Annotated in this window: 53 protein-coding genes (2 of these 53 running past the window's edge); 34 read left to right on the top strand and 19 right to left on the bottom strand. The window is 70.9% G+C overall.

From position 1 onward, the window contains the following. From ACWEQG_RS26045 to ACWEQG_RS26025, 5 genes are all read left to right on the top strand, one after another. Nucleotides 1-725, top strand: partial view of a helix-turn-helix domain-containing protein gene (locus ACWEQG_RS26045; protein ID WP_452288505.1) — the 3' portion only. 127 nt of this gene lie to the left of the window's left edge; the window shows 725 of its 852 coding nt (coding positions 128-852); the start codon falls outside the window, past its left edge; it ends in the stop codon at nt 723-725. Further along, the gene (locus ACWEQG_RS26040) at nt 722-943 is read left to right on the top strand and encodes a DUF397 domain-containing protein (RefSeq protein ID WP_363471308.1); all 222 of its coding nucleotides are present in this window, start codon (nt 722-724) and stop codon (nt 941-943) included. Before ACWEQG_RS26045 ends, ACWEQG_RS26040 begins: the two co-directional genes overlap by 4 nt. Nucleotides 944-1,108: 165 nt before the next feature. Further along, nucleotides 1,109-1,255 (top strand): hypothetical protein, encoded by a 147-nt coding sequence (locus ACWEQG_RS26035; protein WP_452288503.1) that lies wholly within the window; start codon nt 1,109-1,111, stop codon nt 1,253-1,255. Nucleotides 1,256-1,266: 11 nt separating this feature from the next. After that, nucleotides 1,267-1,494: a DUF6158 family protein gene (locus tag ACWEQG_RS26030; protein WP_363471312.1), complete on the top strand. Its 228-nt coding sequence runs from the start codon at nt 1,267-1,269 to the stop codon at nt 1,492-1,494. Beyond that, nucleotides 1,487-1,732, top strand: a complete 246-nt coding sequence (locus tag ACWEQG_RS26025) for a hypothetical protein (RefSeq protein WP_363471314.1) — start codon at nt 1,487-1,489, stop codon at nt 1,730-1,732. The genes ACWEQG_RS26030 and ACWEQG_RS26025 overlap by 8 nt, the downstream gene beginning before the upstream one ends. A gap of 482 nt (nt 1,733-2,214) precedes the next feature. On the opposite strand, the gene ACWEQG_RS26020 is transcribed toward ACWEQG_RS26025, so the two are convergent. Next, nucleotides 2,215-2,586: a hypothetical protein gene (locus ACWEQG_RS26020; RefSeq protein ID WP_363471316.1), complete on the bottom strand. Its 372-nt coding sequence runs from the start codon at nt 2,584-2,586 to the stop codon at nt 2,215-2,217. 129 nt (nt 2,587-2,715) lie between these two features. Between ACWEQG_RS26020 and ACWEQG_RS26015 the strand changes: the two genes are divergently transcribed. Further along, nucleotides 2,716-3,708: a LacI family DNA-binding transcriptional regulator gene (locus ACWEQG_RS26015; RefSeq protein ID WP_452288501.1), complete on the top strand. Its 993-nt coding sequence runs from the start codon at nt 2,716-2,718 to the stop codon at nt 3,706-3,708. A gap of 69 nt (nt 3,709-3,777) precedes the next feature. Here the strand turns inward: ACWEQG_RS26015 and ACWEQG_RS26010 are convergent, their stop codons facing one another. Continuing rightward, nucleotides 3,778-6,630 carry a discoidin domain-containing protein gene (locus ACWEQG_RS26010; RefSeq protein WP_452288499.1) on the bottom strand — a complete coding sequence of 951 codons (2,853 nt, stop codon included), beginning with the start codon at nt 6,628-6,630 and terminating at the stop codon, nt 3,778-3,780. Nucleotides 6,631-6,910: 280 nt separating this feature from the next. Here ACWEQG_RS26010 and ACWEQG_RS26005 point away from each other — a divergent pair, with 280 nt between their 5' ends. From ACWEQG_RS26005 to ACWEQG_RS25980, 6 genes are all read left to right on the top strand, one after another. Next, complete coding sequence (locus ACWEQG_RS26005) at nt 6,911-7,936, top strand: LacI family DNA-binding transcriptional regulator (protein WP_452288497.1); 1,026 nt, start codon at nt 6,911-6,913, stop codon at nt 7,934-7,936. A gap of 610 nt (nt 7,937-8,546) precedes the next feature. After that, nucleotides 8,547-9,926, top strand: a complete 1,380-nt coding sequence (locus tag ACWEQG_RS26000) for an extracellular solute-binding protein (protein ID WP_452288495.1) — start codon at nt 8,547-8,549, stop codon at nt 9,924-9,926. Nucleotides 9,927-10,044: 118 nt separating this feature from the next. Next, nucleotides 10,045-10,968, top strand: a complete 924-nt coding sequence (locus ACWEQG_RS25995) for a carbohydrate ABC transporter permease (RefSeq protein ID WP_452288493.1) — start codon at nt 10,045-10,047, stop codon at nt 10,966-10,968. Between the two features lie 14 nt (nt 10,969-10,982). Beyond that, entirely contained in the window at nt 10,983-11,972 is a 990-nt protein-coding gene (locus ACWEQG_RS25990; RefSeq protein WP_452288491.1) for a carbohydrate ABC transporter permease, read from the top strand. A gap of 47 nt (nt 11,973-12,019) precedes the next feature. Continuing rightward, the gene (locus tag ACWEQG_RS25985; RefSeq protein ID WP_452288489.1) at nt 12,020-13,588 is read left to right on the top strand and encodes a glycoside hydrolase family 13 protein; all 1,569 of its coding nucleotides are present in this window, start codon (nt 12,020-12,022) and stop codon (nt 13,586-13,588) included. Further along, entirely contained in the window at nt 13,585-15,558 is a 1,974-nt protein-coding gene (locus ACWEQG_RS25980; RefSeq protein ID WP_452288487.1) for a glycosyl hydrolase family 28-related protein, read from the top strand. Before ACWEQG_RS25985 ends, ACWEQG_RS25980 begins: the two co-directional genes overlap by 4 nt. Nucleotides 15,559-15,654: 96 nt before the next feature. Here the strand turns inward: ACWEQG_RS25980 and ACWEQG_RS25975 are convergent, their stop codons facing one another. The 3 genes from ACWEQG_RS25975 to ACWEQG_RS25965 all read right to left on the bottom strand — a co-directional run bounded on the left by ACWEQG_RS25975 (nt 15,655) and on the right by ACWEQG_RS25965 (nt 17,116). Next, nucleotides 15,655-15,858 (bottom strand): DUF397 domain-containing protein, encoded by a 204-nt coding sequence (locus ACWEQG_RS25975; RefSeq protein WP_363469933.1) that lies wholly within the window; start codon nt 15,856-15,858, stop codon nt 15,655-15,657. A 123-nt stretch (nt 15,859-15,981) separates the two neighbouring features. After that, nucleotides 15,982-16,197 (bottom strand): DUF397 domain-containing protein, encoded by a 216-nt coding sequence (locus ACWEQG_RS25970; protein ID WP_363469930.1) that lies wholly within the window; start codon nt 16,195-16,197, stop codon nt 15,982-15,984. A gap of 19 nt (nt 16,198-16,216) precedes the next feature. Then, entirely contained in the window at nt 16,217-17,116 is a 900-nt protein-coding gene (locus tag ACWEQG_RS25965) for a helix-turn-helix domain-containing protein (protein ID WP_452288485.1), read from the bottom strand. A gap of 327 nt (nt 17,117-17,443) precedes the next feature. On the opposite strand from ACWEQG_RS25965, the gene ACWEQG_RS25960 reads away from it, so the two are divergent. Continuing rightward, the gene (locus ACWEQG_RS25960; protein WP_363469923.1) at nt 17,444-17,752 is read left to right on the top strand and encodes a hypothetical protein; all 309 of its coding nucleotides are present in this window, start codon (nt 17,444-17,446) and stop codon (nt 17,750-17,752) included. Beyond that, nucleotides 17,749-18,342 carry a hypothetical protein gene (locus tag ACWEQG_RS25955; protein WP_452288483.1) on the top strand — a complete coding sequence of 198 codons (594 nt, stop codon included), beginning with the start codon at nt 17,749-17,751 and terminating at the stop codon, nt 18,340-18,342. Before ACWEQG_RS25960 ends, ACWEQG_RS25955 begins: the two co-directional genes overlap by 4 nt. A gap of 18 nt (nt 18,343-18,360) precedes the next feature. Here the strand turns inward: ACWEQG_RS25955 and mscL are convergent, their stop codons facing one another. Continuing rightward, the gene (mscL, locus tag ACWEQG_RS25950) at nt 18,361-18,789 is read right to left on the bottom strand and encodes a large conductance mechanosensitive channel protein MscL (protein WP_363469917.1); all 429 of its coding nucleotides are present in this window, start codon (nt 18,787-18,789) and stop codon (nt 18,361-18,363) included. Between the two features lie 111 nt (nt 18,790-18,900). Between mscL and ACWEQG_RS25945 the strand changes: the two genes are divergently transcribed. Next, complete coding sequence (locus tag ACWEQG_RS25945) at nt 18,901-19,569, top strand: class I SAM-dependent methyltransferase (protein WP_452288482.1); 669 nt, start codon at nt 18,901-18,903, stop codon at nt 19,567-19,569. 142 nt (nt 19,570-19,711) lie between these two features. Here ACWEQG_RS25945 and ACWEQG_RS25940 read toward each other — a convergent pair whose 3' ends face one another. Next, entirely contained in the window at nt 19,712-21,196 is a 1,485-nt protein-coding gene (locus ACWEQG_RS25940; RefSeq protein WP_452288480.1) for a protein kinase domain-containing protein, read from the bottom strand. Next, complete coding sequence (locus ACWEQG_RS25935) at nt 21,183-22,187, bottom strand: LacI family DNA-binding transcriptional regulator (protein WP_169982092.1); 1,005 nt, start codon at nt 22,185-22,187, stop codon at nt 21,183-21,185. Before ACWEQG_RS25935 ends, ACWEQG_RS25940 begins: the two co-directional genes overlap by 14 nt. A gap of 390 nt (nt 22,188-22,577) precedes the next feature. Here ACWEQG_RS25935 and ACWEQG_RS25930 point away from each other — a divergent pair, with 390 nt between their 5' ends. Continuing rightward, entirely contained in the window at nt 22,578-23,234 is a 657-nt protein-coding gene (locus ACWEQG_RS25930) for a DUF305 domain-containing protein (RefSeq protein WP_452288479.1), read from the top strand. Nucleotides 23,235-23,260: 26 nt separating this feature from the next. On the opposite strand, the gene ACWEQG_RS25925 is transcribed toward ACWEQG_RS25930, so the two are convergent. Then, entirely contained in the window at nt 23,261-23,899 is a 639-nt protein-coding gene (locus tag ACWEQG_RS25925) for a hypothetical protein (RefSeq protein WP_452288477.1), read from the bottom strand. Nucleotides 23,900-24,056: 157 nt separating this feature from the next. Between ACWEQG_RS25925 and ACWEQG_RS25920 the strand changes: the two genes are divergently transcribed. From ACWEQG_RS25920 to ACWEQG_RS25910, 3 genes are all read left to right on the top strand, one after another. After that, complete coding sequence (locus ACWEQG_RS25920) at nt 24,057-24,740, top strand: response regulator transcription factor (RefSeq protein WP_452288475.1); 684 nt, start codon at nt 24,057-24,059, stop codon at nt 24,738-24,740. A gap of 51 nt (nt 24,741-24,791) precedes the next feature. Beyond that, nucleotides 24,792-26,117: a sensor histidine kinase gene (locus ACWEQG_RS25915; RefSeq protein WP_452288473.1), complete on the top strand. Its 1,326-nt coding sequence runs from the start codon at nt 24,792-24,794 to the stop codon at nt 26,115-26,117. 89 nt (nt 26,118-26,206) lie between these two features. Next, nucleotides 26,207-29,476 carry a BTAD domain-containing putative transcriptional regulator gene (locus tag ACWEQG_RS25910; protein WP_452288471.1) on the top strand — a complete coding sequence of 1,090 codons (3,270 nt, stop codon included), beginning with the start codon at nt 26,207-26,209 and terminating at the stop codon, nt 29,474-29,476. On the opposite strand, the gene ACWEQG_RS25905 is transcribed toward ACWEQG_RS25910, so the two are convergent. Further along, nucleotides 29,477-30,334, bottom strand: coding sequence for an SDR family oxidoreductase (locus ACWEQG_RS25905; protein WP_452288469.1), 858 nt, complete (start codon nt 30,332-30,334; stop codon nt 29,477-29,479). 76 nt (nt 30,335-30,410) lie between these two features. On the opposite strand from ACWEQG_RS25905, the gene ACWEQG_RS25900 reads away from it, so the two are divergent. The 5 genes from ACWEQG_RS25900 (at nt 30,411) to treZ (ending at nt 38,251) form a co-directional block, all read left to right on the top strand. After that, complete coding sequence (locus ACWEQG_RS25900; protein ID WP_452288468.1) at nt 30,411-30,782, top strand: winged helix-turn-helix transcriptional regulator; 372 nt, start codon at nt 30,411-30,413, stop codon at nt 30,780-30,782. Between the two features lie 54 nt (nt 30,783-30,836). Then, nucleotides 30,837-31,604 carry an MBL fold metallo-hydrolase gene (locus ACWEQG_RS25895; RefSeq protein ID WP_452288466.1) on the top strand — a complete coding sequence of 256 codons (768 nt, stop codon included), beginning with the start codon at nt 30,837-30,839 and terminating at the stop codon, nt 31,602-31,604. 332 nt (nt 31,605-31,936) lie between these two features. Continuing rightward, nucleotides 31,937-34,090, top strand: coding sequence for a glycogen debranching protein GlgX (glgX, locus tag ACWEQG_RS25890; protein ID WP_363466522.1), 2,154 nt, complete (start codon nt 31,937-31,939; stop codon nt 34,088-34,090). 223 nt (nt 34,091-34,313) lie between these two features. Next, on the top strand, nt 34,314-36,524 hold the full coding sequence (gene treY / locus ACWEQG_RS25885; protein ID WP_452288464.1) for a malto-oligosyltrehalose synthase: 2,211 nt from the start codon (nt 34,314-34,316) through the stop codon (nt 36,522-36,524). Nucleotides 36,525-36,553: 29 nt separating this feature from the next. Beyond that, nucleotides 36,554-38,251, top strand: a complete 1,698-nt coding sequence (gene treZ, locus ACWEQG_RS25880; protein WP_452288462.1) for a malto-oligosyltrehalose trehalohydrolase — start codon at nt 36,554-36,556, stop codon at nt 38,249-38,251. Between the two features lie 277 nt (nt 38,252-38,528). Here the strand turns inward: treZ and ACWEQG_RS25875 are convergent, their stop codons facing one another. Continuing rightward, nucleotides 38,529-39,008, bottom strand: a complete 480-nt coding sequence (locus ACWEQG_RS25875; protein ID WP_452288460.1) for a hypothetical protein — start codon at nt 39,006-39,008, stop codon at nt 38,529-38,531. Nucleotides 39,009-39,152: 144 nt separating this feature from the next. Between ACWEQG_RS25875 and ACWEQG_RS25870 the strand changes: the two genes are divergently transcribed. After that, nucleotides 39,153-41,174 carry an N-6 DNA methylase gene (locus ACWEQG_RS25870; RefSeq protein ID WP_452288459.1) on the top strand — a complete coding sequence of 674 codons (2,022 nt, stop codon included), beginning with the start codon at nt 39,153-39,155 and terminating at the stop codon, nt 41,172-41,174. Nucleotides 41,175-41,331: 157 nt separating this feature from the next. Here the strand turns inward: ACWEQG_RS25870 and ACWEQG_RS25865 are convergent, their stop codons facing one another. Together ACWEQG_RS25865 and ACWEQG_RS25860 are read right to left on the bottom strand one after the other, a co-directional pair. After that, nucleotides 41,332-41,733, bottom strand: a complete 402-nt coding sequence (locus tag ACWEQG_RS25865; protein ID WP_452288457.1) for a hypothetical protein — start codon at nt 41,731-41,733, stop codon at nt 41,332-41,334. A gap of 534 nt (nt 41,734-42,267) precedes the next feature. After that, nucleotides 42,268-42,507, bottom strand: a complete 240-nt coding sequence (locus tag ACWEQG_RS25860) for a hypothetical protein (protein WP_363466505.1) — start codon at nt 42,505-42,507, stop codon at nt 42,268-42,270. A 413-nt stretch (nt 42,508-42,920) separates the two neighbouring features. Here ACWEQG_RS25860 and ACWEQG_RS25855 point away from each other — a divergent pair, with 413 nt between their 5' ends. The 8 genes from ACWEQG_RS25855 (at nt 42,921) to ACWEQG_RS25820 (ending at nt 49,933) form a co-directional block, all read left to right on the top strand. After that, on the top strand, nt 42,921-43,388 hold the full coding sequence (locus tag ACWEQG_RS25855) for a hypothetical protein (RefSeq protein ID WP_452288455.1): 468 nt from the start codon (nt 42,921-42,923) through the stop codon (nt 43,386-43,388). A 135-nt stretch (nt 43,389-43,523) separates the two neighbouring features. Continuing rightward, entirely contained in the window at nt 43,524-44,846 is a 1,323-nt protein-coding gene (locus tag ACWEQG_RS25850) for a YibE/F family protein (protein WP_452288453.1), read from the top strand. Between the two features lie 134 nt (nt 44,847-44,980). Beyond that, nucleotides 44,981-45,940, top strand: coding sequence for a GNAT family N-acetyltransferase (locus tag ACWEQG_RS25845; RefSeq protein ID WP_452288451.1), 960 nt, complete (start codon nt 44,981-44,983; stop codon nt 45,938-45,940). Nucleotides 45,941-46,023: 83 nt separating this feature from the next. Next, nucleotides 46,024-46,491 (top strand): NUDIX domain-containing protein, encoded by a 468-nt coding sequence (locus tag ACWEQG_RS25840; RefSeq protein WP_452288449.1) that lies wholly within the window; start codon nt 46,024-46,026, stop codon nt 46,489-46,491. 225 nt (nt 46,492-46,716) lie between these two features. Further along, nucleotides 46,717-47,793 carry a hypothetical protein gene (locus ACWEQG_RS25835; RefSeq protein ID WP_452288447.1) on the top strand — a complete coding sequence of 359 codons (1,077 nt, stop codon included), beginning with the start codon at nt 46,717-46,719 and terminating at the stop codon, nt 47,791-47,793. A 126-nt stretch (nt 47,794-47,919) separates the two neighbouring features. Continuing rightward, complete coding sequence (locus tag ACWEQG_RS25830; protein ID WP_452288445.1) at nt 47,920-48,864, top strand: hypothetical protein; 945 nt, start codon at nt 47,920-47,922, stop codon at nt 48,862-48,864. Between the two features lie 182 nt (nt 48,865-49,046). Continuing rightward, nucleotides 49,047-49,394 carry an SbtR family transcriptional regulator gene (locus tag ACWEQG_RS25825; protein WP_452288443.1) on the top strand — a complete coding sequence of 116 codons (348 nt, stop codon included), beginning with the start codon at nt 49,047-49,049 and terminating at the stop codon, nt 49,392-49,394. Continuing rightward, nucleotides 49,391-49,933, top strand: a complete 543-nt coding sequence (locus ACWEQG_RS25820) for an MOSC domain-containing protein (RefSeq protein WP_452288441.1) — start codon at nt 49,391-49,393, stop codon at nt 49,931-49,933. Before ACWEQG_RS25825 ends, ACWEQG_RS25820 begins: the two co-directional genes overlap by 4 nt. An 11-nt stretch (nt 49,934-49,944) precedes the next feature. Here the strand turns inward: ACWEQG_RS25820 and ACWEQG_RS25815 are convergent, their stop codons facing one another. Then, on the bottom strand, nt 49,945-50,373 hold the full coding sequence (locus tag ACWEQG_RS25815; protein WP_452288637.1) for a MerR family transcriptional regulator: 429 nt from the start codon (nt 50,371-50,373) through the stop codon (nt 49,945-49,947). A gap of 56 nt (nt 50,374-50,429) precedes the next feature. On the opposite strand from ACWEQG_RS25815, the gene ACWEQG_RS25810 reads away from it, so the two are divergent. Then, entirely contained in the window at nt 50,430-51,296 is an 867-nt protein-coding gene (locus ACWEQG_RS25810) for a polysaccharide deacetylase family protein (protein WP_452288439.1), read from the top strand. Nucleotides 51,297-51,363: 67 nt separating this feature from the next. Here ACWEQG_RS25810 and ACWEQG_RS25805 read toward each other — a convergent pair whose 3' ends face one another. From ACWEQG_RS25805 to ACWEQG_RS25785, 5 genes are all read right to left on the bottom strand, one after another. Then, a complete protein-coding gene (locus ACWEQG_RS25805; RefSeq protein WP_452288437.1) occupies nt 51,364-51,726 on the bottom strand; it encodes a hypothetical protein in 363 nt (120 codons plus the stop codon). A gap of 23 nt (nt 51,727-51,749) precedes the next feature. Further along, nucleotides 51,750-52,427: a uracil-DNA glycosylase gene (locus ACWEQG_RS25800; protein ID WP_452288435.1), complete on the bottom strand. Its 678-nt coding sequence runs from the start codon at nt 52,425-52,427 to the stop codon at nt 51,750-51,752. Between the two features lie 185 nt (nt 52,428-52,612). Next, the gene (locus ACWEQG_RS25795; protein WP_363466477.1) at nt 52,613-53,500 is read right to left on the bottom strand and encodes a carbohydrate ABC transporter permease; all 888 of its coding nucleotides are present in this window, start codon (nt 53,498-53,500) and stop codon (nt 52,613-52,615) included. Next, nucleotides 53,497-54,888 (bottom strand): ABC transporter permease subunit, encoded by a 1,392-nt coding sequence (locus ACWEQG_RS25790; RefSeq protein WP_452288635.1) that lies wholly within the window; start codon nt 54,886-54,888, stop codon nt 53,497-53,499. The genes ACWEQG_RS25795 and ACWEQG_RS25790 overlap by 4 nt, the downstream gene beginning before the upstream one ends. A 250-nt stretch (nt 54,889-55,138) precedes the next feature. Continuing rightward, a protein-coding gene (locus ACWEQG_RS25785; protein ID WP_452288433.1) for an ABC transporter substrate-binding protein crosses the window boundary here: on the bottom strand, nt 55,139-55,803 show its final stretch. The gene runs 673 nt beyond the window's last position; only the last 665 of its 1,338 coding nucleotides appear in the window; its start codon lies beyond the right edge, outside the window; its stop codon occupies nt 55,139-55,141.

Below are 55,803 nucleotides of genomic sequence, written 5' to 3'. Positions count from 1 at the left end.
TGTACCGGATCGAGTCCGGCCACACCCGCCCGCACACCCGGACCATCCGCGACCTGCTCGATCTCTACGGCGTCGAGGGCTCCGCGCGGGAGGCGCTGATCGCGCTGGCCAGGGACGCCGGCCGGCGCGGATGGTGGCGCGCCTACGACGACGTCCTGCCCGGGCCGTACGTCGGCATGGAGGCCGAGGCGTCCTCGGTGCGCAACTACGAGCCGCTGCTGGTGCCCGGGCTGCTGCAGACCGAGGAATACGCCCGCGCGGTCATCGGCGCCGCCCTCGTCAAGGACCCGGCGGAGATCGAGCGGCGCGCGGCGGCCCGGATGGAGCGCCAGCGGCGCCTGACCGGGCCCGACGCCATGGAGCTGTGGGCCGTCCTCGACGAGGCGGCGCTGCGCCGGCCGGTGGGCGGCGCGCCCGTGATGGCCGAGCAACTGCGCACGCTGCAGGACAGGGCCCTGCGGCCGAACGTCACCGTGCAGGTGCTGCCCTTCGACGCGGGCGCCTACCTCGGCATGGGCAACTCGCTGGCGATCCTGGCCTTCCCCGATCCCGGCGACGCCGACGTCGTGCTGCTGGAGAACATGAGCGGTGAACTTTACCTGGAGGATCCGACGGAGATCCGGGAGTACGTCCAGGTCTTCGATCATCTTCGTGCCGCCGCGCTCGGCCCGGAGAAGTCCATGGAAGTGATCATTTCGGTCGAGAAGGAGATGGCAGGACGATGAGGGGACTCGTACCGGCGGACGACCTGGCCTGCGCGGTCTGGCGCAAGGCGGAGCGCTCGAACACCGTCGGCAACCAGTGCGTGGAGGTGGCGCGTCTGCGTGACGGCGTCGCCGTACGCGATTCCAAGGATCCCCAGGGATCGCGGCTGATGTTCACCCCCGGCGAGTGGGAGGCGTTCATCGAGGGAGTGAAGGGCGGCGAGTTCGACCTGTCCTGAGACCTTCCTCCCCGTACGGCCCGCCCCTCGTCGCGCACCTGCCGCGCGGGGCGGGCCGTACGGCGTTCCGGGGCCTTCCCCGGGGAGCGCGGCGGGGGCGCTGCGGGGGCGGTCCGGTGCGGCCGGACCGGTATGGCGGGCGCTTCATCGGGCAGGAGACCTGGCATGGGAAAGGAAGACGACCGATACATCGATACCGAGGACGAGCCGGACATCGCCGGAGAGTTCACCCCGTCCGCCACTGACCCGCCCAACGCGGAGCCCGACGACAAGAACCCTGACGAACGCTGGGACAAGCCGACAGAGGTATGAAGGAGGACGTCATGACCATGGGAGTCGACCCGCGGGACCTGGGCGACGAGGACCTGATCCGCGAGTTGCGCCACCTGCACGAGACCCGGTCGGAGACGCTCTTCCACGGGTCGGACGACGCGCTGGAGCGCCACACCTCGCGGACACAGGAGCTGGAGGGCGAGTACCTCGCACGCTACCCGGACCGGCAGGTCGATCCGGAGCGGCTGCGTGAGGGGGCGAGACAGCGGAGTGCCTGACGAGAAGAGCCTGGAAGACGCCCAGGAGATGACGACGGCGGAGTTGGCGGTCTACGAGGCCGCCGCCGCCCTGAACGTGAAGGAACAACCGGCGACCGCCGCCGAGGTCGCCGGGATGACCGGGCTCCCCGAGGACACCGTACGGCGCTGCCTCGACAGCCTCGCCGAAGGCGGCAGGCTACGACCCGAGGACGGCGCCTACCTCCTCGGCGACCACGACTGGGGGCTCGAATACTGAGCGGTCGGGGCGATCCCTCGCGAGCGCGCGCGGCCGGCCGCGTTTCACGGCCAGTGGACTCCGCTGGACTCCGCGCGAAGCATCCCACTGGCTGCGCGGCCGGGATGCACGCGAAGCGGGCGGGTGCTCCGGCCCGGAGTGCCGGGACCTACGAAGAGCGTTCGGAAGCGGGCGGGTGCTTGGCCTGCGGGCCCGGTGTCCACGGGGGTATGCGCTCAAAGCGGGCGGGTGCTCCGGCCGGCCGTGATAGTTGCGGTCCGGTGAGCCTCGGGAGCGGCCATCGCGGGCGCGGTGGTACAGGGCACGGTCTTACGCCGGCCTCCGCACCCGCCCGCCCCGGCGCCTGTCGGTGGGCGAGACGGGCGGGCCCGGCCGGACCACGGCGGTACGGGCGAGGGGCGGTGGTGCGCCACACCGTCCGCTCCGCCCGGGGGCACCGGGCCCGGCCGGGAGTCTGCGATCCATCGAAGGCGGTGGCCCGGTCAGGAGCAGGCGGAGGCGAGCTGCTGCGACGCCTGCTGGGCCTTCTGGCCGAACTCGACGAGCTTGGTCGCGGCGTTCGGGTCCGACAGGTCGAGCTTGAAGGAGCCCCACGAGTCGGCCATGCCGGCGAGGGCCACCTTGAGGTCGCCGTCGGCCTTGCCGGACAGGTCCTTGAACTGCGTGGCCAGCTTGCCGGTCGCGGTGTTGAACCCGTCGACGTCGGCGGCCGCACTGGCGACCTTGGAGCTGTAGCCGGTGAGCGCCTCGACGGCCTCCTTGCAGACCGTGGCCTTGCCGCTGCCGCAGGCGGCGGTCAGGCCGAGAAGGGCGGACACCGCGACGACGGCGAGGCTGTTCCTGAGGATGTTCATGATGCCTTCCTGAGTGATCTCTGACGCGTCAGACACTAGGAATCGCCTCTTTCACCGGGCTTTCAGGCCGCTTGCACCCGTACGGCTGATCATCGTTGGCCGGCTGCTCCGCGTCGTATGCTTGCGGCCATGACGCGACGGCTTGCGGAGGTTGCGAAGAAGGTCGGGGTCAGCGAGGCCACGGTGAGTCGCGTCCTCAACGGCAAGGCCGGGGTCTCCGAGGCCACCCGGGAGGCCGTTCTCACGGCTCTCGACGTGCTCGGTTACGAGCGGCCCACGCAGTTGCGCGGTGAGCGCGCCCGGCTGGTCGGGCTCGTCCTGCCCGAGCTGCAAAACCCCATCTTCCCGGCGTTCGCCGAGGTCGTCGGCGGGGCGCTGGCCCAGCAGGGCTTCACCCCCGTGCTGTGCACGCGCACGGTCGGCGGGATCTCCGAGGCAGACTACGTGGACCTGCTGTTGCAGCAGCAGGTGTCCGGCGTGGTGTTCGCCGGGGGCCTCTACACCCAGACCGGCGTCGTCCACGAGCACTATGTGCGACTGGTCGAGCGGCGGCTGCCCACCGTGCTGGTCAACGCGGCCGCCGATCACTGGGACTTCCCGCGTGTCTCGTGCGACGACACGATCGCGGTGGAGCAGGCGCTCGGTCACCTGCGCGCGCTCGGTCACCAGCGAATCGGCCTCGTCGTCGGTCCCGCCGACCACATGCCGTCCGTACGGAAGCTGGAGGCGTTCCGCGCGGCGGGCGGTGAGCTGGTCGAGCACACCATGCACTCGCTGGAGGGCGGCCACGCGGCGGCGCTGAAGCTGGTGCGGCAGGACGTCACCGGCATCATCTGCGGCAGTGACCCGCTGGCCCTCGGGGCCATCCGCGCGGCGCGGCGGGCCGGTCGCCGGGTGCCCCAGGACGTGTCCGTCGTCGGGTACGACGACTCCGCGCTCATGACCTGCGTGGACCCGCCGCTGACGACGGTGCGCCAGCCGATCGAGGCGATGGGCAGGGCCGCGGTGGAGCTGCTGGTCAGCCAGATCGAGGGTGCCGCCGTCGCGACGGGCGAGCTGCTGTTCGAGCCGGAGCTGGTCGTGCGTTCCTCCACCGGACGTGTCGGCATCCCCGTCACCTGAGCACGTCATGCTGTGTGCGGAGCCCGGAGGAGGAGGCGTCCACTCCTCCTCCGGGCGTCCCGTTCCGGGTTACGAGGCGTACGCCTCGAACTCGGAGATCTGCGCGGCCGGCCAGCCGGTGTTACCGGTGACGTTCAGCCGTAGGTAGCGCCGGGCGCCGGCGGGCACGGTGACCGTGACCGTGTTGCCGGTGGCCGGGTTGAACGTGCGGCCCGCCGAGGCGGACAGGGTGGAGTAGTTCGTGCCGTCCACGCTGCCGAGGATCGCCAGTGTCTGGGTGCGGGTGGCCCAGGCGGCGCTCGGCGGCAGCTTGAGCACCACCCTGCCGACCGTGACGGGCGCGCCGAGATCGACGGTCAGGGTCTGGGGGAAGGCGTTGCCGGCCGACTCCCAGTAGGTCGAGGCGTTTCCGTCGGCGGCGTTGCCCGCGACGTACACGTCGGCGTGACTGCTCGCACTGATCGCCTTGCCGGCGGCGAGGTTCCCCGTGGGCAGCGGCCCGGGCGAAGCACTGGGGGAAGCACTGGGGGAAGCACTGGGCGACGGGCTCGGGGTGCCTGCGGCGCCGTACACCTCGAAGGCCGACAACTGCCCGGCGGGCCAGCCGGTGTTGCCGGTGACCGTCACCCGGACATGACGGACGCCGGCCGTGGTGAGCGGGATGCTCACCGTGTTCCCGGTGGCGGGGTCGAACGTGCGGCCCGCCGAGGCGGACAAGGTGGAGTAGTTCGTGCCGTCCACGCTGCCGAGGATCGCCAGTGTCTGGGTACGGGTGGCCCATGCGGTGCTCGGCGGCAGCTTGAGCACCACGCGCTGGACCGGCGTCACCGCGCACAGGTCCACCGTGATCGACTGCGGGAAGGCGTTGTTCGCCGACTCCCAGTAGGTGCCCGCGTCGCCGTCGACCGCGTTGGCCGCGACGTACGACTGGGTGCTGCTCGTCGCCGTGACCGCCTTGCCCCGGGCGAGGTCGCCGCTGCCGGGAGCGCACGCCGTCGGGCTGGGCGAAGGCGAAGGGGAGGTGGAGGGCGAGGCGGACGGCGACGGGCTCGGGCTCGGGCCGCCGCCCTCGTAGATGTAGTTCGGCGCGGGCCACTGGCCGGTGCAGACGGTGGAGCCCAGGCTCCAGCCGGAGTTGCCGCTGCCGTACGTGGGGGCGAAGCCGGTGCCGACGCAGTTGTGGATGGCGACACCCGCGCCGATGTGGGCCGCCCTGACGTTGGTGAAGGTCGCCTTCGCCGCCGCCTGCGCCTGGATCATGTACGTCCCGGTGCCGTCGACGTTCACGTTCGAGAAGTTGACGGTCTGGGTGCTGCCCTCGATGAACTGGATGGCCTCGTAGGAACTGTCGACGATGTCGGTGTCGGTCACGTTGATCGTCGCGTTGACCGGCTCGTTGAGGGCGTCGAACCAGATCGCGCCGACGCCGAAGTTCCAGTTGTAGTCGCTGTTGCCGGCCCGGATGAGCGTGTTGCGGGCGACCGTGATCGTGCCGGCCACCGCGGTGCCCTGGCCGGAGTTCACGCCGGGGTAGCGGTTGGCGACGTGGATGCCGCCGCCGTTGGTGACCGTGTCGCTCACCACGTTGTCGGTGATCTTTATGTCCCGGCCGCCGTACGTGACGATGTTGTTGGCCAGGACCGGCGCCACCACGGTGTTGAACGTGAACGAATTGTTCACGTTGGCCATCCGGTCGGGCCACATCGCCAGGCCGTCGTCCCCGGTGTTGCGGACGAACGTGTTGGTCACCGTGGAGTTCGTGACGCCGGTGTGGAAGTTCACGCCGTCGGCCGTCTGGTCGAGGATGCGGCTGTTCCTCAACGTGAAGCCGTCCATCGGGCCGTCCATCCAGGCCCCGACCTTGGTGTGCTGGATCCACAGGTTGTCGGCCACCGAGTTGGTCATCGCGCCGCCGATGGCGTTGACCTGGTCGTCGTCCACCCGCTCGGTGATATCGCCGGTGATCGCGAAGTCCCGCAGGGTGACGCCCCGGCTCGGGCCGCCCGCCTCGTGCGGCCTGATCCCGCCGGTGTACCCGCCGCCGCTGACGTACTTGCCGTAGACGCCGACGGCCCGGTTGCGCTGGGTGGGGTGACGGCCGGTGAGAACGCTGTACCACGGCCCGGCCCCGCGCAGCGTCACGCCGTCCACGACCACGTGGTCCCACAGGGTGTAGGTGCCGGACGGGATGTAGACCTCCTTGCCCTGGGTCCGGCCGGCGTCGACGGCGGCCTGGAAGGCGGCGGTGGAGTCGCTCGTGCCGTTGCGGTCGGCGCCGAAGTCGTCGACCGACAGGGATCCGGCGGGCCGGGGGATCGCGTCGGGCACGAGCTCGAAGTCGGCGAGGTCCACGACGAACCAGGGCGCGACCGCGGTGGAGGCCACCTGGATCCTGACCTTGGTGCCCGCCGCGAGCGTGGACCCGAACATCGTCCGGGTCTCGTCGTAGAAGTGGTGCGGCTTGTCGCCGGGCGTGTTCCCGAACGGGTAGCCGCCGTAGAACCAGCCGTACCGGGAGGTGAACCGGAGGTCCTTGAGCTTGGTCCCGTTGATCCTCAGGTCGACCGGTGCCGTGATGCCCGTGCCCGCCGCGTTGTCCGGCACGCTGTAGCGCACGGTCATCGCGTTGGCGGGCTTGGGCAGGGTGAACTCGACGTACTCTCCCGGCGCGTCGAGGCGTACGGCCCGGCGGGCCGAGGCCTCGGACGGCAGGCGGGTGTAGACGCGGTCCGGGCCGATCTGCTCGCCGTTGGTCACGGCGGCCTCGGCCTCGATCTCCGTGAACGGCACGGTCGCGCCTCTCCCCGGCACGGAGAACGGCGACGGTGACGTCGCGGCCGACGACGTTCCGGGGAACGCCACCACGCCGCCCACGGCGATCAGCGCCCCCGCCACCGCGACGGCGGCTCCGGATCTTCTCATGAGGATCCTTTCTGCATGCGAGATCCGGGAGATGCGGCGTGGACGCTGGAACCGCCACACCTCCGAAGAAGGTGAGTGGCCACACGATAAGTTGACAGACATCCTTCTGCAATATTTCGACGAGAAGTCGCAAGATAACCCGCACATTACGTCGCTGCGCTCCCGCGGTCGGCAGAGGCGGAGGACTCTCCCCAGGCCACGGTTCGGGACGAAAGATGCCGACAGGCGGGATGCGCAAGCGGATGAAAACATTTGCGCTCGCTGTCGTATAGTTGCGTCCATGACACGACGGCTTGCGGAAGTAGCCAAGAAGGTGGGCGTGAGCGAGGCGACCGTGAGTCGCGTGCTCAACGGCAAGCCGGGGGTCTCCGACGCCACCAGAGAGGCGGTGCTCACCGCGCTCGACGTGCTGGGATACGAGCGGCCCACGCAGTTGCGCGGGGACCGCGGCCGCCTCGTCGGTCTGGTCCTCCCCGAGCTGCAGAACCCGATCTTCCCGGCGTTCGCCGAGGTCGTGGGAGGCGCGCTGGCGCAGCAGGGGTTCACGTCCGTGCTGTGCACCCGCACGGTGGGCGGCGTCTCCGAGTCCGACTACGTGGACCTGCTCCTCCAGCAGCACGTGTCCGGCATGGTCTTCGCCGGCGGCCTGTACGCCCAGGGGGACGCCTCCCACAGCCACTACCGCAGGGTCCTCGAACGCAAGCTGCCGACCGTGCTCGTCAACGCGGCGGTCGAGTATCTCGGGTTCCCGCAGGTGTCGTGCGACGACGTGGCCGCGGCGGAGATCGCGCTCGCCCACCTCATGGCGCTCGGGCACCGTCACGTCGCGATGCTGCTCGGCCCGCCCGACCACGTGCCGTCCCAGCGCAAGCTCGCCGCCTTCCGCGCGTACGCCGCCGCCAACGGCCTCGAACTGGACCCCGATCACGTCGAGCACACGATGTTCTCGCTGGAAGGCGGGCACGCCGCCGCCACGCGCATGATCGCCAGGGGTGTGACCGGCATCATCTGCGCCAGCGACGTGCTCGCCCTCGGCGCCATCAGGGCGGCGCGCCGTGCGGGACTGTCCGTGCCGGAGGACGTCTCCGTCATCGGCTACGACGACTCCGCCCTGATGAACTGCGTGGATCCGCCCCTGACCACGGTCCGCCAGCCCATCGACGCGATGGGCAGGGCGGCCGTCGAGCTGCTGGTGGCCCAGATCGATGCCGCCGTCGTCCCCGGCGACGAGCTCCTGTTCGAACCCGAACTGGTCGTCCGCGCCTCCACCGCCCCCGCCCCCAACCACGGCCGGGCCGATCGCTGACGGAACCATGAGCGGCCGGTCACTGCCATGGTGCTTGGCCAAGTCGGTCACTGCGCCGGAAGGAACCTCCGGTCCTCGCGAAGTCCGCTTCGCTGGACACAACGCTTCGGTCCTCGCTCCCTTCCGCTCCGCTCCCTCCAGTCCGGGTTAACCTGTGCGGACAACGCTGTGACCAGGATTTCCGCCTCGTCGAACTGCGCGCGGAGCGCCGGGGCGGGCGGGTGCGGAGGCCGGCGTAAGACCGTGCCCTGTACCACCGCGCCCGCGATGGCCGCTCCCGAGGCTCACCGGACCGCAACTGTCACGGCCGGCCGGAGCACCCGCCCGCTATGAGCGCGTCCAGCGGCATCGAGCCCAAGCCCCAGGTTCTGACCGGCTCGTGTGTCCTCAGGCCGTTGTGTGCTCCAGGTCGTCGTGTCAGTCATCCAGGCCGTCCTGTGCTTCAGGTCGTTGGTAACTGTCACTTTTTTGCAGAGTTAATGCAGGACTATTGCTCAGTCCTGCATGCCTCTGTATGTTTCTCGCAATCGAGCGGATCGGGGCGCTCCAGGTCGGCCCCGAGCCGCGTGCTTCGACGGGTCGTGGTGCGCGGTTCCAGAAGGGAACGAGGATGAAATCCCACAAGCTCTCGATACTGCTGGTTTCGGGACTTGCCATTGCGGCGGCCGCGGCGTGCGGCACCGACGACAGCGGCGGCAGCGGTGACAAGGCGAGTGCGGCGCCCGGGGCCGCCGGGCCGGTGTCGATCTCGGTCAACTGCGAGCCGCCGAAGACGAACAAGGCGGAGCGCGCGACGTTCGAGGAAGACCTGGCGGCCTTCCAGCAGCTGAACCCCAATATCAAGGTCGCGAAGGTCACCGACGCGTTCCCCTGCTACGACCCGCGCACCTTCGAGCCGAAGCTGGCCAGCGGCGAGCTCGAGACGGTGTTCTACGTCAACTTCCCCAACGTGGGCCGCCTGATCGAGAGCGGCCAGGCCGCCGACATCACGCCGTACGTCAACGAGATCAAGACGTTCCAGGACTACAACAACTCGATCGACCTGTTCAAGAAGGACGGCAAGGTCTACGGCCTGCCGACCGACGGCTACGGCATGGGTCTCGTCTACAACAAGGAGGTCTTCACCAAGGCCGGTCTCGACCCGAGCAACCCGCCGAAGACGTGGGCCGAGGTGCAGGCCGCCGCGAAGAAGATCGCCGGGCTCGGCCCCGGTTACGTCGGGTACGGCGAGTACAGCGGCAACAACGTGGGCGGCTGGCACTTCACCGCCTCCGTCTACGGTCGCGGCGGGTCGGTCATCACCGACGACGGCAAGAAGGCCGCCTTCAACACGCCCGAGGGCAAGGCCGTGCTGGAGAACCTCCACCAGATGCGGTGGACCGACAACAGCATGGGCTCCCAGCTCTACATCGACTGGCCGGCCCTGATGAAGGCCATGGCCGGCGGCAAGATGGGCATGATGCTGGGCGCGCCCGATGTGCTCATCTCGCTGCGCAACGACTTCGGCGGCAAGTTCGAGAACTACGCCATCACCGCCCAGCCCGAGGCCAAGGCCCTGTTCAACGGCGGCGCCGGTTACATGATCAACCCGAAGGCCACGCCGGAGCAGATCAAGGCCGGCCTCAAGTGGATCGAGTACAAGTTCCTCACCCCCGGCAAGGGCCAGTTCGACTACGTGCGGGCCAAGGGCGCCAACCTGACCGTCGGCCAGCCCTACCCCGACCTGTACCGCTCGGACACGCCGTCCGGCCAGGCCGTGAACGACCTGCGCGCGCAGAACGCGAACATCGACGCCGCGCAGTTCGCGAGCTGGGTGGAGGGCTCCAAGGGCATCCCGCCGAAGGCCGAGCCGGGGCCGTACGCCCAGGAGATCTACAAGATCCTCGACACTCCGATGTCGGCCGTGCTGACCCGCAAGGACGCGAACATCGACCAGCTCCTTGCCGACGCCGAGTCGAAGGTCAACTCCCTGCTGGCCTCGAAGGGCTGACCGCCCCGATAATCCGGGGCGCCGCCCGTGGCCGTGACCCACGCGCGGCCGGCGCCCCGGCGAATCGTGCAGGGCGAGTCGAGTGCAGGGCAATCACGTCGAGATCGGATCCACAACGATGACCACAGCGAGCATCCCGGCAGCCAGCGGCAGGCGGCGGCAGCCGACGAAACTGCGGCGCGCCGTGCGGCGCAACGTGACCGCCTACGGCTTCCTGTGCGGCGCTCTGATCTGTTTCGCGTTCTTCTCCTGGTATCCGATGGTCCGCGAGGTCATCCTCAGCTTCCAGCGGACCAACTTCGTGGACCCGCCCAAATGGGTGGGGCTGGAGAACTTCCGTACCGTAATCAGCGATCCCGCCTTCGGGCCGGCCTGGGTCAACACCGCGGTGTTCACCCTGCTCGCCCTGCTGTGCGGCTACGGGATCCCGTTCATCACCGCGATCGTGCTGAACGAGCTGCGGCACGCGAGGGCGTACCTGCGCTTCGTGGTCTATCTGCCGGTCATGCTGCCGCCCGCGGTGAGCGTCCTGCTGTTCCAGTGGTTCTACAACCCCGACTACGGGCTGTTCAACCAGGCCCTCGGCCTGGTCCACCTGCCGGGCCTGCAGTGGCTCAACTCGACGAGCACCGCGCTGATCTCACTGGTCATCGTCTCCACCTGGATGAACATGGGCAGCGGCACCCTGATCTACCTCGCCGCCCTGCAGACCATCCCGAGCGAGCTGTACGAGGCCGCCGAGCTCGACGGCGCCGGCCTGTTCAAGCGGATCTGGCACGTCACGATCCCGCAGACCAAGCTGATCCTGCTGGTGATGCTGCTGCTGCAGATCGTGGCGACCATGCAGGTCTTCATCGAGCCCTACCTGCTCACCGGCGGCGGCCCCGAGAACGCCACGGTCAGCGTCGTCTACCTCATGTACCAGTACGCCTTCAACTTCGGCAATCTCAACGCCGGCAACGCGCTCGGCCTGATGCTCATGATCGTCCTGATGGTGTTCTCCGCGATCTACCTGCGCGTCTCGCGCGACAACACGGTGTGAGGGGGGGAGCGACCATGCCCGACATGATGACCAACGTCACCGCGGCGCCCGACAGCCCGGCCGGAACGCCGGCCGCCCCTGCCCGGACCGAGCGCCGCGGGCGGCGGCGGCCCCGTAAGCCGTTCGGCACGCAGTTCCGCACCGCCGTCTCGCCGCACCAGCTCAACACGACCCGCGGCCGGATCATCTACTGGATCGTGCTGGCGATCGTGGTGGTGAGCTTCACCGCCGCGTTCGTCTTCCCGCTCTACTGGATGGTCACCGGTGCGATGAAGTCCACCGAGGAGCTCAACTCCATCCCGCCGACCTTCCTGCCGTCGCACTTCTCGCTCGACGGCTACCTGGAGGCCTGGGATCTGCTGGACCTCGGCACGCTGCTCGGCAACACGGCCCTCTACGCCGGCGGCGCCTGGCTGCTGACGCTCGCGGTGGACGTCTCGGCGGCCTACGCCCTGTCGAAGCTCCGCCCGGCGCTCGGCAAGGTCGTGCTGGCGCTGATGCTGTCGACGCTGATGATCCCGCCCATGGTCATCATGCTCCCGGCGTACCTGACGGTGAAGGAAGTGCCGATCTTCGGCTGGAACCTGCTCAACACCCCATGGGCGATCTGGCTGCCGGCCGCGGCCAACGGTTTCAACGTCTTCCTGCTCAAGCGCTTCTTCGACTCGATCCCCAGGGAACTGCTCGAAGCCGCCGAGATCGACGGCGCGTCGCCGGGCCGCATCCTGTGGTCGGTGGTGATACCGATCTCCCGGCCCATCCTCGGGGTGGTCTCCATCCTCACCGTCGTCAACGTCTGGCGCGACTTCGTCTGGCCCCTCCTGGTCCTGCCGGACAGCGACAAGATGTCGGTGAGCATCGGCATCGCCTCGCTGTCCTCGCAGATGCCGCAGAACGTGCTGGTCGCCTCCCTGGTGATCGCGAGCATCCCGACCATCGTCGTCTTCTTCCTGTTCCAGCGGCACATCATGGCCGGTCTCACCGCCGGCAGCCTCAAGGGCTGAACGACCCCACCCCTGCCGCCGTCACCCCGTAAGGAGTTGTATCCAGCATGCCCGGCAACACCTCGACCCCCGATTGGTGGCGCGGGGCCGCGATCTACCAGGTCTACCTGCGCAGCTTCGCCGACGGGAACGGCGACGGGACGGGCGACCTGGCGGGGCTGCGGTCGCGCCTGCCGTACCTGGCGGACCTCGGCGTCGACGCCGTCTGGCTGAACCCGTGGTATCCCTCTCCCATGGCCGACGGCGGCTACGACGTCGCCGACTACCGCGGCATCGAGCCGGTCTTCGGCACCCTCGCCGAGGCGGAGAAGCTGATCGAGGAAGCCCACGACCTGGGCATCCGCACGATCGTGGACGTCGTCCCCAACCACGCGTCCGACCAGCACGCCTGGTTCCAGGAGGCGCTGGCGGCCGGTCCCGGTTCGGAGGCCCGGGAGCGGTTCTGGTTCCGCCCCGGCATCGGCGACGGCCCGCCGAACGGCTGGCAGTCGATCTTCGGCGGCCCGGCCTGGACGCGGGTGCCGGACGGCGAGTGGTACCTCCACCTGTTCGCCCCCGAGCAGCCCGACTTCAACTGGAACAACCCGGCCGTACGCCAGGAGTTCCTGGACGTGCTGCGGTTCTGGTTCGACCGGGGCGTGGACGGCGTCCGCATCGACTCGGCCGCCGTCCTCGTCAAGGACCTCGACAGCGTGGAGGAGTCCTACACCGACCACGACGGAGTCCACGAGATCTACCGCGAGTGGCGGCGGGTGTCCGACTCCTACGGCGGGCGCATCCTCATCGGGGAGGTGTGGCTGCCCGACCAGGAGCGGTTCGCGAACTACCTGCGCCCGGACGAGCTCCACACGGCGTTCAACTTCGACTTCCTGTCGAGCGCGTGGGAGCCGGCCGCGCTGCGCCGCAGCATCGACCTGACCCTCGCCACGCACGTGCCCATCGGCGCACCCGCGACCTGGGTGCTGTCCAACCACGACGTCGCCCGTCCCGTCACCCGGTACGGCCGGGCCGTCACGTCCTGGGACAACGCCGAGCGCCGGGACGGCATGTTGTCCGACCTGGAGCTCGGCCGGCGCCGGGCGAGGGCGGCGGCGTTGCTGGCGATGGCCCTGCCCGGCAGCGTCTACGTCTACCAGGGGGAGGAGCTCGGCCTGAACGAGGTCGAGGACATCCCCGAGGAGCTTCTCGACGACCCGATGTGGGAGCGTTCCGGCCACACGGTCCGCGGCCGCGACGGCTGCCGGGTGCCGTTGCCGTGGTCGGGGGAGGAGCCGCCGTTCGGCTACAGCACGGGCGAGCCCTGGCTGCCCCAGCCGGCGGGCTGGCGCGGCCTCACGGTCGAGGCCCAGCAGGCCGACCCGGACTCGATGCTGTGCCTCTACCGCTCGGCCCTGCGCCTGCGGCGCGAGCTGCTCGGCGACGGCACGCTGACCTGGCTGCCGACCACGGACGACGTGATCGCGTTCCGGCGCGACTCCGGGCTGGTCTGCGTCGTGAACCTCGGCGCCGAGCCTGTTCCGTTCCCCGTCCGGGGCTCGGTGGCGCTGGCCAGCGGACCTCTCGACGGCGACCTGCTCCCGTCCGACACCGCGGTCTGGATCCTGGAGGCCCGATGAGAATCCTGCTGGCGGCGGCCCTGGCCGCGACCGGTCTCGTGCTGTTACCCGCGCCCGCGTCCGCCGCGAAGGCGCCCGTCGTGACACGGGCCGCCCTCGATCCGGCTCTCGTCGCCGGGCGCGGGGCCGACGTCGACTTCGCCGAGCAGGAGGCGGAGAACGCGACCACGAACGGGACGGTCATCGGCCCCGGCCGCGACGCGTACACGCTGCAGGCGGAGGCGTCGGGCCGAAAGGCGGTGCGGCTGACCCCCGGGCAGTACGTCGAGTTCACGCTGCCGAAGGCGGCCAATGCCATCACCGTGCGCTACAGCATCCCGGACGCTCCCGGGGGCGGCGGCATCACCGCGCCGCTCGACGTCGCGGTCAACGGCCGCAAGCAGGCCACCATGACGCTCACGTCGCAGTACGCCTGGCTCTACAACCAGTATCCGTTCACCAACGACCCGGACGCCGGGCTGCTGCACCCCGACTGGTGGATCACCGAATGCTCCTGCGTGCCGGCCGCCACCACCCCCACCCCGGAGATCGTCAAGCCGTTCCGCCCGAATCACTTCTACGACGAGCAGCGCCTCCTGCTCGGCCGGACGTACCGGGCGGGTGACACCGTGCGGCTGACGGTCCCGGCCCGGAGCAACGCCACGTGGACCGTCGTCGACCTGCTCGACTCGCACCTCGTCGGCCCGCCGCGGGTGGAGGTCCTCGCGGCGAACGTGCTGGCCTTCGGCGCCGACCCCACCGGCAGGCGCGACTCCGCCGGGGCGATCGACAAGGCGATCGCCTTCGCGAAGCGCACGCGCCTGAAGGTCTACATCCCGCCGGGCACCTACCAGGTGAACCGGCACATCCTCGTGGACGACGTGACGATCACCGGTGCCGGAAACTGGTACACGATCATCAAGGGCCGGCAGACCGACCTGGGCACCCCGGCCCCGGACGGCTCGGTGCACACCGGCGTCGGGTTCTACGGCAAGGACGCCGCGGCGGGCGGCAGCCGCAACGTCCACCTGTCCGGCTTCGCCATCGAGGGCGACGTACGGGAACGCATCGACACCGACCAGGTCAACGGCGTCGGCGGCGCGATGAGCGACTCGACCGTCGACGGGCTCCACATCCGCCATACCAAGGTCGGCATGTGGTTCGACGGCCCGATGCGGAACATCAAGATCACCAACAATGTGATCGTCGACCAGATCGCGGACGGGCTCAACTTCCACACCGGCGTCACCGACTCCGTCGTGTCGGGCAACTTCTTCCGCAACACCGGTGACGACGCCCTCGCCCTGTGGTCCGACAAGACCGCCGACGCGCGCAACACGATCGACCACAACACCGTGCAGACGCCCGTGCTGGCCAACGGCATCGCGATCTACGGCGGCACGGACAACACGGTCGCGAACAATCTGGTCGCCGACCCGATCAGGGAGGGCAGCGCCATCCAGGTCGGCTCCCGGTTCGGCGCCGAGCCGTTCGCGGGCAGGCTCCGCATCACCGGCAACACCACCGTACGCGCCGGCACCTTCGAGCTGAACTGGAAGATCGGCCTGGGGGCCATCTGGTTCTACGCCCTGGAGAAGGACATCGACGCCGACGTCGAGGTCAGCGGCGACCACTACCTGGACAGCACGTACAACGCCGTCATGCTCGTCAGCGAGTGGTCGGTGAAGGACCTGTACGCGATCCCGAAGGTCCGCTTCAAGGACATCCGGGTCGACGGCACGGGCACCTCCGTGGTCAGCGCCCGCGTGAAGGGCTCGGCGTCCTTCCAGAACGTGGACGCCCGCAACGTCGGCGCGGTCGGGGTCAACAACTGCGGCGCCTTCAACTTCCCGCCCACCGGTTCGGAGTTCTCCCTGGACGACCTCGGCGGCAATGACGGCGGCTGGCTCGCTGCCTGGATGCTGCCCAACACCATCACCTGCGACGACCGCCCGCCGGTCGTCCCCCCGCCCCCGCCGTCCCCCTGGTGACGGAACCCCGCACAGAGGTAGAGGGCTTCCCCGGCTCCCGCCGGGGAAGCCCCTTGCACGCGTACCCATCTCGGGTGGCGCCAGGACAGGTCGAGGTCAGGACAGGTCGAACACTCCGGCCTTGACCCCCTGCAGGAAGGCCGTCCACTCCTCGGCGGTGAAGGTCAGCACGGGACTGCCATCGCCCTGCTTCCCATCGCGGACACCGACCCATCCGTCCCGGAGGGCGATCTCCACGCAGTTGCCGTTGTTGCATGCCTGGTGCCACTCGACACCGTCGAACGAAGGTCGGCGTGCCATGCACTCTCCCGGAAGCCGTCCACTCGTGGAGTGAGTTATCATCCGGAAGCATTGTAATCTATCCGCTTTTTGAGAATCTGTCCCGTTTGCCGGGACCATGCGGAGTGGTGTCAATCCTCCGGGTTACTGTGGCCGGTCGTATCCACCGGCCTTTGCGGACGCCACAAAACGACGCCACTCCTCGGGTGAGTAAAGCAGCACGCCGTGGCCTGGGTTTTTCGAGTCACGTAGGGCGACCATTCCGTCGAGGATGGCCACCTGTACACAGTTGCCGCCGTTGCATCTCGTCGAGATGCGCCATTGCGACTCTGTTATCCGCGTGTCTGGCGGGAGTTCCATGAAATCCTCTGTCTCTGCGCTATTGTTCTCCCGGAGACAGGTGGTCACTGCGGGGCAGCGCAGCACTAAAGTCTGATTTGGCTTTCGCGATCCGCCGGATGGACTCGTTCGGGGAGAGTGCCGCCGCGCGGATGATCTCGACGGCCTCTCGATATATCTCCAGCTCCGCTGGTTTCTCCAGGTACTCCACCCGATTGAGCATCTCGACGTAAACGACTTCGGATACCGCCGGGTCCTTCATCCTGAACATGACGAACGGGCCGTCCGCGGACATGTAAGCGCCCACTTCGAACGGAATGACCTGCACGGTCACATGAGGTGCCTGCGCGAGCCTGAGTATCTGCTCCAACTGGTCCGTCATGATCGCGGCGTCGCCGACCTGCCGGAGCAGGGCGGCCTCGTCGATGAAGGTCCAGTAGCGGGGCGGCTCCTTCTGGGTGAGAAGCTGTTGCCGCTTCATCCGCGCTTCGACTCGCCTGTCCAGAAGCTCTTGGTCGATGCGTGGAAGTAGTCCCCGGATGAGCGCCCTGGCATACTCCTCGGTCTGGAACAGACCGGGAATGTAAGCGGTCTGGAGTTCGGTGATGGACACCGCCGCCGCTTCGAGGTCCATGTAGACGTAGATGGCGTCGTTGCCGAGGTCCCCCCACTCCTGCTTCAGGCCCGGCTGCCGGGATTCCCGGGCGAGCGTCATCAGCTGAGTGACGAGCTTGTCGTCCAAAACGCCATAGATGCGGCACAGATCGCGAACATCCCGCTGGCTCACGCCGCGCTGACCGGTCTCCATACGGCTGATCTTCGCGGGGCTGCAGAGAAGTTCCTGGGCCACCTGGTCGACGGTCATGCCGGTCGCGCGCCGCAGCTCTCGAAGACGAGTCGCCAACTGGCGCCGCCGGAGCGTCAGGTTGGTCCCGGCCATAGCGGTCACCTTCTGCGTACGCGTTCTGTGGTGGGCCTCGAAAGGGGCAGCGTAGCATCTCCTGGCACTTGCCGCATGAAAACTCGATTGGCAATTGCCAAATGAAGGTTGCCAACGGCAACTGCGGGGTAAAGCTAGACATAAGCCTCAACGTGGCGGCTGGACCAGCCGGTTCCCGAAGGGAGGCGATGCGACTGGGGCTCGTCTTTCGGCCCCTCCCCTGAAATGCGCCGCTGGGCCGATGGTGGCACATCGACCCAGCGCAGACGACCATCCGACCTGCCTGCTCAGCAAAGGGATGATCCCGTGCACTCTAACAACAAGAACATGCGCGCTCCTTCCCTCACGGGGTTACGGATGCGCATCGTCGCCCTCCTTTGGAGGGTGGGCGAGGAGGCGTTCGCCGAGATCGACGCGTTCGCGTGGGTGCAGCGCTGGGAGATCCGGCGCACCTGGCACACCCACACGTACCGCGACCCGAGGTTCGACGCTCTCACCCCCTGCCGGGTCTGCTCGGCGAAGGGGCGGTGCCCGACCGGCCTGCCGTGCCGTCGCTGCCGGGGGACCGGACGGGTGAACGCGCTCGAATCCCCGCTCTCCCGCAAGCCCGAGCACCCGTCGGGCGGACGGGCATGAGGCATTCGGTCAGGCGGAACACGCATCTGGTCCTGCGGTTCATCGAACGGGAGACCTCCCCCGTGGCGCGGCCCGGGCCGCTGGTGGTGCTGTGGAGATGGCGTTACGAGACGGTGCTGCTGGTGGGAGGGCCTGCGGTCGTCGTCCTCGCGGTACGCACGGCGGGCCCGGCCGTCACGATCGTCGCCGGCTCTCTGGTCTGCCTGCTCGTCCTGGTCTGGCCGCAGGCCCGGCGGGAGGTGGCGGGCCGATTCTGGTGCGTGGTGACGCCCCACCGCGTACGGACGGCCTGTGCCGAGGCGCTGATCGTCAGCCGGCGGGGCAAGCTGCCGGTCATCCTCCGTACGAGGCCGGAGCCGTTCGGCGAGCGCCTGTGGGTGTGGTGCAGGGCGGGGACCAGTCCGGGGGACCTCGAACGGGCCCGCGACGTGATCGCCGCCGCGTGCTGGCTGGCCCGCGAGGTGCGGATCACCAGGGATCCGCACCGGACGTCTCTCGTCATCGTGGACGTGCTGCGGCACTCCGGCCGTCCCGCTTCCCGCGAGCCCGCGGAGACCGGCGAGCGGACGCTGACGCGCTTCAGGCCCTGACGGGGGACAGGGGAGAAGTCAGGCAGGGGGCTTCTCGGCGGCTGCGACGGCGGACAGTTCGACCGTGCAGAACGCGCAGCGCCGGGCGTCGACGGGGATGTCCGACAGGCACTCGGGACACTTCTTCTCCGTGGCTTCCTTGTCCCGGTCGAAGAGGCTCAGGAAACGGCTCATGGGCAGGACGACCAGCCAGTAGACGACGGCCGCGACGATCAGGAACGTCAGCAGGTGGTTGATGAAGTCGCCGTACTTGAACACCGCGCCGTTGACGGTGAACTTGTAGCTGGAGAAGTCGGGCTGTTTGCCGCCGGTGATGGCCGCGATCAGGGGGGTGATCAGGTCCTGTACGAGGGCCTGGATGAGCCCGCTGAACGTCGCGCCCACGACGACGGCGACGGCGAGCTCCACCAGGTTGCCCCGCATGAGGAACTTCTTGAATCCGCTCATGGGCAACGAGCTATCCGGTTTTGCCTTTCCCATGCAAGGGGTTGACCCGGTCGAAATACTCCCAAGCGTGCCACGATGACGTGGAGAGCCGGCCGCGGGAAGGGGAGAGCGATGCAGGACCGATCGGGACGTCTCGCGGACGACGCCGACGATCCGCTCACCGTCCGGCGTCCGACCAGTCATGAACGGATGACGGGCCTGCCCTGGGACGCGTCGTACCACGAGGGTCCCGCGCCGTGGGACATCGGCCGGCCGCAGCCGGCGGTGGTGCGTCTCGCCGCCGAAGGCGGATTCACCGGAGCGGTTCTCGACGCGGGCTGCGGGACCGGGGAGAACGCTCTCCACGTCGCCTCGCTGGGATTGCCGGTCCTGGGCGTCGACGTGGCGGAGACGGCACTGGCGATCGCCCGGGCGAAGGCCGCCGATCGGGGCGTCGCGGTCGAATTCGCCGCGGCCGACGCTCTGCGGCTGGAGCGACTCGGGCGCAGCTTCGACACGGTGCTGGACTGCGGGCTGTTCCACACCTTCGACGGGGCGGAGCGGTCCGCCTACGTGGCGAGTCTCGCGTCGGTGACCGAGCACGGCGGCACTCTGTACGTGCTGTGTTTCGGCGACGGCGGCTCCGATACGGGTCCGCACCCCGTCGGCCGGGAAGAACTGAGAGCGGTGTTCGACCTCGTCGGCGGTTGGAGGGTCATCGCCGTCGAGCCGGACCGGATCCAGACGCGGTACCACGACGACGGGGCACCGGCCTGGTTCGCGACGATCAAGCGGCACTAGATGCCGGAGGGCTGGACGTCGTCCGCCGACGCGCACGGCACTGGACGATTGTTTCGGTCGCGAGGCGGACGCTTATCGGACGCGGCCCGACTTACGGTCCTGACCAAACTCAACAGACGGTTGTTCTGGGAGCGCTCCCATTTCAGGTGTCGCTGGCCTGGGCCGAAGCGGCTTCGACCCGGTCGAGCGCGGCCAGCAGTTCCCCCTTCAGCACCGCCGGCAGCCGTCCCTCGCGATACCGGACCTCGATCTTCTCGCGTACGACGGCCAGCCCCTGACCGTTGTCGACGGCGTTGCGCAGCACCTGTTTGAGGTCGAGGGCGACGTCGTCGTCGATGTCGTGAGTGGCTTCGGCTCCGTCCACCAGCAGGGCGAACTGCCGGACCGCGGTGTCGACCCGCATGGGCGCGGCCGAGGTGGCCAGAGGCAGGGGTGCGACGTCGGACTTGCCGGTGGCCGAGGTCTTCGGCCGCCTGACCGTGTCTCCCGCGTCCCGGTCCTTCTTGACGACCTTGACGGTGCTCGTGGGGGAGGGGCGGTGCCGGGCAGGCCCGGCCGTGCGTACGGGGTCCGCGACGGGCGCGACCGTGTGCCGCGGCCGCTCGACGGGGCCGGCGACGGCTTCGACCTGCGGCGGCGGCGAGGCGGTGGCCTGCGCGTACGCCCCCGACGGGCTGGGCAGGACGGTCACGGCTCCGACCTCGGGGCCGCCCGTCTGGGTGAACCAGAGGATGCCGCCCAGGGCGGCGGCTCCGACGGCGGTGGCGCCCCAGCCGGCCCCGCGCGGGCCCGGCGGCTTCTTCACCGCGCCAAGGGCGGCGGCGACCGCCCGCGCGCTCGGCCGGTCCACGGGGTCGGGGCACAGGCAGCGCCGGCACAGGTCGGCGACCTCCTGCGGCAGGCCCGGCACCCCTTCGGGAACCGGCGGCGGACCCTCCCGCCGTGCCGCCTCGATCGCCTCCCAGGTCTTCTCGGGGTACGGCAGTGCTCCCGTGAGCATCTCGAACAGCAGCACGCCGAGCGCGTAGACGTCCACGGCCGGGTCGGCCGTCGTGCCCTTCAGCCGCTCCGGCGCGACGTACGGCGGCGTGCCGAAGTCGGCGACGAGCTGGTCGTCGGCCTCGCCGATGAACGCGGCGATCCCGAAGTCGAGGAGCTTGGGCCCGTCGTCGGCGAGCAGCACGTTCTCCGGGGTCACGTCGCGGTGGACGATGCCCCGGTCGTGCGCCGCCGCCAGCACCTTCGCCAGCCCGGCGGCGATCTCCGTCGCCTCGGCCCAGGGCAGCGGGCCCTCCATGATCCGGTCGGCCAGCGACCGGCCCTCCAGCAGGCGCATGACCACGAAGGACGCGAGCCTGCCGCCGTTCGTGACCGTCTCGCCGTAGTCGTAGACCTCGATCGCGTCCGGGTGGATCAGCCGGGCGGTGGCCCTGGCCTCCCGGCGCATCAGTTCCCGCCCGGGACTGTCGTCGTCGAGCGTGCCGTCCAGCACCTTGATGGCGACCATGCGCTGGAGTGACTGGTCGAAGGCACGCCAGATGACCGACATCCCGCCCGTCGCTATCCGCTCCTGGAGCAGATAGCGACGGGTCAGGACGTCACCTTCTCGAAGCTCAGGCCGATTCACGAACCACCAGTTCCGTGGGCAGCACCGGATTGCCCTTGGGATTGTCCCCGTCCCCGAGTGTCATGAGAAGCAGTCGTGCGGCGAGCGTGGCCATTTCCTCGACGGGCTGCCGAACGGTGGTCAGCGCCGGCGAGGTGTGCCTGGCCACGGGCGCGTCGTCGTATCCGATGACGGCCACGTCGTCGGGCACCTTCCGCCCGGCGCGGCGCAGCGTCTGCATCGCCCCGGCCGCCATCACGTCCGACGCCGCGAAGACGGCGTCGATGTGCGGCGCCCGTTGCAGCAGCCACTGCATCGCGTGCGCACCGGACGCGTGGGTGAAGTCGCCGTACGCCACCGGCATGTCGAGCACGCCGGCGTCGCGGAGCGTCTGCCGGAAGCCCTCCAGCCGGTCGCGGGCGGCCGGCAGGGTCGGCGGCCCGGCGATCGTGGCGATGTGCTTGCGGTTGTTGAGCAGCAGGTGCTCGGCCGCCTGCCGTCCGCCGTCACGGTTGTCCATGTCGACGAACGGGAGGTCGATGCCGTCTGGCGGCCGCCCGGCACAGCGCACCGGGACGCCCGAGGCCGCCAGTGTTACCGCGAGGGGGTGCCGCGCGCGTGCGCCGATCAGAAGGACTCCGTCGACGGAGCCCGCGACCAGCGGTGGCGCGGCGATGGAGGCGGTCGCCGGGGTCGCGGTCATCACGACCATGGGGACCCCGTGCGTCGTCAGCACCTCCTCGCAGGCGGACAGGAGCCTGGCATAGAACGGCTCGGTGAAAAGGCGTGGACTGTGCTCGCAGACGACGGCGGCGATGATCTGCTCGGCCCGCCTGCCCGCGGATCCCCTGGGGGCGCGGCGCCGTACATAGCCCAGACGCGACATCGCGTCGTGAACTTGTCGGCGGGTCGACGTGGTCACGCGTACCGAGCCGGTCAAGACCCGGGAAGCTGTTGCCGGGGAGACGCCGGCTGCGGCGGCTACCTCTGCGAGGGTGGGAAGATCGGCCATCCGGTCTCCTCGGCCCGAAGGTTCACACGGCTTGGGAGCGCTCCCAAGCGAAAGTATCACTGTTTCGCTCGTGTCAACAGAGGTTTCCTCGGTGTGAAACCTTTCGTAGAGTTTCGCTCCCGTTTGGCACAGTTGGAGGCTAGAGCACGGCAGTGCTCCAGGGAAGTGAATGGGAATTTTGACACGTATTGCCCAGCTTGTCCGATAATCACCGTAAATATGCCGAAATGCCATGCGGGGCGGCCGCAACCACCTCCCGGCGGTAGGGTCCTGCGGCAAGGGATCACGGACGGACCGACCGCGCCCGGCCCCTCGGGGGTGGTCGCGGCCGTCCCCGAGCCAGAACCGGAAAGGCCTCCAGTGACGACCACTATCCGCCGGCTCCCCGTCGTGACGGCTCGTGTGACGGGTGCGTTAACGGGCGTGCTCGCCGCGGTCCTGCTCGCCGGGTGCGGCACGCCGGACCGTGCGAACCAGGGCGCGTCGCCGTCTCCCGCGGTCCCGGCCGCCGCCTCGCCCGCCACCACTCCCGACGCGGCCACCGCAGGCGCGGACGAGACCGGCGCGGACGAGACCGGCCCGGCGGAGGCGTCCGATGGCAGGAACGCCGCCGATGTGACGTTCGCCCGGCAGATGATCCCGCACCACCTCCAGGCCCTGGAGATGGCCAGGCTCGCGGAGACCCGGGCGGGCGACCCGTGGGTCAGAGAGTTCGCGGCCAGGGTCGCCACGGCCCGCGACACCGACATGCGTACGTTCAGGGACTGGCTGGACATGTGGGGCGCCGAGCCGCTGCCGCGCGACCACGCGATGCCGGGCACGCAGACGCGGGCCGAGATCGAGGCGCTCGCCAAGCTCAACGGCCCGCAGTTCGACCGGAAGTACGTGACGCTGATGATCGAGCACGACAACGGCGCGATCAAGCTGGCCCGGGCCGAGCAGGCCGAGGGCGTCTTCGAGGGGGCCAAGGCGCTGGCGGTCGCCACGACGACCGCCCTGGGCGCCGAGGTCAAGGAGCTGAAGAAGTACCGCGCGCTGCTCGACTGAGCATCGCCGTGGGCCTGCGGCCTTTGTCAGTTCTCGTACGTGTCGAGCCGGGGCGGCAGGGCGTTCCAGGTGCAGAACGCCGACGACTCGTGGATGCCGCGGAGGAAGGCGATCCGCAGCCACTGGTCGGTCTCCCAGACCTTGACCTCGTAGCCGTCGTTCGGAGTCGCCGTCACCACGCGGCAGTCCCTGGAGGTCACCGCGATCGTCGCCCGGCCGCCCTTCAGGGTGAACGTGTGCAGGCTCTCTCCGCCGGAGGTCCCGCGTGGCCGGGCGGTGGGCGAGGGCTCCGCCGACGCGGCCGGCCCGGCCGGCTGGGCCGAGCGGGCCGGCCGCGGCGCCGGCGAGGTCCGCGTCGGCGTGGCGGTGTCCGTGGCGCGGGCCGGGGCGCGGGACGGGGACGGGCGGCCGGACGCGGAGGGGGCGGAGGAGGACGGCCGTCCCGACGGCTCGCCCGAGGGACCGCCGTCAGGGGTGTCCTGCGGGGAGGGGGCAGGGGCGCCCGGCGAGGCGGAGAGCGGCGCGGCGACGGCCACCACCGGGGCCAGGGGCGCGTCGTCCAGGATCGCGCTGCGCAGCACGTCACGCACGCCGAGCCAGGACACGCCGACGGCGAGCGCGGTCGCCCCGCACCAGGCGATCAAGTAACCCGTGGCCCTTCTCATGGGGCGCTCACTCTATCTCGTGACGTAGTAAATGCCGCTCGATCCCTTTCGGTCATCCTCTACGGGTTTTTGTCTGCCTTAAATCACGGCGAATCCGTATGTTTCGGATCGCTCTTCCCGGGACGCCGTGCGGAGTGGACGTGTACGTTTCTGCCCCATGGCGACCGTTCTGGTGGTTGAGGACGACGAGTTCGTCCGGTCCGCGATCATCCGCGACCTGACCGGGCGCAGCCACGCGGTCCGCAGCGCGGGCCGCGCGCTCGACGCCCTGCGGGAGATCGCCCACGCCGCCCCCGACGTGGTGGTCCTCGACCTCGGGCTGCCCGACCTCGACGGTGCGGAGGCGCTGAAGATGCTCCGGGCGATCTCCGACGTACCGGTCATCGTGGCCACCGCGCGGGACGACGAGGCGGAGATCGTCCGCCTGCTGCGCGGCGGCGCGGACGACTACCTGGTCAAGCCGTTCTCCGGCGACCACCTCAACGCCCGCCTCGAGGCCGTGCTGCGCCGGGCCAGGCCCGGGACGCCGTCGTCGGTCGCGAGGGTCGGCGGCCTGGTCGTCGACGCCGATCGCAGGGAGGCCCGCTTGGACGGCGTGCCGCTCGACCTGACCCGCCGGGAGTTCGACCTGCTGGCCTACCTCGCCGCGCGGCCCGACCGGGTGATCTCGCGGAGGGAACTGCTGGCCGAGGTGTGGCGGCAGTCGTACGGGGACGACCAGACGATCGACGTCCACCTGTCCTGGCTGCGGCGCAAACTCGGCGAGAGCGCCTCCCGCCCCCGATATCTGCACACCGTGCGGGGCGTCGGCGTCCGCCTCAGCCCTCCCGTAGAGGGCTGAGCCCCCGGCGGGAACCGCGATGACGGTACGAGGTCCGGAGCGGGAGCCGCGGTGAGACGGAGCCTGGCCCTGGTGGCGGTGGCCGTGACGGCGATGGTCGCGCTGGCCTTCCTCATCCCGCTGGCCGTGGCGGTCAAGGAGATCGCGGAGAGCCGCGCGCTCGCGGACGCCGAGCGTCAGGCCGCCACGATCGTGCCCGCCCTCGTCGTGACCGACGACGCGGCGGCGCTGGAGCGCGCGCTGGCCAGCACCCCGGCGGGGACCTCGCGCCTGGCCGTCCACCTCCCGGACGGGCGCACGGTGGGCCGCTCCCGGGTCGCGCCCGCCGACGTCGCGAGCGCGGCGGAAAGAGCCAGGACCGTGCCGGTCGGCAAGGGATACGTGCTGCTCAGGCCGGTCGCGCTGGGCGGCGGGCGGGGGGCCGTCATCGAGGTGTACGCGCCCGAGGCGGACGCGAGCAAGGGCGTGTCCACGTCCTGGGCCGTGCTGACCGGCGTCGCGGTCACCCTCGTGGTGGGGTCGGTGGTGGTGGCCGACCGGCTCGGGGCCCGGGTGGTCCGGTCGGCGCGGCGGCTCGGGCAGGCGGCGGCCGCCCTCGGGGCGGGCGACCTGACCGTGCGCATCGTCCCGGACGGCCCGCCGGAGCTGGTGGCCGCCGGGCGGGCGTTCAACACCATGGCCGACCAGGTGGCGGGGCTGCTCGCGGCCGAGCGCGAGCTCGCCGCCGACCTGTCGCACCGGCTGCGCACCCCGCTGACCGCGCTGCGGCTGAACATCGGCGGCCCCGGCCCCGAGGCCGAGCAGCGCAGGCTCGCCGTCGAGCGGCTCGAACAGGCCGTGGACGAGATCATCGAAGCGGCCCGGCGGCCGTCCCGGGCCGCCCCGGCCGGCTGTGACGCGGCGCTCGTGCTGCGGGAGCGGCTCGCCTTCTGGTCGGCGCTGGCCGAGGACCAGGCGCGGCCGTGGCAGCTCGTCGGCGCGGACGAGCCCAGCCCGGTGCCGGTCGCCGCGGCCGATCTGGGCGCGGTGGTCGACGCGCTGCTCGGCAACGTCTTCCGTCACACGCCGCAGGGCACGGCCTTCCGCGTCACCCTGCACCGGGGGAGCGGCATGGTGGGCATCCTCGTCGCGGACGCGGGCCCGGGCATCCCCGATCCGGAGAGGGCGCTGCGCCGGGGCAACAGCGGGGCGGGCTCCACGGGGCTCGGCCTCGACATCGCCCGGCGCCTGGCCGAGTCGACGGGCGGCGGGGTGCGCATCGAGGACTCGGCACTCGGGGGGACCGGCGTCAACGTGTGGCTGCGCACCGACGGCCGGGCCCCCGGTCCACGCCGCCGTCTGCTGCGGCGTACCCGGGCCCGAGGGGCCCGCCACTGACCCTTTGTTGCCGATTGTCCGGCGAATTGTCCAAAAGGGCCGACTTGGGCGGGATACATTTCGGGGGACCGCAATCGGAGGAGATCACGGTGGAGTTCCGCGTGCTCGGCCCGGTCGTCGTGCTCGACGACGGGGGGACGCCGCTCGACATCGGGCCGTCCCAGCAGCGGGCGGTGCTGGCCCTGTGCGTGCTGGCGGCGCCGCGCCCGGTGAGCACGGCCAGGATCGTGGACGCGCTCTGGGAGCAGGAGCCGCCGCCGGGGGCGGTCAACACCGTGCAGGCGTACGTGTCGAAGCTGCGGCGCGTGCTCGAACCCGGCCGGGTGCGCAGGGCGAGGCCGTCGGTGCTGGTGAGCAGGCCGGGCGGGTACGCCGTCGAGCTGACGCCGGAGAGTTTCGACCTCGGCCGCGCCCAGGCCGCCGTCGCCGCCGGACGCCGGCTGCTGGAGGCGGGCGACCACGCGGGAGCCGCCGGGCGGCTCCGCCTGGCTCTGGCGGAGTGGCGGGGCGAGCCGCTGGCGGGGTTCGAGGAGGAGCCCTGGGCGCGCGACGAGATCGCCCATCTGGCCGAGCTCAGGCTTTCGGTCGTCGAGGACGTGGCCCAGGCCGAGCTCGCGCTCGGGCTCGGCCGGGCGCTGGTGCCCGAGCTGACGAGGCTGGTGGCGGCGTACCCGCTGCGTGAGCGGCTGCGCCGGCTCGGCGCGCACGCTCTCTACCAGGCCGGCCGTCAGGCCGACGCGCTCGCCCTGCTCGCCGAGGGGCGCCGCCTGCTCGTCGGCGAGCTGGGCCTGGACCCCGATCCGGGCTCCCGCGAACTGGAGAGCCGGATCCTGGCGCAGGACCCCGCGCTGACGCCCCCGTCCGCTACTCCTCATGCCCCCGCCCCGGCGGCCGTCGTGAGCCCCGCCGCGCCGGTCACCGAGGCGGACCCGGATTCCGGACAGCGGGAGGGAGCCCTCATCGGCCGGGCGGCCGAATCGGCCGTGCTGCGCCGCGCCGTCGCCGGGGACGGCACGCGCGTCGTGCTCGTCGCGGGGGAGCCGGGCATCGGCAAGACCAGCCTGGCGGAGGACGCCGCGGCGCACGCGCCGGTGGCGGTGTTCGGCCGCTGCTGGGACGGCACGGGCGCGCCGCCGTTCTGGCCCTGGGCCCAGGCTGTGCGCCACCTCACCGGGCGGCACGGCGAACTGGCCGAGATGCTCGGCGCGACCGGGGAGTTCGCGCTGTACGACGCGTTCGCCCGGCTCGTCGCGGAGCACGCCGCGCACGGCAGGGTGAACGGCAAAGTGCTCGTCGTCCTCGACGACCTCCAGTGGGCCGACGCCTCGTCCCTGCGGCTGCTGGAGTTCCTCGCCACGACGCGGGCGTGCCCGGACCTGACCGTGATCGCGACCTACCGCGACACGGAGGTCGGCGGGCCGCTGGCCCGGACGCTCGCCACCCTCGTACGGCTCCCGCACGTCGAGCGGATCACGCTGGACGGCCTGGGCGAGGACGCCATCGCCGAGTATCTGCGGCGGGCGGGCGCGGACGCCACGCGGGCGGCCGAGGTGGCCAGGCGGACCGGCGGAAACCCCTTCTTCCTCGGCGAGCTCGTCCATCTCGACGGCGGCGAGGCGCCGGGCGCGGTCGCCGACGTGCTGCGCGGCAGGATGGCGGCGATGCCGCCCGGCGCGTCCGGCGTCCTGTCGGCGGCGGCGCTGCTGGGTCGCGACGCCCCGCTGGACGTCCTGCTCGACGTGGTGCGGGACGTTATGGACGTGCCGCGCGACGAGGTGCTCGACGTGCTCGACGCGGCAGTCCGGGCGCGCCTGCTCACCGAGCACGACCTCGTCTACCGGTTCGCCCACGACATCGTCCGCGACGTGCTGCGCGACGGCCTCGCCCCGCTGCGCAGGCGCCGTCTGCACGCCGGCATCGCGGCCGTGCTGGAACGGCGCGGCACGCACCTGGCCGAGCTGGCGCACCACTACCGCGAGGGCCTGGTCATCTCCGGCATGGCGGCCAAGGCGATCGAGTACGCCCGGCAGGCGGCCGCCCACGCCATGACCCAGTTCGCCTACGAGGACGCGGCCGAGCACCTGCGGCATGCCGTCGCCCTCACCGGCCAGCTTCCGGTGCCCGACCGGGAGCTGCGGTGCGACCTGCTGCTCGGTCTCGCCGAGGCGCAGTCGGCCGCCGGGATGAGCACGCAGGTCCACGTCACGCTGGAGGAGGCGGCCGAGATCGCCGACGCTCTCGGGGACGACGACCGGCTGGCCCGCGCCGCGCTCGGGTTCTCCGATCCGCTGTCATGGGCGATGTACGAGGAATGGGCCGCAGGCGGGCCGCTGACCGGGCGCATCGAGCGGGCGCTGCGGAGCCAGGGAGAGGGCTCGCCGTGGCGGTCCCAGCTCCTGGCGGCCTTCGCCATCACGGGGTCGTTCACCCGGCCGGTCGAGGACAGCGTCGCGCTGGCGGCCGAGGCCGTACGGGAGGCTCTCGGGCGGGGCGACGACGGACCGCTGCTGCGGGCGCTGAGCGCGTACGAGATCCTCTCGCGGGGGGTCGCCGGCCAGGCCGAGCGGCAGGCGGCCATCGACGAGATGACCGAGGTCGCCCGCCGGACCGGCGACCTGGTGGCGGAGTGGCTGGCCCGGGAGGCCGAGCACGTCGAGCTGGTCAAACAGGGCGAGCTGGAGCGGGCGGCCCGGCTGCTGACGTGGCTGTCGGACACCGCCCGCAGGATCCGCCAGCCCGCCCTGCTCAGTCTCGCCGCCTGGCTGTCGGCCATCCACGCCCATCTCCGCGGTGACACCGCCCGTGCCCAGGCGGAGGCGGAGGAGTCGGCCCGGCTCCATCCGGAGGGCGCGCTGGGCCGCGACCACGCCGAGAGCCGCGCCGCCGTCTTCCGCTGCCTGGCCGCGCGTGCGCGCGGTGACGCGGCGGCGGCGCTGGCACTGGTGGAGGAGGCGCCGGCGCGGCCCGGCGAGCCAGGATGGCGGGTGCTGCGCTGCGCCGTTCTGCTCGACCTCGGCAGGAGGGACGAGGCCCTGGAGGTCTTCGCCGCTCTGGCCGCCGACGGTTTCGCCGGCATGCGGGGCGACCTCGCCTACCGGTTCATTCCCGACCTGCTGAGCGAGGCGTGCCTGGAGCTGCGCGACACGGGCGCGGCGCCGGTGCTGCACGACCTGCTCCTGCCGCATCGGGGCCGTCTGCTCGGCTGGTCGGTGACCGACCTTTGCCTGGCCCGCCTGGCGCTCGTGCGCGACGACCTCGACACCGCGCGGGGTCACCTGCGCGACGCGCTCGCCCTCGTCCGCCGCTCCGGGGTCACCCTGTACGAGAAGCCGATCCTGGACCTGCTCGCCCGCGTGTGATCACCCGTTCTTGAGGGCTTCGGCGAGGGTGTCGCGCAGCGGCGTGGTGGGACGGCCGATGAGGCGGGACAGGTCGCCGGGGGTGTCGCCGAGCCAGCCGTCGGCGATGTCGGCGTCGGTCTGGGCGAACATCGCCGCGACCGGCCCGGGCAGGCCGGCGGCCTCCAGCACCTTGGCGTACTCGGCGACGGGCAGGTCCCGATACTCGACCGGGGTGCCGGACAGCTCGGCGACCAGGCCGGCCAGCTCGGGCAGGCTCCAGGCGACGTCGCCCGACAGCTCGTACACGGCGTCCCGGTGTCCCTCTCCGGTCAGGACGGCCGCCGCCGCGGCGGCGAAGTCGGCCCGCGCCGCCGAGGCGACGCGGCCGTCGCGGGCGCTGCCCGCGATGACGCCGTGCTGCGCGCCCTGCCGGGCCGTCGCGACGTAGTTCTCGTGATACCAGCCGTTGCGCAGGAAGGTGAAGGACAGCCCGCTCGCGCGGATGTACTCCTCGGTCGCCCGGTGCTCGGGCGCGAGGCCCAGCGGGGTGGTGTCGGCGTGCAGGATGCTCGTGTAGGCGACCGACTCCACCCCGGCCGCCTTCGCCGCGTCCACCACGGCCTGGTGCTGGGCGAGTCGCCGGCCGGGCTCGCTGCCGGAGATGAGCAGGACCTTGGCGGCGCCCTCGAAGGCCGGCCCCAGCGTGGCGGGGCGGTCGTAGTCGGCCTCACGCACCTGGACGCCGCGCCCGGCCAGGTCGGCCGCCTTCTCCGGGCTGCGCACCGCCGCCACGATCCGCGCGGCGGGGACGCGCGCGGCGAGCTCCTCGATCACCAGACGGCCCAGATGCCCGGTCGCCCCGGTCACGACAATCATGGTTTCTCCTCTTCAGTACTTTCTATTGGTTAGTGCTTTCTATCAGAGAGTACTTCGAAAGTGTAAGCTGGGGGGCATGGAGGAGTTCGAGGACCTCGTCGCCGACGTCTTCTCGCGCAGATGCACCTCGCGCACGGTGCTGGAGACCATCACCGGCCGGTGGGCGATTCTGGCGCTGGCGGCCCTGTACGAAGGGCCCTATCGCTTCAACGCCCTGCGCCGCCGGGTGGACGGGGTGAGCGAGAAGATGCTGTCGCAGACCCTCCAGGCACTCGAACGCGACGGCATGGTGCTGCGGGAGGCCGAGCACACGATCCCGCCCCGGGTCGAGTACAGCCTCACGCCGCTCGGCCGCGAGGCCGCCGAACGCCTGCTCCCCCTCATCGCCTGGACGGAGGAGCGCATGCCCGAGGTCGTCGCGGCCCGGGACCGCCACGAGGCGCGCTGAGACGGGCAAGCCCGCGCCAAGTTCGGAACAAGACCGTCCGCAGAGCCTGTGAGCATGGAAACACAGCTGACAGGTCCCTGGCGGATCGCGCCCGACGTGGTGCTCGTCCCGGTGATCGAACCGGTCGCGGCGGGATACGCCCACACCAACTCGATGGTCATCACCGGACGCGAGCCGGTGATCGTGGACACCGGCGCGGCCGGGCATCGCGAGCGCTGGACCGAGGACGTCTTCTCGGTAGTGGAGCCGCGCGACGTGCGGTGGATCTTCCTGAGCCACGACGACCCCGACCACGCGGGCAACCTGGAGGTCGCCCTGGAGATGTGCCCGGCGGCGACGCTGGTCACCGGTGCCCCCGCGCGTTCCGGCTCGGCAGGCGGTTTCGCGCCGCCGCCGGGCCGCACGCGCCGGATCGCCGACGATGAGTCGTTCGACGCGGGCGACCGGCGGCTGACCGCGGTGCGGCCACCGCTCTACGACGCGCCGGCGACCCGCGGCCTGTACGACGACCGCAGCGGCGTCTACTGGGCGGCCGACTGCTTCGGCGCCGAGGCGCCGGTGGCGACGGCGGACGCCGGAGATCTCCCTCTGGAGGACTACCTGGAGGCCGTGCGCGGATTCGGCGCCGGGCTCAGCCCCTGGCACCGCTGGCTCGACCCGGGGATCTTCGGCCGGTACGTCGACCGGCTCGCGGCCATGGAGATCATCGCGATCGCCTCGGCCCACGGGCCGACCGCGACCGGGGACCGCGTCGCCCGGGTGATCGACGCCGTACGCGGCCTCGCCGGGGCACCCGGTCCCGCTGAGGGTCCGGCACGCTGAGGGTCGGCACGCTGAGGCCGCCGCGGTCCCCGGCGGGCGAGGGGCGGCCGCGCGGCGGACCGGCCGCCCTCCGCGCTCCCGCGTCGGGCCAGGTCACCGGCGCTTTGCGCACTGATGGCCGGTTCAACCCGTTGCCATACACGCAGTTAACGTGGCGGGACTGTCGGAGCCTTTTCTGGGCAGGCACGATGTCTTGTGAACGACACTCAGCATCACGATCTCGCGCGCGGGGTTCCGGGAAGGGAACGGACCGCGAGCGAGCGCGACCATAGAGCCGGTGGGCTCCGGGCCCGTCCCGGCATGACCGCCGCGCCGGCGGGCGAGGAGGTCCAGTGAGGGAGATCTGGCCGGGGGATTCCTATCCGCTCGGAGCGACGTACGACGGCGCGGGCACCAACTTCGCGCTCTTCTCCGAGGTGGCCGAGCGGGTCGAGCTGTGCCTGTTCGACGACGACGGCAGCGAGGAACGCGTGCCGCTGAGCGAGGTGGACGGCTTCGTCTGGCACTGCTACCTGCCCGGCGTGGGGCCGGGCCAGCGGTACGGCTACCGCGTCCACGGGCCGTACTCGCCCGGGGACGGCCTGCGCTGCAACCCCAACAAGCTGCTGCTGGACCCGTACGCCAAGGCGGTGGACGGCTCGGTGCAGTGGGATCAGGCGGTGTACGGCTACCGCTTCGGCGAGCCGGACAGCCGGGACGACAGCGACTCGGCGCCGTACGTGCCGAGGTCGGTCGTGGTCAACCCGTTCTTCGGCTGGGGGCACGACCGGCCGCCGGCCACGCCGTACCACGACACCGTGATCTACGAGGCCCACGTGCGGGGCCTGACGATAAGCCACCCGAAGATCCCCGAGCGGATCCGGGGCACGTACGCCGCCCTGGGCCACCCGGAGATCATCGACCACCTGACCTCGCTCGGCGTCACGGCGATCGAGCTCATGCCGGTCCACCAGTTCGTGACCGACCACATGCTGGAGAAGCGGGGGCTGTCCAACTACTGGGGCTACAACACGATCGGCTTCTTCGCGCCGCACAACGCGTACTCCAGCTCGGGGCAGCGCGGTGGTCAGGTGCTGGAGTTCAAGGCGATGGTCAAGGCCCTGCACGAGGCGGGCATCGAGGTGATCCTCGACGTCGTCTACAACCACACGGCGGAGGGCAACCACCTCGGCCCGACCCTGTCCATGCGCGGCATCGACAACGCGAACTACTACCGGCTGGTCGAGGACGACCGGCGGTACTACATGGACACCACCGGCACCGGCAACAGCCTGCTCATGCGCAGCCCGCACGCGCTCCAGCTGATCATGGACTCGCTGCGCTACTGGGTGCGCGACATGCACGTGGACGGCTTCCGCTTCGACCTCGCGGCCTCCCTCGCCCGCGAGCTGCACGAGGTCGACCGGCTGAGCGCGTTCTTCGACCTCGTCCAGCAGGACCCGGTGCTGTCGCAGGTCAAGCTCATCGCCGAGCCGTGGGACGTCGGCCCCGGCGGCTACCAGGTCGGCAACTTCCCGGCCCGCTGGACCGAGTGGAACGGCCGCTACCGCGACACGATCCGGGACCTGTGGCGGGGTGAGCCGGCGGCGCTGCCGGAGTTCGCCAGCCGCCTCACCGGGTCGAGCGACCTCTACCAGGACGACAGCCGCCGTCCGGCCGCCTCGATCAACTTCGTCACCTGCCACGACGGGTTCACGCTGCAGGACCTCGTGTCGTACAACGGCAAGCACAACGAGGCCAACGGCGAGGACAACCGGGACGGCGCGGACGACAACCGCTCGTGGAACTGCGGGGTCGAGGGCCCGGCGACCGGCCCGGTCGCGCAGCTGCGCGAGCGGCAGAAGCGCAACTTCCTGGCCACGCTGTTCCTGTCGCAGGGCGTGCCGATGCTGTCGCACGGCGACGAGATCGGCCGCACCCAGCAGGGCAACAACAACTCCTACTGCCAGGACAACGAGATCAGCTGGGTCGACTGGGGCACGATCCTGGAGGCCGGCGCCCGTAACTCCACCACCGGGGACGACGCGGGCACCAGGGAGAAGCGCCAGCTGCTCGACTTCACCCGGCGCCTGGCCCGGCTGCGCCGCGACCACCCGGTCTTCCGCCGCCGCCGCTTCTTCTACGGCCGGCCCGTACGCGGTTCGCACGACCAGCTGAGCGACATCGCCTGGCTCACGCCGTCCGGCACGGAGATGACCGACGCCGACTGGACCAACGGCTACGCCAAGGCGCTGGCGGTGTTCCTGAACGGCGACGCCATCACCGAGCCCGACCGGCGCGGCCGGCGGATCAGCGACGACTCGTTCCTGCTGTTGTTCAACGCCCACCATGAGGTGATCAAGTTCACGATCCCCGACGACTACGGCGAGCTGTGGGCGACCGAACTGGACACGGCGATGCCGGTGCTGAGCGAGTCGCGCGTGTGCCGGGCCGGGGAGGCCGTGCCCGTGAGCGGCCGGTCGGTGCGAGTGCTGCGCCGCGTCTGACCATCCGAGCCGGGCCCGCGCGGGGATGTCGCCGCGCGCGGCCCGGCTACGGTCCTGACCAGCGGCGATGCCGCAATAGAGTGCCCTTCGGTGTTAGTGCGCGTCGCACCGGGCAAGAGGGGTTCCAGTCCGGCGCGCCTGCCGGCCTCGGCGGTGGCAGGGGTGCGCCCGTGACGGGCACTATGTAAACGACCTCCGGGAACGCGCTGTGAAAGGCGGTTCGGTGACTTCTACCTATCGGGTGCAGCTGACGCCTGACTTCGGATTCGCCCAGGCCGCGAGCCTCGTCGGCTACCTCCGTGAGCTGGGAGTGGGCCATCTCTACCTGTCGCCGATCCTCCAGGCCTGTCCGGACTCCCAGCACGGGTACGACGTGACCGACCACGGCCGCGTACGCGAGGAGTTCGGCGGGGAGGAGGGCCTGCGGGCGCTGGCGGCCGAGGGCATGCCGCTGGTGTCCGACATCGTGCCCAACCACATGACGGTGCCGGTGCCGGAGTCGGACAACGCCCAGCTGTGGGCGGCGCTGCGGGACGGGCCGGGGTCGCCGGCCTCCCGGTGGTTCGACTTCCAGTGGCCGGTCACCCTGCCGCTGCTCGGCGACGACGCCGACGAGGCGCTGCGTGTGGACGACGGCGTGGACGGCCGGGTGCTGCGCTACCACGACCACGCGTTCCCGATCAGGCCCGGCACCGAGCACCTGCCGCTGCCGGAACTGCTGGAGGCCCAGCACTACCGGCTGGCCCACTGGCGGGAGAGCCCCGGCTACCGGCGGTTCTTCGACGTGTCGTCGCTGATGGGCCTGCGCGTGGAGGACCCCGAGGTCTTCGAGGCCACTCACGCCGTCACCTTCCGCCTCATCGAGGAGGGGCTGATCCACGGCCTGCGCGTCGACCACCCGGACGGCCTGGCCGACCCCCGTGGCTACCTGCGGCGGCTGCGTCCGCACGTGCCCGGCCCGCTGTGGGTGGAGAAGATCCTCATCGACGGCGAGCGACTGCCCGCCGACTGGCCGTGCGACGGCACCACCGGCTACGACGCGCTCAACATGATCACCCGGCTGTTCGTCGACCCGGCCGGCCGCGACGCGCTCATCGAGACGTTCGGCCGCCACACCGGCGTGCGCGACGACTACGAGACCGTGCGTCACGACGCCAAGAAGCACGTCCTCGACCTGTTCTTCGCGGGAGAGGTCGACCGGCTGACCGACGACCTCGGCGATCCGGCGCTGCGCGAGGCCGTCGTGGAGCTGCTGGCCGCGATGCCCGTCTACCGGGCGTACGTGAACCCGGGCGAGCAGCCGTCCGCCGCCTCCGAGGCGATCATCCAGGAGGCGGCCGCGCCGGCGGCCACCCGGACCGACCCCGACGCGGTGGCCAAGGCGGCCAACCTCGTCCTGTACGGCCCGCCCGAGGCGGTCACCCGATTCCAGCAGACCTGCGGGCCGGTCATGGCCAAGGGCGTCGAGGACACCGCGCTCTACCGGTGGTATCCGCTGGCCTGCCTCAACGAGGTGGGCGGCGAGCCCGACAGGTTCGGCGTGTCGGCGGCCGAGTTCCACGAGTTCTGCGCGGGCCTGCCGCCGCGGACGATGACCACGCTGTCCACCCACGACACCAAGCGGTCGGAGGACGTGCGCGCCCGCCTGGCGGTGCTGTCGGAGATGCCCGAGGAGTGGGCGATGGCCGTCGACTCCTGGGCCGCGGCCGTGTCGTTCGACCCCAAGCTCGACTACCTCGCCTGGCAGTCGCTGATGGCGGCCTGGCCGATCTCCCTCGACCGCTTCACCGACTACCTGCTCAAGGCCGCGCGCGAGGCCAAGACGGCGATCTCCTGGCTCAACCCCGACCCGGCGTACGAGGACGGGATCAGGGACTTCGCCCGGCGGGCCATGGACGCCTGCGGCTACTCGGTCGCCGCGTTCACCGAGGTCGTGGACCGGTACGCCCGGGTCAACTCGCTGGGGCAGAAGGCCGTGCAGCTCCTCATGCCGGGCATCCCGGACGTCTACCAGGGCAACGAGATCACCGACTTCTCCCTGGTCGACCCGGACAACCGGCGGCCGGTCGACTTCGAGCGGCGCCGCCGGCTGCTGGCCGAGCCCGACGACAGCTGGGACGGGCAGAAGATCCGCGTCACCGCCGCCGCACTCGGCCTGCGGCAGCGGCTCGACCCCGAGGCGCCGTACGCGCCGGTCGAGGCGGGGGAGCACGCGGTGGCGTTCACCCGGGGAGTCCCCGGGCAGGGGACGGCCGCGGTCGTGGTCGCGACCCGGCTGCCGGTCGGGCTGGAGCGCAGGGGCGGCTGGGGGAGCGAGACGATCACGCTGCCGCCGGGGCGCTGGCGCGACCTGCTCACCGGCGCGGAGCACACCGGGCAGGTGCGGATGGCCGATCTGCTGTCCGCGTACCCGGTCGCGATTCTCGAGGGCTGACGGCTTCGTTCGATAGGGGGAGATGAGGCATGTTCGAGGTCTGGGCGCCGGCGGCGGAGCGGATCGAGGTCGAGCACGGCGGTTCCCGGCACGCGATGACACGGGGCGAGGGCGGCTGGTGGACCGCCCCCGGCGACGAGCACGACCTCGACTACGCCTTCCACGTGGACGGCGAGGGGCCGTTCCCCGACCCGAGGACGCGGCGGCAGCCGTACGGGGTGAACGGCCCGAGCCGGGTCTACCACCACGACAGGTTCACCTGGAGGGACCAGGACTGGCTCGGCCGCGACCTGCGCGGCGCGGTGATCTACGAGCTGCACGTCGGCACGTTCTCGCCCGAGGGCACCTTCCGGGGAGTGGCCGACCGGCTGGAGCACCTGGTGGACCTGGGCGTCGACTTCGTCGAGATCATGCCGGTGCCGCCCGTGCCGGGCAAGCGCAACTGGGGCTACGACGGTGTCGAGCTCTACGCGGTCTTCGAGGAGTACGGCGGGCCGGACGGGCTGAAGAGCCTGGTGGACGCCTGCCACCGGGCCGGTGTCGGCGTCATCCTCGACGTCGTCTACAACCACCTCGGTCCTTCGGGCAACTACCTGGCCAAGTACGGGCCGTACTTCCACGACGCGAAGGGGTCCTACTGGGGCGACGCGGTCAACCTCGACGGGGCCGGGTCGGACGAGGTGCGGCGCTACTTCATCGAGAACGCCCTGCAGTGGTTGCGCGACTATCACGTCGACGGGCTGCGCCTCGACGCCGTGCACGCCCTGCACGACAAGCGGGCGGTCCACTTCCTGGAGGAGCTGTCGGCCGAGGTCGACGCGCTGTCCACCGCCGTCGGCAGGCCGCTCACGCTCATCGCCGAGTCGGACCTCAACGACCCGCGCATGGTCACCCCGCGTGAGGCCGGCGGCCTCGGCATGCACGCGAGCTGGAACGACGACGTCCACCACGCCATCCACGCGAACGTCACCGGGGAGACCAACGCCTACTACGGCGACTTCGCCACGTTGTCGTCCCTGGCGAAGGTGCTGACCAGGGGATACTTCCACGACGGCACCTATTCGTCGTTCCGGGGGCGCTCCCACGGCAGGCCGGCGACCGGGATCCCCGGCCACCGGTTCGTCTGCTGCGCCCAGAACCACGACCAGATCGGCAACCGGCCCGAGGGCGACCGCATGCGGCCCGAGCAGCTCCGCCTCGCCTCCGGGCTGCTGCTGACCTCGCCGTTCACGCCCATGCTGTTCATGGGAGAGGAATGGGGGGCGACGACGCCGTTCTACTTCTTCACCGACCACTTCGAGCCGCACCTGGCGGAGGGCGAGGGCGAACGGCGCAGGAAGGAGTTCGAGGGCTTCGGCTACGACTGGAAGGCCCCCGAGCCGGGCGACGAGGACACGTTCCTGCGCTCCAAGCTCGACTGGGAGGAGCTGTCGAAGGACGAGCACGCCTCGCTGCTGGGCTGGTACCGCGACCTGATCGCCCTGCGCCGGTCCCATCCCGACCTCACCGATCCCCGTCTGGAGAGGGTGCGGGTCGAGGTGGACGAGGACCGGCGCGTCGTGGTGATCGAGCGCGGCTCGCTGCGGGTCGCCGCCAACTTCGCCGACGACACGGTCCCCGTACGGCTGGCCGCGTCACGGATCCTGCTCGCGTCCGACAAGTCCGCCCGTCTCACCGGAGAGGCTCTGGAACTGCCCGGCCGTTCCCTGGCCATCGCGGAGGTCTGAGCCGGCCGCGACGCCGGGCGTGCGGGTCAGAGCCACGGATGCGTCCTGGCGCCGAACACGGCGGCGAGACGCGTCCAGGCGGTCCGGCTGCTAATTCACCACAGCAGGACCGGCGGCAGGGTCCCGTCACGAGCCTGCTTGCGGTAGGCCTTGATTTGCCGGGTGCGACCTCGACGCGCAGCGCTGGCCGGGCGGGACGCTCCAGCTCCAGAAGCAGGACTGACCAGCCGTGGGGACCGGTGAGATCCGACCGTCGCACGCTTCGCTCGGGCTGTGATCAGGCGGCCTGGGCGACGGGCAGCTCGAAGGTGACGGTGTCGGGGACCGCGGTGTAGAGCCGCCAGCTCAGGCAAGCACGCTGGGCGACGACGGTGACGTGCAGGCCGCGACCCGCCAGCCAGAGGGCCAGGTCGGCGAAGTATCCGTCGCCCGACCCGATCACCGCCCGCTCGAACCGCAGGTCCAGCCGCGCCGTACGGGCCGCCTCGTCCAGGGCCTGATCGGCGCCGTCGCGTCCCGAGCGGGCCAGCAACTGCACCCCGCGCAGCGCGATCCCCACGGAGACGAGCGCGTTGTGGTTGACCGCCACGATGAACTGGTCCAGCGGCCCGACCGGCACCGTCCGCTGGTAGGCGTTCATGACCCGATGTACGTCGCGAGTCGCCGGGCAGGCGGTCCCCGCCAGGTTCTCGATGTCCAGGAGATGGATCGCGCGCCCGCGGCGCAGCGACCTGAGGCGCGTGGTGGGGGTGCTCACGATCCTGGCTCCCTTCCATAACGACTCCTGGCGTCCATTAGAGCATGTGTTGACGGAATCAACCAGCCCTTGCCGGGACGTTGCCCGTGTCTGGTGCATCGGATATGGTCCGGTCTGATCGGACGACTGGGAAGGCGGAGCGGCGTGCGGCGAGACGTACCGGTCACCGCGGCGGACATCGCCCGCCTGGCCGGCGTGGGACGCGCGGCGGTCAGCAACTGGCGGCGCCGGCACGACGACTTCCCCGAGCCCGTGGGAGGCACGTCCACCAGCCCGGTGTTCTCCCTGGCGGAGATCCGGGAGTGGCTGCGCGGCCACGCCGAGGACAGGGAGCTTCCCGCGCACGAGTGGCTCTGGCAGGACCTGCGCGCGACCGTCGACGACGACGACCTCGCCGACCTGATCGCCGACCTCGGGGCCTTCCTCGTGTACGTGCAGCACGAGGCGGAGGACTGGGACGGGCTCTCGGCCGCCGACGACGTGACGGTCGCGCGGGAACTCCCGGCCCGGGTGCGCGCGACGTGCGCGAAGACCGCCGGCGCGGAGGCGTTTCCCGAGACCGTTCCGGTGACCCGGGTGCCGCTGGTCCGCTCGATCGCCCGGCTGGCCGCCGAGCGCGGCGCCCGTGACACCTTCGAGTTCCTGCGCGAGCGGTACTTCGAGGTGCACACCCGGCGCGTCTACTCCACCCCCGTCGAGATCGTCTCGCTCTCGCTCGACCTCGTGGGCGACGGGTTCGGCTCACTGCTCGACCCGGCCTGCGGTTCGGGCCGCATCCTCGGCCGCGCGCTTGAGCGCTCGCCCAGGGCCCGGCTGCTCGGCCAGGACGTCGATCCCGTGGCCGCCCGGCTCACCTCCGTACGGCTCGCGCTGCGCTGCGACAACGCGCGGGTCAGGGCGGGAGACTCGCTGCGCGCGGACGCCTTCCCCGGCGAGTTCGTCGACGCGGTGGTGTGCAACCCGCCGTTCAACGACCGCAACTGGGGATACGAGGAGCTGACGGCAGATCCCCGGTGGGAGTACGGCCTGCCGCCGCGCGTGGAGCCCGAGCTGGCCTGGGTGCAGCACGTGCTCGCGCACCTGGCGCCCGGAGGCGTGGCCGTGCTCCTCATGCCCCCGGCCGTGGCCAGCCGCAGGTCGGGCCGGCGGATCAGGTCCCAGTTGCTGCGGCGCGGCGCGTTGCGCGCGATCATCACGCTCCCGCAGGGCACCGTGCCCAACGTGGCGGTCGGGTTGACGCTGTGGATCCTCTGCCAGCCGTCCGAGGGGGGCGCGCCGAGCCGCGTGCTGATGGTCGACACCTCCGGCAGGCCGGACGAATACGCCCGGGTGGCCGTCGAGGCGTGGCGCGAGTTCGGCGCGGGGCGCGAGCTGGACGAGCCGGGGGTCAGCAGGTCGGTGCCGCTCGTCGACCTGCTCGACGAGGACGTGGACCTCACCCCCGCCCGCTATCTGTCCACGGCGGCCGACGACCTGTCGCCGGAGCGGATCGCCGGAGCCCGCTCGCGGCTCGCCGGGCTGCTCGGGACCGTCGCCGGGCTGATGCCCGTGGCGGGCCGGCCGCCGTCGGAGGAGTTCGCCCCGGTCCCGCTGCCCGAGCTGGTGCGGCGCGGCATGCTCGTCCTGGAACAGCAGACGCCGGCCCGGCCGGGGGAGGAACCCCCGCGGGAGGCGCCGGTGCTCACCGTCGAGGACGTGCTCGAAGGCCGGTCCGCGACGGGGTCTTCGGAGCACGCCGGGGCGAGGTGGATCGTCACGCGGCCCGGTGACGTCGTGGTGCCCCAGGTCGTGACCATCCCGGTCGCGCGGGTGCTGGCGAAGGGCGACGCGCTGCTCGGCCCGTACCTGTCGCTGTTACGGCCCGATCCCGAGGTGCTCGACCCGGACTTCCTCGCCGGTTTCCTCTGCGCGTCCATCAATGTGCGTCATTACAGCGCCATGTCGTCGCGCTACCGGGTGGACGTACGGCGTGCCGAGGTGCCGCTGCTGCCGATGGAGGAGCAACGCCGGTACGGCGAGGCGTTCCGGCGCCTGGCCGAGTTCCGCACGGCCCTGCGCGAGGTGGCGGCGCTCGGAGAGGACCTGGCCGAGCTGATGGCCGACGGCCTCACGCACGGCGTGATCGCACCGGCGGACGACGATGGGAACGGCGCACAGCGCGGGTAACCACCAGAGACACGGCGACTTCGTCTGGTCGGTCGCCGGGCCGGAATCGGTGAGATGCCACCCGCCCGGGAGCGCATCGCTCACGGGCGGGAAGGCACCGGTGGACAGGTTCGTCCCCGGCTCGCGGAGGCCGGTCGGTGTCCGGCTGAGATGGAGCTCAGGTGCAGGTGATGGGGATCGGCGTGGTGGCGACGCGCTTGTCGAAGGCGTGCGGTCCGCCGTTGAGGTTGGCCCATCCGTAGCCCATGACGTGGTAGTTGCCGGGCACACAGCTCACCATGTTGAGCTTGTAGGCGTAAGCCGTGTTGTTCAGACGGATCTCTTCGTAGCCCAGAAAGGTGCCGTCTCGGTACAGGGAGAGGTATCCGCCGATGGCCGTGACGTTCCGGTTGCACTTGACTTCGACGTAGGCGTAAACGTAGCTCGTGTACAACTGGGTCGGGTTGGTGATGGTGATGTCGCACCAGAGGACCGGTAACGGGTTGTCCGCGGTCGCCGCCTGAGCGGGGGACGCGCCGAGCGCCAGGGCCGCCGCCGCGCCTAATGCGAGAGTACGCATTCCACGATGGGGTTTCACGTAGCCATCTCTCCCTACTGCCGGTGGCGATCCGCAGGCGCGGGTGAGGCGCCCGAGACGCCGCGGGATGTCTCTTCTCGAGGGGAGAATCACACAATGGCGGCGGGCCGGACAGGCCCATTCGCAGCACCGGCCGCCCCCTACTCCGGTGCAAGCAGGTGAATAGCGAGTTCCGCGCAGCCCTTAAATCGGGTGCGACCTCACCCGGCGGTCAACAGGCTGGTCCAGGCCGCATGACGCGGTGCGATGTGGCGCTCACAGCCACATAATCACCGTCGTCCGTATGACGCTGTCGGTGAAACTTTCAATACGCGGAAACCCGGCGGCGGGAGATGGGCGATCGCCATGGCTTGATCGATCTCGAGGAAATTCCGCGCGCCTTCGACTTCGCGCCCGTCCGATTGCTGACTGGTCGGCCTCAAGGCCGCTCACTCTGGCGGCGACGCGCTCACAGGACGAGTTCGGCGCACGGTGCCAGTGCGGCGGTCACCTGAACCGCGATTCCGATGACATCGCTCAGTCGTCTTCCGCTTCCGCTGTCAGGTCGCCGGGCATGACCGTGGCGATGAGGCCCGCGACGAACTGGGGCACCTCTTCGGGGGAGAGCACCAATCGCGGTTCGTTGCCGTCCGGGCCCTGGAAGATCTCGACCGACCGCACCTCCGCGTGGTCCGGCGCATCGGCGACTCCGATGATCGTCCAGTTTCTGTGCCGGGTGTTGGCGAAGTGGCTGAATTCGCGTTCTGGCCTGGCCACACTCACTCCTGATAGCGCGTTGTGGTGATCACATACTGCGGGATCCAGGCTTCCGTACCTGTCCCACCCGCCGAGTGTGATCGGGTTGCCGGCCGGCCCGGAAGCCGGAGCCGTCGGAGTTCTCTACTTCGCGATCGATGCTTCGTAACTCTAGCCAGATCGATCACCGTGTCGTCCGGGATCACCCTGAGATCCCCCCTGACATACACCGCTGGGTCCGGCGGCCCCGGAGGCCGTGCGGTGGTCAGGAGAAGGCCCCCGCACACGGGCTCTCGTGGAGGCCGTCCTCCGGTGCCGACGTGATTGGCCTTGCCCAATTTGACTGTTTCGGTCATGTCCTGGTTGATGATCCGCAAGGATGATCACCCTGGACGCCGCCCGGACGGAGGGCGGCGGTTGGGAAAGGACAACGGATGCGCAAGTCCGCGAGTACGGTCGTCGTCGCAGCGGCGCTGGCCGTCGGAGGACTCGTCGCCAACCCGGCATACGCGATCTCCGCCGGCTACACCCCGGAGGGGGTGTGCGGCTCCGGTTTCGGCAGGGTCAGTGACGGCAGCCGAGCCGTGAAGACCCGGTCGGGGGAGGTCTTCGGGTACGTCTACCTGCTCTACAACCGCAGGACGGCCCAGAACTGCGTCGTCACGATCAAGTCGAAGTACGTCGGCACGCCCACCAGGGCCACCGCCCAGCTCATGGTGCGGCTGTCCAGCACGAGGACGGCCGAGAAGATCGACCACGCGAAGAAGTACAAGTACTACGCCGGCCCGGTGAAGCTGAGCGCCAGGGACAAGTGCGTGAAGTACTACGGCACGATCGCCGACACGCGCGTCGACGGGGAGATCGCCAGCGGTGGCCGCCTGAAGTGGGGCAACTGCGGCTGACTCCCGCGAGGCCGTCACCGCGGCCCGATCCGGTGGACCCAGAGGCCGCCCGGCCGGTGCCGGGCGGCCTCGCCGTTCGCCGGGGACCTCTACCATCGGTGCGGCACGACCCGATGCGAGGAGACGTACGTCCAGATGGGCGCCAATCACAGTCACGGCACGACCACTCCGCCCACGCCTGTCTCGCGCCGGACCGTGGTCGCGACGCTGGCCGTCATCGTCCCCGTCGCCCTGGCGACGGTGGCCGCCCTGATCTGGCTGTGGCCGGGCGGCGGCCGGCCGGACAACCCGTCCTCGCCCTCACTGCGGCAGGTCGACGGCACGATCACCGAGATCGTGCCCAAGCCCTGCCCCGTCGTACCGGGCGAGCAGGCGGCCGGGCCGGCGGCGTCCTCCGGCTCCTGCGGGGACGTCCGGGTCAGGATCACCAGCGGGCCCGACGAGGGCCGGAGCGTGACCACCGATCTGCCCACCGGTCCCGGTGCGCAGCGGTTCGCGGTCGGTGAGGACGTGGTGCTGGTCCATGTGCCGGACGGCGCGCTCGACGCACCGGAGTATCTGCTGTCGGACCACGACCGGTCCTCTCCGCTGTGGCTGTTCGTCGCCGCGTTCGCCCTGGCGGTCATCGCCTTCGGGCGCTGGCGCGGGCTGACCGCGCTGATCGGGCTGGCCGTGACCTTCGTCCTGCTGCTGACCTTCGTCGTCCCCGCGATCCTCGCCGGCGAGCCGCCGACCCTGGTCGCGATCACCGGTTCCGCCGCGATCATGCTGGCGGTCCTGTACCTCACCCACGGCTTCACGATCACGACGTCGATGGCGGTGCTGGGCACGCTGGTCAGCCTCGCCCTCACCGGTCTGCTGTCCGCCTTCGCCATCGACGTCGCGTACCTGACGGGCGTCACCGACGACAGCTCGTTCCTGCTGAACGGCAACTACCGGATCAACGGGCAGGGCCTGCTGCTCGCGGGGATCATCATCGGCGCGCTCGGCGTCCTCGACGATGTCACCGTGACCCAGGCGGCCACCGTGCGGGAGCTGGCGACGGCCAACCCCGGTTACGACTTCGGGCGTCTCTACCGGGCCGCCGCGCGCGTCGGCCGGGCCCACATCGCCTCCGTGATCAACACGATCGTCCTCGCGTACGCCGGGGCCGCGCTGCCCCTGTTGTTGCTGTTCAGCGTCGGCGACCAGCCGCTCGCGGACGTGCTGCGCAATCCCGTGCTCGCGCAGGAGATCATCCGCAGCGTCGTCGGCACGCTGGGACTCATCGCGGCCGTCCCCGTGACCACCGCGCTGGCCGCGCTGGCGGCACCTCGGCGGCGTTCCGGGGAGAAGCCGGCGGAGCGTCGCCGGCGGCGCGGGGCGGTCTGGGACGACCCGGACGAGTCCACCGAAAGCCACTGGCCTGCCTCGTTCGGGACGGAAAACGATTGGCCCGCCGGGCGGCGCAACCGATAGAACAGGCGGACGCCTTGACGACGAGAGGAGGGGACGAGCCGATGTACGCCGAGATTGTCGTGCCGGTTCCTTCCGGGGGTACGGCCGGACGCTGACCCCCGGGGGAATGGGCACGCCTCACCTGAGGAAGTGCCGTGAACCCCGATAGCCTGATCATGCGCCCCGTCACGGGGCGTTCGGAACTCGACCTGTTCTGCCGCCTGCCGTACGTGCTGAACGACGAGCTGGACGACGACCTCGCCTCCGGCCGCCGGCGGCCCGAGTGGATGTGGATGGCGCTGCGCGGCGACCGCCTCGTCGCCAGGCTCGCCTGGTGGGCCCCGCGTGCGGGCGAGCCGCCGGCGCTGCTGGACATCCTCGACCTCGACGACGCCGCGCCCGGACCGGCGAGCGTCGACGCCGGTGTCCGGTTGTTCGAGACCGCGAGTGCCGCGGTGCTGCCCGAAGGGGTACGCCCGCCGGAGTACAACGCGTTCATCCCACCGCGGTGGCGTGACGACGCGGAGGCGAGGCGCGCCGTCGAGAACCGCATGGCCGTGCTGGAGCGGACCGGCGCCCGGCCGCTCGTCGAACGGCTGCGGCTGGAGTGGCGCCCGGGCGCTCCCATCCCTGAGCCGAGTGGGCGGCTCGGTTTCCGGCCAGTGACCGGCCGGGAGGAACTCGTCGCCCTGATGACCCTCGTCCTCGACGGCACGCTCGACGCGCACAGCCGCGCCGACCTCGCCCGCATGCCCGCCGAGCGAGTCGCGGCCGAGCATTACGACGACGAGCTCGCCCACTACCGGAGCCCACGGGAATGGTGGCGGATCGCCATGGCACCCGAGGGCGAACCGGTGGGATTCGTCATCCCGGCGCGCAACGAATACAACCCGATGATCGCGTACATCGCGGTCGTGCCCGAGCACCGAGGCAACGGCTACATCGACGACCTGCTGGCCGAGGGGACGCGGATCCTCGCCGGGCAGGGCGTCCCGCGCATCCGCGCGGCCACCGACGTCGGGAACGTCCCGATGGCCCGGGCGTTCCTCCGGGCCGGATACGAGGTCATCGGGCGCCGGATCGACATGACATGGAGCGAAGGCGGGGCGGAGTAGGACGGTCGCCGGCGTCCACCGGACAGCGGAGGCTGTGATGATGTCCTTCTCGCTGCCGTGGTCGCTGTGGACGGGGGAGTCGCGTGAACGATCTGGTCGCCCGGCTGTGGCGGAGTATCGGCGGCTCGCTGCAGTGGCGGCTCCTGTGGCTCTCACAGGCGAAGTTCATGATCGGCGTCACCGGTGTCGTCCGCGACGGGAACGGGCGGGTGCTGCTGCTCCGGCATCGGTTGTGGCCGGAAGGCCGGCAGTGGGGGCTGCCCACCGGCTCCGCGATCAAGGGGGAGACCTTCCAGGACACGGTCGTCCGCGAGGTGCGGGAAGAGACCGGTCTGGAGGTGCGCGTCGGCGAGCTCGTGCGGCTTAGGAGCGGTTACCGGCTGCGGGTCGAGGTGGCGTACGAGGCCGAGTTCGCCGGCGGCACGATGAAGATCGACCCCAGGGAGATCCTGGAGGCGCGGTGGTTCACACCGGACGACCTGCCGGAAGGGCTGCTGGAGTCACATCGGCTCCTCATCCTCGGCGAAGGCGGGCAGGCCGGGGCGTCGTGACCGTCCCGGCCTGTGGACCGCGGCGGAGAAAGGCGGGGACTTGCCCGTTCTGTCCGTCCACCGTTCCACAGAGCGGCGTTCGGGAGAGGCGGGTGGCTGTGGATTCGCGCAGGCTGTGGCCCTGCGGCAGTGCGAGGAGCGGTGGGTGCGGGGCCGGCTGCTCCTGCGGCACTTCCCGCGGCCGCTCCGGCGGTTGTACGTGCAGCACGTCGCGGAGGAGGAGCCATGCGAATCACCTATCCCGTGCCCGCTCAGACCTCGTCGGTCTTCGTCGTCGTCACGGACCGGACGCCGACCGATCTCTCGTCGATCGTCCCCTGGCGGATGGGGCCGTCCCACCGGCGCGCCGCCAGGGACGCGCTCGGCACGCCCCGGCTGACGCTGGAGGCCTTCCGGTCGGCGCGGTCCCCATGGCGGCGCATGGACCTGAGTGCCGAGGACCTGAAACGGGTGAGACGGGCCCGTCATCACGTGGTGGTGACGAGTGCCGCCCCGGTCGACGAACAACCCGAGGCCGCCCAGGTCGCCCGGGCGGCCGCGCGCGGAATCGCGGAGGCCTACCACGGTGCGTTGTACGACCCGCTCACCGGGGCGGCCGTCTACCATTGCGCGGACTGCCCGGGGGAGCGGCGGGACTTCCACCTCGGCGACGACTGGCTGGGCTGGAGGGTGTCGTGCGCCGACGAGGAACCCGCGTGCGCCCTCGGCGCTGCCGATCGGGCCGGAGCCGGAATCGGTGACGCCGGGGCCGATATGGGCGGCGGCTGCTCGTGCCTCGTCACGACCTCGCGCGGTCTGCGACGCTTCGGGCTGCCGGAGATCACGCTGGCCGGCCTCGCCTGCGCGCACAGCCTGTGCTCGGTGACCGTTCTGCGCACCGTGGCCGAGGCGCTGCTCGCGGGCCACTTCGCCTGGCTGTCCACCGGCCTCCGGTCGCCCTGCCGCGGAGTCGCCCGCCGTCTCCGGGTGGCCGGGACGGACTACGCCGTGCTGTCCGGCGGAGCGGACCCGGAGAGCGGTCCCGTCCGCATCCCGGGCGCGGGGTTCGAGTCCCCGCCCGGCATATCGGAGGGGCCGCGCGAACGGCTTGAGGAGACGGCGGGAAGGGGCCCGCTGTCTCGGGAGAGCGGTCGCATCGCCGGCATCGGGGGCGGATCCGTGCCCGGCGTGCCGCACGAGGCGGACGGACTCCTGCGCGTACGCCTCACGCCGGACGCCGCCGCCCGCTCCTGTCTCAGACTCCGGCTGCCTGGCGATCATGACGGGAACCCCAGTCACACCCCCGGTCTGCTGGTCGCGTGACCCCTGGGACGCCGGGAGGACGCCTCGCCGCGGGCCTTGTGCCCAATCCGGGTGGGTGGGCCGGTGCTGCGGCGGGCCGCGGACCTGAGAGGGAACGTTTGGGCATCTATCAGACGTCTGTGAAGTGTGACCCTTTTCGGTGCTATCGACGACGAGATCCGGGACGCGCGGGAGCGCGCCAGGCGCCGGGACCAGCTCACCCGGCAGCGTGCCACTCTCCTGACTCAAATCGAGGAGGTCCGCGGCGTGCTCACGGACCTGGAGCGGCAGCTCGCCAAGGAGGATCGCGACGTCGCCAAGCTGGAGCAGGGCGGTTTCGCCGCCTTTTTGGCGGGGCTGACCGGGGGCAAGGAGGAGCGCCTGGCGCGGGAACGGGCCGAGGCGGCGGCGGCCCGCCAGCGGGTCACCGGCCAGCGGACCCGCCTGGAGTGGCTCACCGGCGACCTGCGCACCACCGACCAGGCACTCGCGGAGCTCGGCAACCCGCACCACGAGCTGGAGGCGTTGCTCGCCCGCAAGGAGCGGATGCTGGTCGAGTCGGAAGATCCGCGCGGCCGGGAGCTCGCGGACATCGCCGCACGGCTGGCGAACGTGAGCGCCGACCTGCGCGAGCACCAGGAGGCGCAGCAGGCCGGGGCCGCCGCGGGCCAGGCGGTCGGCTACGTCCTGCGGCATCTGGGCAGCGCCCGCGGCGCCTCGACCTGGGACATGTTCAGCAACGGCGGGGCCTTCGCCGACATGGTCGAGCACGGGCACCTGCGTCAGGCCGACGAGGCGGCCTGGCACGCGCAGGGGGCGCTCGACCGGTTCTCCCGCGAACTGGCCGACGTCGGCGTCAGCGCGGCGCCCCAGTTGCCGAAGGTGGACACCCGCTGGTTCGCCGACGTCTTCTTCGACAACATCATCACCGACGCGATCAAGCATCAGCGGATCGCCCGTACGGCGGAGGCGGTGCGCGAGGTCGCCGAATGGGTCGCGGCGATGGTCGACCAGATCTCCGACCGCTGCGGTGAGCTGGCCCGCCAGCAGGAGTCCCTTGCCCGGCGGCGCGAGGAGGTCCTCGCTTCCTGACCACTCTCCGCCCGGCCGCGCAGCGTCACCGGTCGGGGTGCGATCCCGGTTGCGCCTTGGTCAGCCCATTCGCACCTCCGGCTGGCCGGTGGGTGTGCGCTCTGTCGGCCCGGGCGTCGTGCCTTGCTTCGCACGTCCGGTCGGCCGGTGGGTGTGTGCTCCCGGCCCATGCGGTTCGCGCCTTGGTCAGCCCATTTGAGGCGCTGCGCACCTGGCTGCGGGCCGTGGCGGTGCACGCCACCGCGATGCGAGGCCTGGTCGCCGCGCGAATGGCCGTGCCGCCCGCGCCGCACGGCGACGCGGCGCTCGCGGCCTGCCACGAGCGGATCCGCGCCACCGGCGCCGCCCTGCTCGAACGCGCGCAACGAGACGGCGAGGTGCCCGGCGACATCGGGATCGCCGACCTCCTCACCCTGGTCAACGCGATCGCGTGGGTCAGCGAGCAGGCTCAGGGTGACGAATATCTTCTTGACCGTCTCCTCGCCCTCGTGCGCGGAATGGAGCCATCGGCCCACGAGGAGGGGACATGACGAGCAGAGTTACGGCGGTTAGCCGCAGCGCGACCCACACCTTCAGCAAGACGCCGCTGGAGTCGATCCGGCTGCTGACCGGCCTGGGCGTCGAAGGGGACGCCCACGCCGGGGTGACCGTGAAGCACCGGTCGCGGGTCGCCCGCGATCCCAGTCAGCCGAATCTGCGTCAGGTGCACCTCATCCACGCGGAGTTGCACGACGAGCTGCGTGAGGCGGGCTTCGCCGTACGGGCGGGGGACATGGGGGAGAACGTCACCACCAGGGGCGTCGATCTGCTCGCGCTGTCCACCGGGACCCGGTTGCACCTCGGCGAGACGGCCGTCGTCGAAGTGGCCGGCCTTCGCAACCCCTGCCTGCAGATCGACGGTTTCCAGGACGGGTTGCTGAAGGCGGTGCTGGACCGGGACGAGGAGGGCAATCTGGTGCGCAAGGCCGGGATCATGGGCGTCGTCCTCGCAGGTGGCGAGGTCCGGCCCGGCGACCCGATCCGGGTCGAGCCGCCGGCCGGACCGCACCGGCCTCTTCGGCCGGTGTGAGCGGTGGGGGCCTACCCGCGGTCCTGCGGGGCCTGCCCGCGGTCCTGTGACGTCTGCTCGCGCTCCTGCGGCGCCTGCCCGCGCTCCTGTGACGCCGCGTTGATCACCTCGTCGAGGACGTCTCGCGAGTTGACCAAATCCGTGATCATGCGGTCGATGCGGTCCCGCTCCGCGACGAGGTCGGTGACGAGCCGGGGGGTGGCGATTGCGGAGGGGCCGCCGTCGGCGTCGCGCATGCAGGGCAGCAGCTGTGCGATCTTCTTGCTGTGCAGGCCCGCCGCGAACAGTTCCTGGATCCGGATGACGCGATCGACCGCCTGCTCGGGATACTCCCGCTGGCCGCCGGGCGTACGCTCGGCCACCAGCAGCCCCTGCTGCTCGTAGTAGCGCAGCGACCGCTCGCTCACCCCGGTGCGCCGCGCCAGCTCGCCGATCCGTATCACGTCACCCCCGCGGGCTTGAACTTGACATCAATGTCAGCTTCTACCGTCGGCGCATGGAGAACACGCTCTTCGACTACAGCCCGATCACCGATCGTCCGACGATCAGCTGGCCCGGCGGCGCCAGGGTCGCCTTCTACGTCGGCCTCAACGTCGAGCACTTCCTGGTCGACCGCCCGTCCACCAGCATCTGGCAGGGTACGGCGGACCTCGTCCCCGACGCCCTCAACTACGGCTGGCGCGATTACGGGGCCAGGGTCGGCATCTGGCGTGTCGCCGACATCCTGGACCGGCACGGCGTCAGGGCCAGCGTCCTGCTCAACTCCGCCGTCGCCGAGCACTATCCGCAGATCATCAAGGCCGGCCTCGACCGCGACTGGGCCTGGCTCCTGCACGGCCGGACCAACTCCGTCCTGCACGCCGGCCTGTCCCTGGAGGAGGAACGCCGTCTCCTCACGGAGATGGCCGGCATCGTCGCCGAGGCCACCGGCCGGCGGCCGCGCGGCTGGATGGGTCCCGGCCTGACCGAGACCTTCAACACGCCGGCGCTGCTCGCCGAGCTGGGATTCGGCTACCTGCTGGACTGGACCAACGACGACCAGCCGTACCCGCTGAACGTCCCCGGGATGATCAGCGTCCCCTACTCCGTCGAGCTCAACGACCTGCTCCTGTTCGACAGGGGCGTCACGGGGCCGGAGTTCGTCCAGACCGTGAGGGACCAGTACGAGCAGCTGCACGCCGACGCCGAAGACAGCGGCAGGGTCATGGCCCTGGCCCTGCATCCCTTCGTAATCGGGCAGGCGTTCCGGGCCAAGTATCTCGATCAGGCGCTGGCCTTCCTCGCCGCGCAGCCCGACGTCTGGCTCACCACCAGTGACGAGATCGCGGCGCACTACCAGCGTACGGTCGGCCGGCCCGCGTAAGGGGCGCGGCACGGACGCGCCGGCCCGGCCCGGCGGCCGGCCCGACGCCCTGTCCGGTGCACGGGCCTCAGTGGATGTGGCCCGGCTCGTCGTGGTCGTGGTCGTGGTCGTGGTCGTGGTCGTCCTCGTCCTCCAGGACCCCCTCCGACGGCTCGACGCCGAGCATCGCCTCACGTGGCTCGACCTCGGTGACGTGTTCGACGAGGCCGAGCACGTGGTCGGGCTCGATCAGCCACTGCAGGGCCGCAGCGCCCGTCTTGTCGGAGTTGACCAGCTCGATCTGCTCCTGCCGCTCGGCGTCGTCCAGTTCGGCCTGGGGGTCGCGGATCTCGGCGAGCGCCGCCGCCTGCAGCGCGTCGACATCGAGGACCTCGACCACCAGGTCGACGGTGAGCCGCAGATAGCGACCGGTGTCCGTTCCATCGCTCATGGTGGTGATCCTATCGGCAGCCGTTATGGCAGTTTCCACTCGACCGGCGCCCCGCCCTGCTGCTCCAGCAGGGCGTTCGCCCGGCTGAACGGACGGGAGCCGAAGAATCCGCTGCGCGCGGACAACGGGCTGGGGTGGGCCGACTCGATGCACGGCACGTCCCCCAGCATGGGCCGCAGGTTGCGGGCGTCGCGGCCCCACAGGATCGCCACGAGCGGCCCGCCCCGCGCGACCAGCGCCTTGATGGCCTGCTCGGTCACCTCTTCCCACCCCTTGCCCCGGTGGGAGGCCGGCTTGCCCGGCATCACCGTCAGCACCCTGTTGAGCAGGAGCACTCCCTGCTCGGTCCACGGGGTGAGGTCGCCGTTCGACGGCGCGGGGTGGCCGAGGTCGGCCGTGTACTCCTTGTAGATGTTGACCAGGCTCCCCGGCAGCGGCCGTACGTCCGGCGCCACGGAGAAGCTCAGGCCGACGGGGTGACCGGGGGTGGGATAGGGGTCCTGGCCGACGATCAGCACCCGGACCTCGTTCAGCGGCTGCTTGAACGCGCGGAGCACGTTCTCGCCCGCCGGGAGGTACTGGCGGCCTTCCGCGATCTCCTGCCTGAGGAAGTCACCCATGGCGGCGATGCGCTCGGCCACGGGTGCGAGGGCCTCGGCCCATCCGGCTTCCACGAGTTCGTGCAACGGACGTCCTGACATGTCCGCGCACTCTATCGGCTTTTCCGCCCCCGTACGGCCCGGTGGGGGAAAGATCGGATGCCCGCTTACCCCCGTGAAGCGGGCATCCGACGTCCTCTCGACACGGTTCACCACACACGGGACATTTCCCATGGTGACCGCGGTGATGCCGGAGGCGCCGGAATGGTCCGGGGCCTCCGGCCGGGCTACTTGACCGAGCCCGCGAGCAGGCCCTGCACGAAATACCGCTGGAAGGCGAAGAACAGCACCAGCGGGATGATGAGCGACAGGAACGCACCCGGCGCGAGGATGTCCACGTTCGTGCCGAACTGCCGCATCTGGGATTGCAGTGCCTTCGTCATCGGCTGGTTGTCGGTGTCGGCGAACACCAGTGCGACGAGCAGGTCGTTCCACACCCACAGGAACTGGAAGATGCCGAGCGACGCGATCGCGGGCTTGGCCAGCGGGAACACCACGGTGGCGAAGATCCGCCACTCCGGCGCGCCGTCCATCCGCGCCGCCTCGAGCAGCTCGCGCGGGATGCCCACGAAGAAGTTGCGCAGCAGGAAGATGGCGAACGGCAGGCCGAACGCCACGTGGAACAGCACGACCCCGAGGATCGAGCCGAAGATCCCGAGGAATCCGTACAGCTTGGCGATGGGGATCAGCGCGATCTGCACCGGGACGACCAGCAGGGCGATGACCACGAGGAACACCGTGTCCCTGCCGGGGAACTCGATCCAGGCGAACGCGTACCCCGCCATGGCCGCGATGCCGATCACCAGCAGGGTCGCGGGCACCGTGATCAGCACCGTGTTCCAGAACGACGAGCTGAAGCCCGACGCGAGGAGGTTCGAGTAGTTCTCGAACGTGATCTGCGCCGGCTTGGTGAACAGCGTCCACCAGCCGGAGGAGTTGTTCTCGGTCTCGCCGCGCAGCGACACGACCAGCAGGCCCAGGGTCGGGAGCAGCCAGAACAGCGCGACGAGGATCATGAAGACCTGCACCACGCCGCTGCCGAGGCGGTCGGTCACCCGCGTGATCAGGCCGCGGGAGACCGGCTGCGCGTGCCGGGGTTCGGCCAGGGTCGTCATCCCTCGTCCCTCCTGAACCGGCGGATGTTGAAGATCATGAACGGCACCACCAGGACGAGCAGGAAGATGGACAACGCGCTACCCATGCCCTGGTTGCCGCCGCCGCCGAACGAGACGCGCCACATCTCCAGCGCGATCACATTCGCGTTCGGCTGCACCGACCCGGGGGCGATGATGAACACCAGGTCGAAGACCTTGAGCACGTTGATGATCATGGTGACGAAGACGACGAGCAGCACCGGCGACAGCAGCGGCACGGTGATCCGGCGGAACACCTGCCACTCGGTCGCGCCGTCGATCCGTGCCGCCTCCAGGGCGTCACGGGGGATCGCCGACAGGCCGGCCGCGATCAGCACCATCGCGAACCCGGCCCACACCCAGATGTACGCGCCGATGATCGCAGGGGTGATCAGCGACGGGCCGAGCCAGGTAAGGCCGTTGAACGGCGCCGTGAAGTTGTCCTGCGGCAGCCGTACGACGTAGGAGCCGGACGGGAGGCCGGAGAAGCGGAACGTGCCGTCCGCGGCCGTCTCGGTCGTCGCCTTGACCGCGCCGCCGGAGACCGCCTCGACCGTGACACCGGCCAGGCCCTTCTCCTGCGGGTCGATCTGGTTGAGCGTGCCGCCGCCGCCGCGGACCACGTCGAGCCAGACCGTGCCGCTCAGGCCGTCGCCACCGGCGGCCGGGGCGGCCTTGGCGGGCGCGGCGTCCTTCACCACGTCCTGGCCGAGGCCGACGAGCGGGATCAGCACCGGGGTGCCCGGCTGCGCCTGCTGCCGGGTCACCACCGCGCCGCCCTGCACGACGGCGGGCGCCTGGTCGTTCTCGCGTGGCCGCGCGCCGGGGTATCCGGCGCTGGAGGAGAACGTGTCGTGGACGGTGGTGATGATGGCGTTGGCGACGCCCTTGTCGGGGTCCTGCTCGTAGACGAGGCGGAAGATGACGCCGGCGGCGAGCAGGGAGACGGCCATCGGCATGAACAGCACGAGCTTGAACGCCGTGGACCAGCGGATGCGCTCGGTCAGCACCGCGAATATCAGGCCGAGCGCGGTGACGATGATCGGGGCCACCACGACCCAGATGATGTTGTTCCTGATCGTGGTGAGCGTCGCGGAGTCGGTGAAGATCGACAGGTAGTTGCCCAGTCCGACGAAACGGTCGCCGGTGGCGTCGTAGAGGCTGCGCCAGATCGAGTAGATGACCGGGTAGATCACCCACGCGGCGAGCAGCAGCACCGCGGGCAGCAGGAACAGCACCGCCAGCCTCGGCGACGGGCCGAGCCGTACGGGCGCCTGCGCCGCGGCCGCGGGGGCGACCGCGCCGGGCGGGGCCGCGGTCGGGTACCCGGCCGCCGCCGGACCCGCGGGCGGCTCCTCCGCGGCCGCCACGGGGTCTCCCGCGGCGGTGGAGTCCGCGGCGGCGGTCTCCGGGTCGAGCGAGCCGGAGGAGTCCGGAGCGGCGGTGGAGTCCGCGGCGGCGGTCTCCGGGTCCGGCGAGCCGGAGGAGTCCGAGGAGCCCGAGGGGGCGGGGGAAGGTTCTGCAGGGGTTTCGCGCGGGCCGGAGGAGGCCCCGGCGGCGGAGTCGCCGCCGCCGGCGGCCTGCGGGCCGTCCAACCGTTCGGTCACGGCCGTCCTTCCTTTACTTGAAGGCCTTGGCGGCGTCCGCCTCGAGCTTCTCCTGCGCGCCCTTCACGTCGGAGGGGTTGCGGAGGAAGTCCTGCAGGTCCTTCCACTCGCCCTTGCCGTCGGTGCCGCCGAAGGCGCTGGGCGCCAGGTCGGACATGTCGTACCGCACCGACTCGCCGGCCGAGATGATCGTCTGGGCGAGCTGCTTGGTCAGGTCGTCGGGGTAGTTGTCGGGGGAGACGTTGCGGTTGGGGGACAGGTAGCCCGGCTGCTTGGCCCAGACCTCGCCGCCTTCCTTGGAAGCCAGGTACTCCAGCAGCGCCTGCGCGCCCTTGGTGTCCTTCATCGCCACACCGACGTCGCCGCCGAGGACGACCGGGGCGGTGTCGCCCGCCTTCGGGAACGGCATGACCTTCGCCTCTTCGCCGACCTTCGCGCCCGACTGGCCGACGGAGGCGGCGACGAAGTCGGCCTCGATGACCATCGCGGCCTTCTTCTGGCCGTACACCTGCGTGACGCAGGTCGGGAAGTCGGTCTGCAGCGCGCCGGACGAGCCGCCGAGCATGAGCTCCTTCTTGCCGAAGATCTGCGCCATCTTCTCCAGGGCCGTCTTGACCGTGGCGTCGGTCCAGGGGATCTCGTGCTTGGCGAGCTTGTCGTAGTTCTCCGGGCCCGCGG

This window comes from Microbispora sp. NPDC004025 (assembly GCF_053604425.1).
This window is presented reverse-complemented; position numbering and strand designations above follow the sequence as displayed.

What these genes read in the sequence shown, in the direction of transcription:
- ACWEQG_RS26040 (WP_363471308.1), top strand. Translation starts at nt 722, where the DNA reads ATGAGGGGACTCGTACCGGCGGACGACCTGGCCTGCGCGGTCTGGCGC.
- ACWEQG_RS26035 (WP_452288503.1), top strand. Translation starts at nt 1,109, where the DNA reads ATGGGAAAGGAAGACGACCGATACATCGATACCGAGGACGAGCCGGAC.
- ACWEQG_RS26030 (WP_363471312.1), top strand. Translation starts at nt 1,267, where the DNA reads ATGACCATGGGAGTCGACCCGCGGGACCTGGGCGACGAGGACCTGATC.
- ACWEQG_RS26020 (WP_363471316.1), bottom strand. Translation starts at nt 2,586, where the DNA reads ATGAACATCCTCAGGAACAGCCTCGCCGTCGTCGCGGTGTCCGCCCTT.
- ACWEQG_RS26015 (WP_452288501.1), top strand. Translation starts at nt 2,716, where the DNA reads ATGACGCGACGGCTTGCGGAGGTTGCGAAGAAGGTCGGGGTCAGCGAG.
- ACWEQG_RS26010 (WP_452288499.1), bottom strand. Translation starts at nt 6,630, where the DNA reads ATGAGAAGATCCGGAGCCGCCGTCGCGGTGGCGGGGGCGCTGATCGCC.
- ACWEQG_RS26005 (WP_452288497.1), top strand. Translation starts at nt 6,911, where the DNA reads ATGACACGACGGCTTGCGGAAGTAGCCAAGAAGGTGGGCGTGAGCGAG.
- ACWEQG_RS26000 (WP_452288495.1), top strand. Translation starts at nt 8,547, where the DNA reads ATGAAATCCCACAAGCTCTCGATACTGCTGGTTTCGGGACTTGCCATT.
- ACWEQG_RS25995 (WP_452288493.1), top strand. Translation starts at nt 10,045, where the DNA reads ATGACCACAGCGAGCATCCCGGCAGCCAGCGGCAGGCGGCGGCAGCCG.
- ACWEQG_RS25990 (WP_452288491.1), top strand. Translation starts at nt 10,983, where the DNA reads ATGCCCGACATGATGACCAACGTCACCGCGGCGCCCGACAGCCCGGCC.
- ACWEQG_RS25985 (WP_452288489.1), top strand. Translation starts at nt 12,020, where the DNA reads ATGCCCGGCAACACCTCGACCCCCGATTGGTGGCGCGGGGCCGCGATC.
- ACWEQG_RS25980 (WP_452288487.1), top strand. Translation starts at nt 13,585, where the DNA reads ATGAGAATCCTGCTGGCGGCGGCCCTGGCCGCGACCGGTCTCGTGCTG.
- ACWEQG_RS25975 (WP_363469933.1), bottom strand. Translation starts at nt 15,858, where the DNA reads ATGGCACGCCGACCTTCGTTCGACGGTGTCGAGTGGCACCAGGCATGC.
- ACWEQG_RS25970 (WP_363469930.1), bottom strand. Translation starts at nt 16,197, where the DNA reads ATGGAACTCCCGCCAGACACGCGGATAACAGAGTCGCAATGGCGCATC.
- ACWEQG_RS25965 (WP_452288485.1), bottom strand. Translation starts at nt 17,116, where the DNA reads ATGGCCGGGACCAACCTGACGCTCCGGCGGCGCCAGTTGGCGACTCGT.
- ACWEQG_RS25960 (WP_363469923.1), top strand. Translation starts at nt 17,444, where the DNA reads ATGCGCGCTCCTTCCCTCACGGGGTTACGGATGCGCATCGTCGCCCTC.
- ACWEQG_RS25955 (WP_452288483.1), top strand. Translation starts at nt 17,749, where the DNA reads ATGAGGCATTCGGTCAGGCGGAACACGCATCTGGTCCTGCGGTTCATC.
- mscL (WP_363469917.1), bottom strand. Translation starts at nt 18,789, where the DNA reads ATGAGCGGATTCAAGAAGTTCCTCATGCGGGGCAACCTGGTGGAGCTC.
- ACWEQG_RS25945 (WP_452288482.1), top strand. Translation starts at nt 18,901, where the DNA reads ATGCAGGACCGATCGGGACGTCTCGCGGACGACGCCGACGATCCGCTC.
- ACWEQG_RS25935 (WP_169982092.1), bottom strand. Translation starts at nt 22,187, where the DNA reads ATGGCCGATCTTCCCACCCTCGCAGAGGTAGCCGCCGCAGCCGGCGTC.
- ACWEQG_RS25925 (WP_452288477.1), bottom strand. Translation starts at nt 23,899, where the DNA reads ATGAGAAGGGCCACGGGTTACTTGATCGCCTGGTGCGGGGCGACCGCG.
- ACWEQG_RS25920 (WP_452288475.1), top strand. Translation starts at nt 24,057, where the DNA reads ATGGCGACCGTTCTGGTGGTTGAGGACGACGAGTTCGTCCGGTCCGCG.
- ACWEQG_RS25905 (WP_452288469.1), bottom strand. Translation starts at nt 30,334, where the DNA reads ATGATTGTCGTGACCGGGGCGACCGGGCATCTGGGCCGTCTGGTGATC.
- ACWEQG_RS25900 (WP_452288468.1), top strand. Translation starts at nt 30,411, where the DNA reads ATGGAGGAGTTCGAGGACCTCGTCGCCGACGTCTTCTCGCGCAGATGC.
- ACWEQG_RS25895 (WP_452288466.1), top strand. Translation starts at nt 30,837, where the DNA reads ATGGAAACACAGCTGACAGGTCCCTGGCGGATCGCGCCCGACGTGGTG.
- treZ (WP_452288462.1), top strand. Translation starts at nt 36,554, where the DNA reads ATGTTCGAGGTCTGGGCGCCGGCGGCGGAGCGGATCGAGGTCGAGCAC.
- ACWEQG_RS25865 (WP_452288457.1), bottom strand. Translation starts at nt 41,733, where the DNA reads ATGCGTACTCTCGCATTAGGCGCGGCGGCGGCCCTGGCGCTCGGCGCG.
- ACWEQG_RS25855 (WP_452288455.1), top strand. Translation starts at nt 42,921, where the DNA reads ATGCGCAAGTCCGCGAGTACGGTCGTCGTCGCAGCGGCGCTGGCCGTC.
- ACWEQG_RS25850 (WP_452288453.1), top strand. Translation starts at nt 43,524, where the DNA reads ATGGGCGCCAATCACAGTCACGGCACGACCACTCCGCCCACGCCTGTC.
- ACWEQG_RS25835 (WP_452288447.1), top strand. Translation starts at nt 46,717, where the DNA reads ATGCGAATCACCTATCCCGTGCCCGCTCAGACCTCGTCGGTCTTCGTC.
- ACWEQG_RS25820 (WP_452288441.1), top strand. Translation starts at nt 49,391, where the DNA reads ATGACGAGCAGAGTTACGGCGGTTAGCCGCAGCGCGACCCACACCTTC.
- ACWEQG_RS25810 (WP_452288439.1), top strand. Translation starts at nt 50,430, where the DNA reads ATGGAGAACACGCTCTTCGACTACAGCCCGATCACCGATCGTCCGACG.
- ACWEQG_RS25805 (WP_452288437.1), bottom strand. Translation starts at nt 51,726, where the DNA reads ATGAGCGATGGAACGGACACCGGTCGCTATCTGCGGCTCACCGTCGAC.
- ACWEQG_RS25800 (WP_452288435.1), bottom strand. Translation starts at nt 52,427, where the DNA reads ATGTCAGGACGTCCGTTGCACGAACTCGTGGAAGCCGGATGGGCCGAG.
- ACWEQG_RS25795 (WP_363466477.1), bottom strand. Translation starts at nt 53,500, where the DNA reads ATGACGACCCTGGCCGAACCCCGGCACGCGCAGCCGGTCTCCCGCGGC.